The sequence below is a fragment of the Burkholderia sp. Bp8992 genome (assembly GCF_003853705.1).
Classification (GTDB): domain Bacteria; phylum Pseudomonadota; class Gammaproteobacteria; order Burkholderiales; family Burkholderiaceae; genus Burkholderia.
This window is the reverse complement of the sequence record NZ_QTQI01000021.1, coordinates 56,893-112,688: the sequence shown is the minus strand read 5'-3', so window position 1 is coordinate 112,688 and position 55,796 is coordinate 56,893. Positions and strand designations below refer to the sequence as shown.

Sequence of the window (55,796 nt, the reverse complement as noted above, 5' to 3'; positions counted from 1 at the left end):
GATCCGCAGGTAGTACATCGGGATCTCGCGCTTTTCGACGAGCGCGCCCGAGCGCCAGCCGCGGCCGTCGATCACCTGCTCGTTCGCGAGCACGGTCTGGTCGACCGGGTCCCAGTTCACGGTGCCCGTCTTCTTGTACGCGATGCCCTTCTCGAGCATCTTCAGGAACAGCCACTGGTTCCACTTGTAGTAGTCGGGCTTGCACGTCGCGATCTCGCGCGACCAGTCGATCGCGAGGCCCATCGACTGCATCTGGCCCTTCATGTAGTCGATGTTGTCGTAGGTCCACTTCGCGGGCGGCACGCCGTTCGCCATCGCGGCGTTTTCGGCCGGCATCCCGAACGCGTCCCAGCCCATCGGCATCAGCGTGTTGTAGCCGTTCATCCGCAGATAGCGGTACATCACGTCGTTGATCGTGTAGTTCCGCACGTGACCCATGTGCAGCTTGCCGGACGGGTACGGCAGCATCGACACGCAGTAGAACTTCGGCTTCTGCGAATCTTCCTGCGTCTTGTAGGCATCGGCTGCGCGCCAGTCGCCCTGGGCGGCGGCTTCGACGTCGGCGGGTACGTATCTTTCGTGCATGGTGTGGTTCGGGCTAGGCTTTAAGCGGCGCGACGGCTCGCGCGCAGAAGTGGATCGAAAGGCGTGCTTGCCCGGCGCAGGAACAGGCGGGCTGCTTCCGGGCCGGGAAAAACGTCGATTATACCGCCCGCGCCGGCCCGCACGGCCGGTCTCGCGGGCCGGGGCCCGCAACGACGGCGTGTCAGGGTTTCGGCGCGGCGGCGGCCGGGGCGGTAGCGCCGGCCTGCGGCGGCACGTCGGTCACGAAGCCGATCCGCGTGAGGCCCGCGGCCTGCGCGGCGCCCATCACCTGCGCGATCACGTCGTAGCGCGTCGCGCGCGATGCGCGCAGCCGCAGTTCGGGCGGCGCGCCGCCCTCGGCGGCGGCCCGGAAGCGCGCGGGCAGTGCGTCGAGCGCGACGGGCGTGTCGTCCCAGTACAGCTTGCCGGCGTCGTCGATCGACAAGGTGACGGATTGCGGCGTGTCGCGCGCGACGCTGGCCGCGACCTTCGGCAGGTCGAGCCGGATCGCGTGCGTCATCAGCGGCGCGGTGATGATGAAGATGACGAGCAGCACGAGCATCACGTCGATCAGCGGCGTCATGTTGATCTCCGCCATCGGCGCGGACGTCTTGTGGTGCTCGAGCCCGCCGAATGCCATGGTCGCTCCTCCCGGGGCCTTGAGTCAGGCGCCTTCCGCGCACACGAACACGTGCAGGTCGCGCGCGAAACCGTCGAGTTCCTCGGCGAGCTGCCGGACGAGCCGCCCGAGGATGTTGTAGGCCAGCACCGCCGGAATCGCGACGACGAGCCCGAACGCGGTCATGATCAGCGCCTCGCCGACCGGCCCCGCGACGTTCTCGATCTGCGCCTGCCCGCTCGCGGCGATGCTGCCGAGCGCGTGATAGATGCCCCACACGGTGCCGAGCAGCCCGACGAACGGCGCGGTGCTACCGATCGACGCGAGCAGCACCTGGCCGAATTCGAGACGCCGCTGCGAGCGCAGCATCGCGTGGCGCAGCGCACGCAGCACGCGTTCGCCGCGCTCGACGCGCGCGGCCAGCGCGGCCGGGTCGTGGTCGCCGGCGGCGTCGCGCGCGGCTTCGGCGAGCGGCACGAACACGCGCTCGCGATCGGCGCCGGCGAGCGCGGCGATGCCCGCGTCGAGCGACGGCGCGCGCCAGAACGCGGCGAGCGCACGCGGCCCCTGCCGCTTCGCGCGGACCAGGAGCCAGGCTTTCATGAAAAGGAAGCACCAGCTGGCGACGGACATCGCCAGCAGGACATAGGCGACCGCATGCGTGATCGCATCGCCGCTTTCGAGGTAGTGGACAACGCCGGTGGGTATCGCCATCGGAGTTTCCCCGTGGGTCAGCGCAGGCCGAGCACGTCCTGCATGTCGAACAGGCCGGCGCCGCGCGCCGACAGGAAGCGGACCGCGCGCAGCGCGCCCTGCGCGTACGACACGCGGCTGGACGACTTGTGCGTGATCTCGATGCGCTCGCCGACGCCGGCGAACAGCACGGTGTGGTCGCCGACGATGTCGCCGCCGCGCACGGCCGCGAAGCCGATCGACGACGGATCGCGCTCGCCCGTCACGCCGTGACGGCCGTAGACCGCGCACTCGTCGAGCGAGCGGCCGAGCGCGCCGGCGACGGCTTCGCCCATCATCAGCGCGGTGCCCGACGGCGCATCGACCTTGTGGCGGTGGTGCGCCTCGATGATTTCGATGTCGTAGCCGTGCGAGAAATGCTGCGCCGCGAATTCGAGCAGCTTCAGCGTGACGTTCACGCCGACGCTCATGTTCGCCGCGAACACGATGCCGATCTTGCCCGCAGCAGCCTGCAGCTCGGCCTTCTGCTCGGCGGTGAAGCCGGTCGTGCCGATCACGAGCTTCACGTCGTGGCGCAGCGCGGCCGCGATGTGGGCCATCGTGCCTTCCGGGCGCGTGAAGTCGATCAGATAGTCGGCCTGCGCGAACACGGCGTCGAGGTCGTCGGTCAGCTTGATCCCGGTTTCCTTGCCGAGGAACGCACCGGCGTCCTGGCCGAGGAACGGCGAATCGGCGCGGTCGAGCGCGCCGACGAGCTGCGCGTCGGGTTCGTTGAGAACGGCTTCGATCAGCATCCGGCCCATTCGGCCCGATGCGCCGGCAATCGCAATCTTCATGGCTTTCTACACGACAGGTCTAAAGGCGGGCGGCGCGAGCCGCCCCGGTTCCGCAAGCCGGGCTTACTGCGCCGGCGCGGTGAGCGGCTGGTTCTGCAGGTTGTCGGAGCCTTGCGGGCCGACCGGCGGCGACGCCTCGTTCGACACGTTCGGCTGCGGCGGACGATGGAACTGGAACTGCGGCTGGATCGCCGGCGCGGCGCCCGGCGGCTGGCCGCCCGGCACCGGCGCGCCGCCCGAAGCCTGCGCGGCCGGCGTGAACCGGCGCGACCCCGAACCCTGCCCCGACACCTGGTTGGTCGCGCGGTTCGCCGCGCGGGCAGCCTGTGCGTTCGCATCCTGGTCGACCACTGCGCTGGCCGCCGGGCTGGCGACAGCCTCGGGCGCCGGCGCGTTCGCCGCTTGCGCAGCGCTCGCGGCGGCGGCTTCGGACGCCTTCTTCGCCGCTGCGGCAGCCTTCGCCTTCTTGCCGCCGCGGTCGCCGTCGATGTCGGCCAGCAGGTCGAGCTCGGACGGCAGGTTGTCGGCGCCGCTCCAGCTCGCGAGACGGTCACCCGAGAAAGTCACCACGAGGTCGCGCTGCTGGACGATCGACGTCGAGCCGCGCTTGAAGTAGAAGAGGTAATCCCAGCGATCCGCGTGGAACATGTCCGCGAGCAGCGGAGTGCCGAGCAGCGCGCGGACTTGCTCGCGCGTCATGCCGGCCTGCAACTGCGCGGCTTTCTCCTGCGACACGAAGTTGCCCTGCACGACGGTGATCCGATAGGGCGTGATGCTCTGCGCAATGCGCTGCGTCACGCTGTCGTACGACGAACAACCCGCCAGCGCGACGACGGCGGCGGCAGCGATGATGGCACTCCGCATGCGACTCCTCTGAAAGTGCGAAAGCGATTCTGGGATCATTTCCTTCACCGTGCTGGCCCGCGAACAGGCCGCGCGTGTTTCTGGAACGGCGAAAAGCCGGTAACATTGAAGCCCTGCATTGTACTCTAGGGACGCCTAGCCATGACCAATCCGACGGATCTCAAGAATATCGGGCTAAAGGCCACCCTACCGCGCCTCAAGATTCTCGAGATCTTCCAGCAGAGCCCGGTACGCCACCTGACCGCAGAAGACGTCTACCGCAACCTGCTCAACGAGCAGCTCGACATCGGGCTCGCCACCGTCTACCGCGTGCTCACGCAGTTCGAGCAGGCCGGCCTGCTGTCGCGCAGCAACTTCGAATCCGGCAAGGCCGTGTTCGAGCTGAACGAAGGCTCGCACCACGACCACCTCGTGTGCCTCGATTGCGGCCGCGTCGAGGAATTCTTCGATGCCGAGATCGAAAGCCGCCAGCAGGCGATCGCGAAGGAGCGCGGCTTCCGGCTCCAGGAGCACTCGCTCGCGATGTACGGTTCGTGCACGACCGAGAACTGCCCGCACCGCAAGCACTGATCGCTGATTCGCGCGCGTCACGCACGCAGCACGGCCCGGCCGGCATCTCGCCGCCCGGGCCGTGATTCTTTTCGGGTCGGGTCGCGTCGCGCGGGCCGGCCGCAACGCTTACGAATGCCCTTCGACGCTCGCGCAGGCCGGCTCGAACTCGAGCGCCCAAGCGACCTCGAGCGGGATCTCGTCGCAGTTCGGTTGCGGGCCGCCGCGATCGACGATCACGAAATCGCTGACCGCGTCGAGCGCGAGCAACGGATGGTGCCAGACGCCCTTCGCATAGTTCACGCCCTGCCAGCCCTCGGCGAGGAAAGCGCGCATCGCGTCGGGCCGGAAGTCGCCGGCCGGCGCGACGACGATCGCATAGCGCGACACGGCCGCGAGCGGGATGAACGCCTGGCTGCCGTGCGGATGGCGCTCCATCAGCGTGACCGCGACCGGCAGCGCGCGCGGCTGCGCGCGAAACACGCTGACGAGCGGCCGGCCGCCGTCCGCGCACACGTCGATCGTCGCGAGATCGTGAAAGCGCTCGGTCGTGCCGCCGTTGATCGGGAAGTGCCGCGCGCCTTCGAGCGCGATCACGTCGCCGAACGGCGCGAACGCCTCGCGGGTCAGGCGCTCGACGCGCAGGATGCGGGATCCGGTCATGACGTCGCCCTCCTTCAGGCCGGCTCGCCCCACAGACGCAGGCGCGACACGCCGCCGTCCGGGAAGATGTTGAAGCGCACGTGCGTGACCGGGCCGAGCGCGGCGAGCTGATCGAACGTGTGCACGTGATCCATCTGCAGCTTCTGTTCGCCGAGCAATTCGGCCCAGAACATCGCCTGCGTGACGAGCGAATCGTCGGTGCCGCCCGTCACGTGCGCGGCCTGCAGCGAGCAGCGGTCGGGGAAGTTGCCCTTGAAGAATGCCGTGTCGACCTCGACGCGCCGGATGATGCCCGGCCGCGCGAGCGCGACGATCGCCCAGTCGTTGCCGGGCTCGCGGCGCCGTCGCGTTTCCCAGCCGTCGCCCATGTTCGCGCCGCGCCCCGGCATCAGCATCTGCGACGCCGGCCCGAAGTGCTGGTTGTTCGCGGCCACCAGATAGCCGCCGTTCTCGATCGCCGCGAGATCGACGAGCTCGCCGGCCGGCACGTGACGCCAGTCGCGCTGCGGCTGGCCGTACACGCGCAAGCGCGCGAGCCCGCCGTCCGGATACAGGTTCACGCGCAGGTGCGTGACCGGCCGCGCGTCGTCGACGCTCACGTAATGATGTGAATTGCCCTGCAGCGTCGTCGCAGGGACGATCGTGCGCCATTCGGTGCCGTCGGGCGGCGTGTCGCCGTCGACCGCGCACGCGTCGATCGACGCGGCCGGCGGGAAGTTGCCGGTGAAGTGGCTCGTATCGAGATCGACGCCGTAAATCACGCCCGGCCGCGCGAGGCGCACCACGCAGAAATCGTGGCCGGTCGTGCGCTTGCGGCGCGTTTCCCAGCCGTCCATCCATTTGCCGTGGTCGTCGTACTTGCCGGGAATGAACACGGCCGGCTCCGGATTCAGCATGCGCTCCTTCGGCGCGAAGAATTCGTCGCTGGCGAGCAGCGCCTGCGCACCGAGGCGCGGGTCGGCGAGGTTCATGTAGCGCCGCGTGAAAGCCGGCGCGTTCGGATCGAGGATGGGGGCTGCCATGTCGTCTCCATTATTTTGAGAAGCGCCGGCGCGTCGGTGCGCCGGTCACGGGATTTCGTTCGCGGCGGTGCGGCCAGGGGCGCCGCGCCGCGCGAGCGTCGCGCTCAGAGCGCGTGGGCCTGGTCGCCGGCGACCGGTGCGGCGCTGCCCGGCGCGTCGGCCACGTAACGCAGCTCGCGGTCCAGCACGCGTTTCGCACGGGCGCGGTCGATGTCGTTCTCCCACACCGCGACGACGACCGTCGCGACGCAGTTGCCGATCAGGTTGGTCAGCGCGCGGGCGATGCCGACGAACCAGTCGACCGGCAGGATCAGCACGAGGCCGAGCACGGGAATCGCGGGAATCGCCGACAGCGTCGCCGCGAGGATCACGATCGCCGAACCGGGGATGCCGTGCGCGCCCTTCGACGTGACGAGCGACACGAGCAGCACGACGATCAGGTCATGCGTCGACAGCGGCGTGTTGGTGGCCTGCGCGATGAACAGCACCGCGAGCGTCAGGTAGATCGAGAAGCCGTCGAGGTTGAACGAATAGCCGGTCGGGATCACGAGGCCGACCGTCGAATCCTTGATGCCCATGTATTCGAGCTTGCTCATCACCTGCGGCAGCACCGCGTCCGACGACGCCGTGCCGAGCACGATCGACAGTTCCTCGCGCAGGTAGCGGATCAGCTTGAACACCGAGAAGCCCGCGAGCCGCATCACCGCGCCGAGCACGACCGTGACGAACACGAAGCAGCTCAGGTAGAACACCGCGACGAGGTAGCCGAGCTGCTTGAGCGACGCGACACCGTACTTGCCGGTCGTGAACGCGATCGCGCCGAGCACGCCGAGCGGCGCGAGCTTGATGATGAAGCCGATGATCCGGAAGAACACGTGCGACAGTTCCTCGATCAGCGAATTGACGCGCTGCGCCTTGTCGCCGAGCAGCGACAGCGCGGAGCCGAACAGCACCGCGAACACGAGGATCTGCAGGATGTCGCCCTTCGCGAACGCGTCGATCGCGGTCTCGGGGATGATCTTCATCAGGTAGCCGGCCGTGTCCTTCAGGCCTTCGGCGTTCTTCGCGTACGTCGCGAGCGACGCCGCGTCGAGCGAGCGCAGGTCGATGTTCATCCCGACGCCCGGGCGCGTGAGCCATGCGAGGACGAGCCCGATGCCGAGCGCGAGCGTCGTCATCACCTCGAAGTAGACGACGGCCTTCAGGCCGACCCGGCCGACCTTCTTCAGGTCGCCCGCATTGGCCATCCCGCTCACCACGACGCAGAACACGATCGGGCCGATGACCATCTTGATAAGCTTCAGGAAGCCGTCGCCGAGCGGGCGCAGCGACTCGGCGAAGTGCGGGAAGAACGCGCCTAGCGCGACCCCCAGGATCAATGCGACGACTACCCGGCCAAACAGCGAATTGAGGAATTTCGACACGGCGCTCTCCCGATCCAACGGTTGCAGTTTCGTCTGTTCATACTGGTAAGACCAGTGATGTTATGGTGGATAGTAGGAAGCCGATATAGTGACGTCAAGGACGGACAAAATAGGGATTTCCCGCCCCTCCCCGCCCGGTTCCGGCGTAATGGAAAGGGGCGGATCGTGGCTTTCCCGTAGGACGGTCGTGCACCGCCTGCGTGCGGATTACAATGCCGGTCAGACCGGCCATCGTTCACATCATGAAAAACGTTCCGCATACCGTGACCGACGCCGCCATCGCGACGATCCGCGAACGGATCGAGGCAGGCGTTTATCCGGTCGGCAGCCTGCTGCCGGCCCAGCGCCAGCTCTCCGAGGAGCTGGAGATCAGCCGCGCGTCGCTGCGCGAGGCGCTGTCGACGCTCGAGGCGCTCGGGATGCTGCGCATCCGCGCGGGCAAGGGCGTCTACGTCGAAAGCGCGCAGGCATCGGCCGCGCATCCGTGGCAGTTCGCCGAACAGTCGTCGCCGCCCGACACGTACCAGATGCGCTATGCGCTCGAAGGATTCGCCGCGCGGATGGCTGCGCACGTCGTCAGCGACGACGACATCGCATGGTTCGAGGACAACCTCGCCGACCTGCACGTCGCGCTGACCGACAACGCGATCGACGAAGCGTCGCAGCTCGACTTCGACTTCCACATGCGGATCATCCATCTCGCTGGCAACGCGGCGATCGAGTCGATCCTGCGCAGCAGCGCGGACATCATGAAGGAAAGCCAGCGCATGCCGTTCTACCGGCGCGAGCTGCTGCTGTCGACGTGGCACGAGCACCGCGCGATCGTCGACGCGCTGATCGCGCGCGACGCGGCCGCCGCGGGCACCGCGATCGAAACGCACATCGCGAACGCCGCGCAGCGCGCAGGCATCTTCTTCCCGACGCCGGGCGCGTAACGCGCCGCCGGCGCCCCAGCCGCGCGGTCGTCCCCAGTCACCCTTCCGACGGATCGCGATACGCGAGCGCGCGCTCGATGAACGCGCGTGCCGCGACACTGCGGTACGCACCCTTGCGCGTGAGCAGCGCGGCCGTACGCGTCGGCAGCGGCGGATCGATCTCCAGCGCGCACAGGTCGCCGCTCGCGCGGGCGATCGCGTCGGGCAGCACCGTCGCGAGCCGCCCGCATCGCACGAGCTCCAGCACCGCGCTGATCGTGTTCGTCTCGATCGCGATCTTCGGCCGTGCGCCATGCTCGATGAAATACCGGTCGATGCGCTCGCGCGTCGCGAACGCGCGGCTCAGCAACACCAGCGGCTCGCCGCCGAGCTCGCCCGGCGTCAGCGCGCGGCGGCGCCGCGCGAGACGGTGCATGCGGCCCGTCACGAGCGCGAGCGGCTCGTCCCACAGCGGCAGCGCATCGATGTCCGGCGCGCGCGGCGGCATGAACGCAAAACCCGCGTCGAGCCGGTCGTCGGCGAGCATGGCCTCGATGCGCTCCTGCGGCATCGCGTCGATCGTCAGCGCGACGTTCGGATAATCGGCGTGGAAGCCGTCGATCAGCGAGCCGCTCAGGTAGGCCGCGAAGGTCGGCATCATCGCGAGCCGCAGCGACCCGCTGCCGAGATCGGCGACGTCGTGCAGCGCGCGCTCGCCCGTTTCGAGCTCGTGCAGCGCGGCGCGCGCATGGCGCGCATAGACCTCGCCGAATTCGGTGAGCCGCACCGCGCGGCCCGAGCGGTCGAACAGCTGCACGCCGAGCGTGTCCTCGAGCTGGCGCACCTGCTGCGACAAAGTCGGCTGCGACACGTGCAGCGCGTCGGCCGCGCGCGTGAAACTGCGCTCCTCGGCGACGGCCAGGAAATAGCGTATGTGGCGGAGAAGCATCGCGGCCAATGTATTGGTTTCACCAATGGATACCATAACGATCCAGTCTTGGACGCTATGGGACGACTCCCGCATCATACGCACATCCGCTCCCGTGCCTCGCCTGTCACCGCACCGAAGCGGCCCGCCCGGGCCCGCCGCACGACGATCCGCCGCCCGCCCGATCGGGGCCCGGCCGCGTTTCGCCCGGCGCGCATCGGTTCACCGCCGATCCGTTGACGCCAGCCCCGATTTCCATCACCCCGCGCAGCCGACGGTCCCGTGCCGCCGGCCGGCGCCGCTGTTTTTCGCGACCATGGAACCGCATCAAGACAACCATCCTCCCCTCACCCGCGGCATGACGCTGCTGTTCGCCTGCGCGTGCGGCATCGTCATCGGCAACATCTACTACGCGCAGCCGCTGCTCGCCGCGATCGCGCACAGCTTCGGCCGCGCGCCGACCGAACTCGGCTATCTCGTCACGCTGACGCAGCTCGGCTATGCGGCGAGCCTGCTGCTGATCGTCCCGCTCGGCGACGCGGTCAACCGCCATACGCTGATCGTGCGGCTGCTGATGCTCAACGTCGTCGCGCTGGCCGCGGTCACGTTCAGCACGAACTTCACGATGTTCGTCGTCGCGAACGTCGCGGTCGGCTTCGTCACCTGCTCGACGCAGCTGCTCGTGCCGTTCGCGGCATCGCTTGCCGACGCGCGCTCGCGCGGCCGCGCGGTCGGCACCGTGATGAGCGGCCTGTTGCTCGGCATCCTGCTCGCGCGCGTCGCGGCCGGCGCGATCGCCGACTGGTTCGGCTGGCGCGCGGTGTACGGCGTCGCCGCGGTGATGGTGCTCGCGCTGACCGGCGTGCTCGCCGCGAAGCTGCCGAAGGATCGCCGCGACACGCGCGTCGACTATGCGGCCCTGATGAAGTCGCTCGTCGCGCTGGTGCGCGCACAACCGCTGATCGCGCTGCGCTCGTCCTACGGCGCGCTCGTGTTCGCGTGCTTCAGCCTGCTGTGGACGGGCCTCACGTTCCTGCTGAGCCAGCCGCCGTACGGCTATTCCGAAGGCCGGATCGGGCTGTTCGGCGTCGTCGGCGCGGTGGGCGCGCTCGCGGCGACGTCGGCCGGCCGGCTCGTCGATCGCGGCCACGGCAATGCCGCGACGGGATTGTTCGCGGCGGCCGTGCTCGCGTCGTTCGCGCTGATCGCGACCGGCTCGCACTCGCTCGCGGCGCTGATCGCCGGCATCCTGCTGCTCGACATCGGCGTGCAGGGCACGCACATCTCGAACCAGAGCGTGATCTACGCGCTGGCCGGCAACGCGCGCAGCCGCGTGACGACGATCTACCTGACGAGCTACTTCATCGGCGGCGCGTTCGGGTCGTTCGCGGCGAGCGTCGCGTACCGCATCGACGGCTGGCGCGGCGTATGCATTGCCGGCGCGGCGCTGTCGGGCGTGCTGCTCGCGCTGTGGCTCGCCTCGCAGCGCGCCGGCACGCGGCAGGTCACGCAGTAATGCGGTCGTCCGCTTCCGCCGCCTGACGAACAAAGGCACGCCGCGCGAATCGCGGGCGTGCCTGTTTGACGACGTCGATACCGTGCGTGACGCGCTGGCGCCGGCCGCTCACGCGGCCGCGTCCGCGAAATCGATCAGCACCTTCATCGCGCGCTGCCGATCGCCTGCCAATTCGAACGCGAGGTTCGCGTCGCGCATCGGGAACACGCGCGTGACGGCCGGCCGCAGGTCGACGCGCCCCGCATTGATCAGCTGCACCGCGAGCGCGAATTCCGCGTGGAAGCGGAACGATCCGCAGATCGACAGCTCCTTCGCGACCACGACGTTCTGCGGCAGGCTGACGTCGCCGCCGAGCCCCAGCTGCACGACGACGCCGCGCGGCCGCATCACGTCCAGCCCGTCGCGCAACGCGCGCGCATTGCCCGAACACTCGATCATCACGTCGAACGTGCCCTTGTCGGCGGCGTAACGCTCGACCCAGCCGGCATCGGCCGCCGCATTGATCGTGCGGTCGGCGCCGAGCGCGCTCGCCACTGCCAGCGGCGCCTCGACGACGTCGGTCGCGACGATCTCCGTCGCACCGTGCACGCGCGCCGCCGCGACCGCGAGCACGCCGATCGGCCCGCAGCCCGACACGAGCACGCGCTTGCCGATCAGCGGGCCCGCGCGCGACACCGCATGCAGCCCGACCGCGAACGGCTCGGCGAGCGCCGCGAGCGACAGCGGCACGTGGTCGGCAACCTTCACGCACTGCACCGCGTCGCACACGAGCGCGTTGCGGAACGCGCCCTGCACGTGCGGCATGCGCATCGCGCTGCCGTAGAAGCGCATGTCGAGACACTGGTTCGGCAGCCCTTCGAGGCAGTAGCGGCACGCGCCGCACGGCCGGCTCGGGTTGACAGCGACACGGTCGCCGACTTTCACCGACGTGACGTCCGGCGCGACTTCCGCGACCGTGCCGGCCACCTCGTGGCCGAGCACCATCGGCTGCTGCAGCCGGATCGCGCCGAAGCCGCCATGCCGGAAGTAATGCAGGTCGGAGCCGCAGATGCCGCCCATCGCGACATCGACGCGCACCTGGCCCGGGCCGATCTCGCCCGCGTCCTGCTCCTCGACCCGCAGGTCGTTCGGCCCGTGGATCACCACACACATGCAACGCATACGCATGACACGCTCCTTGTCAGACGGCACTGGTCAGCCCGCCATCCACGAACAGCGTCTGGCCGTTCACGAAATCGGATGCGGCCGATGCGAGGAAGATCGCCGCGCCGCACAGCTCGTCGGCGCGCCCCCAGCGGCCGGCCGGCGTGCGCTTGCACAGCCAGTCCGAGAACGCCGCATCGTCGACCAGCGCGCGATTCAGTTCGGTTTCGAAGTAGCCGGGCGCGAGGCCGTTCGCCTGGATGCCGTGGCGTGCCCAGTCGGCGCACATCCCTTTCGTCAGCATCCGCACTGCGCCCTTGGTCGCGGCATACGGCGCGATCGTCGGCCGCGCGAGTTCGCTCTGCACCGAGCAGATGTTGATGATCTTCCCGTGGCCGCGCGCGATCATGTGCCGCGCGACGGCCTGCGCGACGTTGAACACGCCGTCGAGGTTCACGCGCATCAGCGCCTGCCAGTCGTCCGGTTCGAAGGTGTCGAGCGGCGCGCGGCGCTGGATGCCGGCGTTGTTCACGAGGATGTCGATCGCGCCGACGCGCGCCTCGAAAGCGTCGATCGCCGCGCGCACCTGCGCGTGCTCGGCGACGTCGAACGCCGCATGGTCGGCAGCAAAACCTTCGTCGCGGAAACGGCGCGCGAGCGTCGCGGCCTTCTCCTCATTGCGATCGTTGATGACGATCGCGGCGCCGGCTTCCGCGAGCCCGCGGGCGAGCGTGAGCCCGATTCCGCGTCCGGAGCCGGTAATCAGTGCGCGGCGGCCGTCAAGGCGGAACCGGTCAAGCGCATGGGTCATGGATGTCTCCTCGTGCCAGTCGAGCCGGCGGCCCATCGCGGCCGGTCTCGCGTCGACGCTATCTTCCGCCGCCGGACGGAACCCGCGCCAATGGTCTTTTTTGATCCGGTTATCATGAAATCTGATTACCGCCTTCCCGAGCCTGCCGCCCATGGAACTCAAGCAATTGCGCGCCTTCGTCACGCTCGCGGAAGAGCTGCATTTCGGGCGTGCCGCGCAGCGCCTGTTCATCGTGCAGCCCGCGCTGAGCATGCAGATCAAGGCACTCGAGGAAGAGCTGGGCGCGCGCCTGTTCGAGCGCGACCGGCACAAGGTCGAACTGAGCGACACGGGGCGCGTGTTCCTGCCCGAGGCGCGCGCCACGCTGCAGCAGGCCGCGCGCGCGGAGCAGCTGGCGCGGCTGTCGAGCCGCGGCGAAATCGGCACGCTGCGGATCGCGTTCGTGTCGTCGGTGCTGCCCGCGCTGCTGCCGGCCGTGCTGCGCACGATGCGCGAGCGCTATCCGCTGATCGCGCTCGAATTGAAGGACATGCCGACGCCCGACCAGATCGCCGCGCTGCGCGACCGGCGCATCGATTTCGGGATGATCCGGCTGCCGGCCGCGTATGCGGGCATCGACACGCGCGTGGTGCTCGAGGAGGGATTCGTCGTCGCGCTGCCGCTCGGCCATCCGCTGGCCGTGCATGATGCGATCGCGCCGGCCGCGTTGCGGGGCCAGCCGGCGTTCGTGCTCGCGCGCCGCTACGCGCCCGGCTTTCACGACGACATGCTGCTCGCGCTGAGCCGCGCGGGCACGACGCTCGAGATTGCGCAGGAGTTCGGGGAATTCACGACGATGCTCGCGCTCGTCGCGGCCGGAATGGGGATCGGGCTGATCCCGGCGGAAGCCGCGAGCGCGCTGCCGCCGAACGTGCTCGCGCGGCCGCTCGACCTGGCCGGGCATCGCACCGGCATCGGCCTCGCGTGGACCGATCTCGACAGCCCGTTGAAACGTGCGTTCGTCGATGCGATCGAGCAGGTGACGGCGAACGCCGGGCAATAAAAAACCCGGCCGGGAAACCCCGGGCCGGGCTCGTTCGCTGCGCAAGCCGCGTTGCGGCGGCCGCGCAACGTGCGGGATTACTTCGCGTTCGCGAATGCGACTGCCGTATCCAGCATGCGGTTCGAGAAACCCCACTCGTTGTCGTACCAGCTCGACACCTTGACGAGGCGGCCCGACACCTTGGTCAGCGTCGCGTCGAACGTCGACGAAGCCGGGTTGTGGTTGAAGTCGATCGACACCAGCGGTGCGTCGTTGTAGCCGAGGATGCCCTTCAGCGCGCCTTCCGATGCTTCCTTCATGATCGCGTTGACTTCCTCGACCGTCGTGTCGCGCTTCGCGATGAACGACAGGTCAACGACCGACACGTTGATCGTCGGGACGCGGATCGCGTAACCGTCGAGCTTGCCGTTCAGTTCCGGCAGCACGAGGCCGACGGCCGAAGCCGCGCCCGTCTTCGTCGGGATCTGGCTGTGCGTGGCCGAACGCGCGCGGCGCAGGTCTTCGTGATAGACGTCCGTCAGCACCTGGTCGTTCGTGTACGCGTGGATCGTCGTCATCAGGCCGGTTTCGAGGCCGATCTTGTCGTTCAGCGGCTTGACGAGCGGCGCGAGGCAGTTCGTCGTGCACGATGCGTTCGAGATGACCGTGTGCTCGGCCTTCAGCACGTTGTGGTTCACGCCGTAGACGATCGTCGCGTCGACGTCCTTGCCGCCCGGCGCCGAGATGATCACCTTCTTCGCGCCGCCCTTCAGGTGCGCGCTCGCCTTTTCCTTCGTCGTGAAGAAGCCCGTGCATTCCATCACGACGTCGACGCCCAGCTCGCCCCACGGCAGTTCGGCCGGGTTGCGGTTCGCCAGCACGCGGATCTTGTCGCCGTTCACGACGAGGTAATCGCCGTCGACCGACACTTCGCCCGGGAACTTGCCGTGCGCGGTGTCGTACTGGGTCAGGTGCGCGTTGGTCTTCGCATCACCCAGGTCGTTGATCGCGACGATCTCGAGATCGTGCTTCTTGCCGTTTTCATAGAACGCGCGCAGCGTGTTGCGGCCGATACGGCCGTAGCCGTTGATTGCGACGCGAATCGTCATGGTCTATCTCCTGATGGCTGAAAAAATTCGTTTCGTGCAGCTTCACGGTGCGACGCGCGCGCGGGGTGGCGCGCGTCGCTTATGGTCTTAGGCCAGTACGGCCTTCGCGGTCTCGACGACGTGTTCGACGGTGAAGCCGAAGTACTTGAACAGCACGCCGGCCGGTGCCGATTCGCCGAACGTGTCGATCCCGACGACGCCGCCTTCGAGGCCGACGTACTTGTGCCAGAAGCTCGTCACGCCCGCTTCGATCGCGACGCGGCGCACGCCGTGCGGCAGCACGCGTTCGCGGTATTCGGCGTCCTGGCGGTCGAACACGTTGGTCGACGGCATCGACACGACGCGGGCCGCGATGCCCTGCTGCGCGAGCGGCTCGACGGCCTTCATCGCGAGTTCGACTTCCGAGCCCGTCGCGATCAGGATGATCTTGCGCGCGACGATCTCCTCGTCCCAGTCCTTCAGCACGTAGCCGCCCTTCGCGATGTTCGCGATCTGCGCGTCGGTACGCGGGTTGAACGCGAGGTTCTGGCGGCTGAAGATCAGGCTCGACGGACGATCCGCGGCGACCGCGTGCGTCCACGCGACGGCCGTCTCGACCGTGTCGGCCGGACGCCACACGTCGTGGTTCGGGATCAGGCGCAGGCTCGACACGTGCTCGATCGACTGGTGCGTCGGGCCGTCTTCGCCGAGGCCGATCGAATCGTGCGTGAACACGAAGATCGACGGCACCTTCATCAGCGCGGCGACGCGCAGCGCGTTGCGGCTGTAGTCGGAGAACGTCAGGAACGTGCCGCCGAACGGCTTGTGGCCGCCGTGCAGCGCGAGGCCGTTGATCGCGGCGCTCATGCCGAATTCGCGCACGCCGTAGTTGATGTGGTTGCCCAGCGCGACGCCCGGGCCTTCCGGATTCGCGCGGACCGCCTTCGACGCCTTCCAGTTGGTCAGGTTCGAGCCGGTCAGGTCGGCCGAGCCGCCGAGCAGTTCGGGCAGCGCGGCAGCCAGGCCTTCGATCGCCTGCTGCGACGCCTTGCGGGTCGCCACCGTCTCGCCGCGCTCGTTCGCGCCGGCGATGATCGCTGCCGCCTTCTCGGCCCAGTCGGCCGGCAGCTGGTTGGCCATCCGGCGCTCGAATTCGGCGGCTTCTGCCGGGAACTTGGCGCGATAAGCAGCGAACGTCGCGTCCCATTCGGTTTCGGCGCGCTTGCCGGCTTCCTTCGCATCCCATGCCGCGTAGACTTCCTGCGGAATCACGAACGGCTCCCACTTCCAGCCGAGCGCTTCGCGCGTCTTCGCGATTTCTTCCGCGCCGAGCGCCGCGCCGTGCACGTCGTGGCCGCCGGCCTTGGTTGCCGCGCCCTGGCCGATCACCGTCTTGCAGCAGATCAGCGTCGGCTTGTCCGACAGCTTCGCCTTCGCGATGGCCGCGTCGACCGCGTCGACGTCATGGCCGTTCACGTTCGGGATCACGTTCCAGCCGTATGCCTCGAAGCGCTTCGGCGTGTCGTCGTGGAACCAGTTCACGACGTCGCCGTCGATCGAGATGCCGTTATCGTCGTACAGCGCGATCAGCTTGTTCAGCTTCAGCGTGCCCGCGAGCGAGCAGGCTTCGTGCGAGATGCCTTCCATCAGGCAGCCGTCGCCGAGGAACACGTACGTGTGGTGATCGACGATCTTCGCGCCGTCGCGGTTGAACTCGTCGGCCATCAGCGCTTCGCCGAGCGCCATGCCGACCGCGTTCGCGAGGCCCTGGCCGAGCGGGCCGGTGGTCGTCTCGACGCCCGGCGTGATCCCGTATTCCGGGTGACCCGGCGTCTTCGAGTGCAGCTGGCGGAAGTTCTTCAGCTCTTCGATCGGCAGGTCGTAGCCGGTCAGGTGCAGCAGCGAGTACAGCAGCATCGAGCCATGGCCGTTCGACAGCACGAAGCGGTCGCGGTCGGCCCAGTGCGGGTTCGTCGGGTTGTGCTTCAGGTGGCGCGACCAGAGCGCGACGCCGATTTCGGCCATGCCCATCGGCATGCCGGGGTGGCCGGAGTTCGCTTGCTGGACGGCGTCCATCGCGAGCGCACGGATCGCGTTGGCCATCAGGGTGGTGGAGGCGGGAGACGAAGTCGTCATGTCGAGTCCGGAGAACGAGTCGAGGAAACGGGGGCACGGCGGCATCCGGAAGCTCGAGCGTCAATCGTTCCCGGCGCGCGGTGCGGCGCCTGACGGACGCGAAGCGGACGGAGCCTACGGACGGGGCTGCAAAGCTCGTCATTTTAACAGATGGGCTGACATTTCCCTTGTCGGCGCGTAGTGTTCCGGCACGGTTTTCCGTCAAAGCGCCGGCCTCCTATAATTCAGACGTCGGAACTGCCTGCCCCCGAGTGGCCCGCCCGTGAGCACCACCCTTCTCTTTCACCCTACGCCCCACGCCACCTACGGCTTCCCGAATGCCCGGCGGCTCGCGCACGTCGCGTCCCCGCACCAGCAGATCGAAGTCTGGGAAACGCCGCAGCTCGGCCGCCTGTTCACGCTGGACGGCCGGCCGATGACGTCGGTCGGCGACGAGTACGTCTATCACGAGTGCATGACGCACCCGGCCGCGCTCGCGCACCCGTCGCCGAAGAAGGCGCTCGTGCTCGGCGGCGGCGACGGCGGCGCGGCACGCCAGCTGCTCAAGCACGCGTGCCTCGAGCGGATCGTGATCGCGGAGCTCGACGACGAAGTGATCGGGATGGCGCGCCGCTATCTCGACGACGTGCACCAGGGCGCGCTCGACGACCCGCGCGTCGAGGTCGTGATCGGCGACGCCGCGCATTTCGTCGACTCGACCGTCGAGCATTTCGATCTCGTCGTGTTCGACCTCACGCCGCCCGATTCTCCGGCGGCCGGCCTCTATACGCGCGCGTTCTACGCGCGGCTCAAGCGCATTCTCACGCCGTGCGGCGCGATCTCGTTGCATCTCGGCTCGCCGGTGTTCCACGCCACGCGCATCGCCGCGCTGCTCGACGACCTGCGCGCGAGCTTCGCGGTCGTCGATCCGCTGTCCGCGCACGTGCCGCTGTACGGTTCGCAGTGGCTGATGGCGATCGCGAGCGACACGCTCGACGCGGCCGCGCTGTTCGCGCACGACATCGACGAACGGCTCGCGGCCCGTCGCGTCCACGGCCTGCGCTACTACGATGCGCGGCTGCATGCGTCCCTCTTTGCCCTGCCGCGCGCGCTGCGCGATACACTGGGCGTTCGCCGCTGAGCGTCCGGTCGGCCGTATCGTTCCGCCATTCCGTCGAGGTCCTGCATGGTTCGCCGTGCGAAACACGGAACCGGAGCGACCCGGACGCCGCGCCACCCTGGTCCCACAGGAGATTTTCATGACCGATCCACGTCCGGCCAACGTGCCTTGGTTGACGCCCTACCTGGCCGTACGCAACGCGCGCGCGGCCATCGATTTCTTCAAGGCCGCCTTCGGCTTCGCGCTGCGCGACGTGCACGACGAGGACGGCGCGATCATGCACGTCGAGATGAGCTACCGCGGCCAGCTGATCGTGATGTTCGCGCCCGAAGGCGCGTTCGGCTCGACCGCGCTCACGCCGAAGAGCTCGAACTCGACCGCACCGCAATCGTTCTATCTGTATGTCGACGACGTCGACGCCACCTGGCAGCGCGCGCTCGACGCAGGCGCGAAGTCGCTGAGCGCGCCGCAGGACCAGTTCTGGGGCGACCGCTTCGCGCAGATCGAGGATCTCGACGGCTACCGATGGGCGCTTGGACGCCGTCTCGACGCATGACCGACACCGCAACACGCATGAACGAAGCCACCACTACCGCGGCCGTGCCGCGCTTTTTCGTCGACGCCGCATTGCGCGCCGACGCCACGCTCGCGTTGCCGGCCGATGTCGCGCGCCACGCCCAGGTGCTGCGCCTGCAACCCGGCGACATGCTCGCGCTGTTCGACGGCAGCGGCGGCCAGTACCGCGCGCGGCTCGTCGAGATCGACAAGCGCAGCGCGATCGTGCAGATCGAGGCATTCGAGGCGGCCGAAGCCGAGCCGCCCTACCGCGTGACGCTTGCGCAAGGGATCGCCGGCGGCGACAAGATGGACTGGGTGATCGAGAAGGCCGTCGAGCTCGGCGTCGCGGCGGTCGTGCCGCTGTCGACCGCGCGCGGCGTCGTGAAGCTGTCCGGTGAACGCGCGGACAAGCGCGTCGCGCACTGGCGCGGCGTCGTGCGTGCGTCGTGCGAACAGTGCGGGCGCAACCGTGTACCCGACGTCGCGCCGGTCGCCGGCTTCCACGCGTGGCTCGATACGTTGCCGGCTGCGCCGGCCGACGGCGAGTTGCGACTGCTGCTGTCGCCGCGTGCGAGCATCCCGTTCGCGTCGCTGCCCGACGCGCCGCCTGCGGCTACCATCACGCTGCTGATCGGCCCCGAAGGCGGGCTGTCGCCCGACGAGGAAAGCGCGGCGCGCGCCCGCGGGTTCACCGCGTTGTCGCTCGGGCCGCGCGTACTGCGCACCGAGACGGCCGGCGCGGCCGTGCTCGCGGCGTTGGCAGCGCGCTGGGGCGGGTGGTAAAGCGCGTCAGCGGGCCGCGTTCAACGGCTCGATGTCGATGACGCCGGAACCCTTGAGCACCGACGCCAGCGCGTCGATGCTGGCCGCATCGGGTTCGAATGTCGGCGCGGCAACCCGCAACGGCGGCGTCGCCCGGATCGCCTGGATCAGCGGCCCGCGGTAGCGCAGGTTCATCATCATCTGGACGGCCTGCACGACGCTGATCGGCCGACCGTCGTGCCGGAACGTCGCGGCATCCACCGTATCGTTCCAGCCCTGGATGAAGCCGCCGGCATCGATCCGCGTGTTCAGGTCGATCCATCGCTGCTTCTTCGCGTCGACGCCGTCGGCCGACGCCTGCATCGCGTCGGCCGCGCGGTTCACTTCGGCATCGTGCTGCGTGCGCCATGCCATGTAACCGAGCGCGAACACCATGTTGTCCGGCAGGATGTCGTCTTCCTGCACGACGTCGAACAGCCGCCGCGGCGCCTGGTTCGCGACGAACTCCGGCGTCAGGATCCAGACGCTCCCGTTGCGCAACGCGCCGGTCGTCCTGCCGAGCGCGGGCTCGCCGCTATCCACCACGATGCGTGTCAACAGCCGCGCATCGACCAGTTCGTTCATCTGGCCGGCCAGCGCCGACGATGTGTGAATCGCGCCGGCCACCGCCGCATACTGGTCCGGTGTCGAGCGTGTGCGCAGGTCGGCAAGCAAGCGCTCGACGGCCGGATACGCGGCCTGCGACGCCGGCATCGGCGCCGGGTCGGCAGCGACGGCATCCGCAGTCGCCACGCCGGCCATCGACGCCACGGCTACGGCAACCAGCAGCCCTCGTGCGAAAACGTTCATCGTTGACTCCCTGTTTCGAATGTCCGGCGCGCCGGCAACGTGCACGACGGCCAGCGTGCTGCCGATTACTTGTCGGCGTCGCCGTTCGCGTCCCGTATCTGGCTCATCAGCGCGTTGGCGACGGGTCGCAGCACCTGGGCGGGGGCATCCATGATCCAGCCCTTGCCGTCCGTGCCATGCAGGTCGATCCGGCCTGTCATCGGCCGGCTCGTCGACGCGTGGTCGAACACGGGTACCAAGCCCTTCAAGAACGTCGCGAGGTATGCCGCGCGCGCGTTGTCGTCCTCCGAGCGCGGCTCGTCGATCTTCTCCTGCAGCGCCCTCAAGCCAGGCTCCACCTCGGCGACGCGGCACGCGAATTCGACCGTCGCGATCGATTCGCCTTCCACGGATTCGTTCGGTTTCCGGGTCGAGCCGGTGGCCTTGCACTCGGAGCGCGCGAGTGCATGCTGAAATGACTCGATCGCCGCGGTGGCCGGCCCACTCACCGTTGCGCGCACCGTCGCCGGCACCTTGTTCAGGATCGAGGCGACGATAGCCTCGCTCACCTTGTCGGCGAGCTTCGCCACGGCCGCCACGTCGAGCACACCCTTGCCGTCGAAGTGCGTGCGGGTTGCCTCGTTGAACTGCTCGGCCTTCGATACGTCGCCATTGACGAATGCGCCGAGATACAGGTCGGTGGTTTGCTCGGGCGTCAGCACCGCGGCCTGCGCGGCCAGCGGGATGCCGAGCGACAGTACGCACGCGGCCAGCGCGTGCGCGAGCGGACGGCGCGCACCGGCGCGCGCCGCGAATCGGGTAGCGGTCATGGGAAAGCGGCCCTCTGTCGAATGATTGTGTTGTGCGCCCGTCGCAGTGACTGCGATCGGGCCGAGCGATTGTCGCGGAAAAAAGTGCGCGATGAAAGGCGTTTGTCGGGCCAGGTCAGGCATGCACGCATCGCGCAGGCGCAAAAAAGCCCGCTCGAGGCGGGCTTCTTGCCGGATCGGCCGCGGGCCGATGCGTGCTTACGCGAACGAGTAGAACACGCGGAACGCAACCTTGCGCTCGGCCCAGAACTCCGCCGCCTCGCGGAACACGTCGAGCAGCGTCTCGCGCCCTTCCTTGTCGAATTTCTGCGCGATCGGCAGCCCCTCGAGGACGATCACGAAACCGGGCTGCGCGCCGGCCTTCGCGACGAGGTCGGTCAGGCAGTCGTACAGCGCGTCGTAGTTCTTCCCGAAATGCTTCGGGAACAGGAACGACGTCGCGATCGTTTCCATCACTTCCTGCTTCGACTGCGCGGCGCCGCAATACGCGAACAGGAAGTGCTGGCCGAGCCGGCTGGCTTCGTCGGCGAGATCCTGCACGCGGAACGCGCGGATCGACTGCACGAGATTGGGTCGCACGGTCGTGAAAAGGCTCATAGGCTCCTCGTTCGATGAAAGCCCGGGCTCGGCTTCCTGTTGCTCCGGCGTGCCGCCAGCCTGCGCCGCCGCGTGCAGTTGAATCACGCGCTGAAACAGATTGCCGTCGCCGGCCGCGAACAGTTCCGCCGCCGCCGTATCGTGCGCGTAGATGGAGTCGCTCATGCCATTCGTCCCGAAGTCATTCAACAATACGTTTAAAACTGTTGTAGTGGTCGCCCGTGTAATAACAGTTGTCGATCCGGCGCAAGGGCCCGCCACAGACGATCCGGCGCGCGCCGCGATTGCGGGCACGCGGCGTCGGCACCGTGTATTCATGGTAGTAGCCGCGCTTCGCCTTCGGCAGGATCCGCTCGCGGTTGCCGAACACGACGCCGTCTTTCTCGTACGGATAGGGGCCGCCCGCGCCGATCAGGCCCAGCGTGGTCACGGCCTCGCGCGGAAGACTGGCAGCCGGAATCGTGTCGAGCCCGCTGGCGGCCACGTCGGCCGGAACGGCCTCCCGTGCGTAAGCGGCGGAAACCAGACTACCCGCCGGCGTGCCGACGATACCCATCGCGAACATCGCGAAGACGGACGCGAGCGCGCCGTTGCGGAGCCACTTGCGTGCCATGAACCAGGGTTCCCGCTGTTAAATCAAGTAGTTGACGACCAACAAAGGCGTTAGCGTAGCGTTATTGGCCGCGCGAATCAATGTCCGTTTGGGAATCGAAAGCGTCGTGATATCCGGAATGACGCATTTCTTACCGAAATTACACTACATTTATCTTACATAGGATAAAATCCAGACGGCATCTCGCCAATGGCAGGAACTGCCTCCCTGCCTCGCTCGCTGTCTGGAGGGAGAGATGCTGCTTGTTGCTTGCGGGAAGCGCGTGTGCGCCCTGCCCGGCGGCGTGCCCATTGCGGGCACGCCTCTTTTTGCTTTTGTTTACAATTTTCCCGACGCGCCACGCCGGTTCGACCGGCCTGGCGCGTTCGTTTTGGCTCAGCGCGCGGCGTTCACGTCGGCCACCAGCAGCGCCGCCATGTTGACGATGCGGCGAACGGTCGCCGATTCGGTCAGCACGTGCACCGGCTGTGCGGCGCCCAGCAGGATCGGCCCGATCGCGATGTTGTTGCCGGCAGCCGTCTTCAGCAGGTTGTACGCGATGTTCGCGGCGTCGATGTTCGGCAGGATCAGCAGGTTCGCGTCGCCTTCCAGCGTCGATTCCGGCAGGATTTCCTTGCGCAGCGCCGCGTCGAGCGCGACGTCGCCGTGCATTTCGCCGTCGACCTTCAGTTCCGGCGCGGTTTCCTGCAGGATCGCGAGCGTATCGCGCATCTTCTTCGCCGAAGGCGCATTGCTCGTGCCGAAATTCGAATGCGACAGCAGCGCGACCTTCGGCTCGATGCCGAAGCGGCGCACTTCTTCCGCTGCCATGATCGTGATCTCGGCCAGTTGCTCCGGGGTCGGATCGACGTTCACGTGCGTATCGACGAGGAAAATCTGGCGGCCCGGCAGCACGAGGCCGTTCATCGCCGCGTACACGCTGCAACCCGGGCGCTTGCCGATCACCTGGTCGATGAAGTGCAGGTGGCGGTGCGTGGTGCTGATCGTGCCGCAGATCATCCCGTCCGCTTCGCCCTTCTTCACCAGCATCGAGCCGATCAGCGTCGTGCGGCGGCGCATTTCGACGCGCGCGAGCTGCTCGCTGATGCCCTTGCGCGCCATCATCTTGTGGTACGTCTGCCAGAAGTCGCGGTAGCGCTCGTCGTGCTCGGTGTTGACGACCGTGAAATCGGTGCCCGGCGTGAGGCGCAGGCCATAGCGCTGGATACGGTGCTCGATCACCGACGGGCGGCCGATCAGGATCGGCTTGGCCAGTTTCTCGTCGACGATGATCTGAACGGCGCGCAACACGCGCTCTTCTTCGCCTTCCGCGAACACGACGCGCTTCTTCTCTTCCGGCGCCGCGCGCGCGATCTGGAAGATCGGCTTCATCGTCGTGCCGCTGTGATACACGAACTGCTGCAGGTGGACGCGGTACGCCTCCATGTCCTCGATCGGGCGCGTCGCGACGCCGCCGTCCATCGCGGCCTGCGCGACGGCCGGCGCGATCTTCACGATCAGGCGCGGATCGAACGGCTTCGGGATCAGGTATTCGGGCCCGAACGACAGGTCCTGGATGCCGTACGCGGTCGCGACGATGTCGCTCTGCTCGTGCTGTGCGAGTTCGGCGATCGCATTGACGGCCGCGATCTCCATTTCACGCGTGATCGTCGTCGCGCCGACGTCGAGCGCGCCGCGGAAGATGAACGGGAAGCACAGGACGTTGTTGACCTGGTTCGGGTAGTCGGTGCGGCCGGTCGCGAGAATCGCGTCGGGGCGCACTTCGAGCGCCGCTTCCGGCAGGATTTCCGGCGTCGGGTTCGCGAGCGCGAGGATCAGCGGGCGCTCGGCCATGCCCTTCACCATCTCCTGCTTCAGCACGCCCGCGGCCGACAGGCCGAGGAAGATGTCCGCGCCGTCGATCACTTCGGCCAGCGTCCGCGCTTCCGTTTCGCGCGCGAAACGCTCCTTGTCCGGATCCATCAGCTCGGTGCGGCCCTTGTAGACCACGCCGGCCAGGTCGGTCACCGTGATGTTCTCGAGCGGCAGGCCGATGTCGACCAGCAGGTCCAGGCATGCGAGCGCGGCCGCGCCGGCGCCGGAGGCGACGAGCTTGACCTTCTTGATGTCCTTGTTGACGACCTTCAGGCCGTTCGTGACGGCCGCGGCCACGACGATCGCGGTGCCGTGCTGGTCGTCGTGGAACACCGGGATCTTCATCCGCTTGCGCGCCTCGCGCTCGACGATGAAGCAATCCGGCGCCTTGATGTCTTCCAGGTTGATCCCGCCGAAGGTCGGCTCGAGCGCGGCGATCACGTCCACCAGCTTGTGCGGGTCCGATTCGTTCAGCTCGATGTCGAACACGTCGATGCCCGCGAACTTCTTGAACAGCACGGCCTTGCCTTCCATCACCGGCTTCGACGCGAGCGGGCCGATATTGCCGAGGCCGAGCACTGCCGTGCCGTTCGTGACGACGCCGACCAGATTGCTGCGCGCGGTGAAACGCGCCGCGTTGAGCGGATTCTCGACGATCTCCTCGCACGCGTACGCCACACCCGGCGAGTACGCGAGCGCGAGGTCGCGCTGGTTGATCATCTGCTTGGTCGGGGCGATCGCGATTTTCCCGGGGGTCGGGAATTCGTGATAGTCGAGCGCGGCTTCACGGAGTTTGGCTTTGGAGGAGGCTTGAGTAGACATGTGTCTCGTGGCGGGCGGATTAGAATAACTGTTCGACGGCATTGTAGCGCCAATCATCGGCCGCCAGACCGGCGATTCGGGTGCAACAGCCGCGACAAAAATGAACCGAACGGTGAAGGAACGCTGCCGCTCGCCTCGTACAATGCCGTTCCTCCAATCGTTTCGGATTACCCGCCGTGCCAGCCGCCCTTTCCGAGTTTTCGCTGATCGAACGCTTCTTCACGCGCCGTGCCGCGCAGGGCGCCCGCGCGTCGACGCTCGGCATTGGTGACGATTGCGCGCTGATCACGCCGCGATCCGGGAAATTGCTGGCCATTTCGACGGACATGCTGGTGGAAGGCCGCCATTTCTTCCCCGATGTCGCACCCGACGCACTCGGCCACAAGACGCTCGCGGTCAACCTGTCCGACCTCGCGGCGATGGGCGCCGAGCCGCGCGCGTTCACGCTCGCGTGCGCGCTGCCGCGCGCCGACGCGGCGTGGCTCGAGGCCTTCAGCAACGGGCTGTTCGCGCTCGCCGAGCGCTACGGCTGCGAGCTGATCGGCGGCGACACGACGAGCGGGCCGCTGAACCTGTGCGTGACCGTGTTCGGCGAAGTCGCGCCCGACGCGGCGCTGCGGCGCGACGCCGCGCGCGACGGCGACGACGTGTGGGTGTCCGGCACGCTCGGCGATGCACGCGCAGGCCTCGGCGTCGCGCGCGGCGAATGGGCGGCCGGCACGGACGAAGCGGCCGCGTTCCGGCGCGCGCTCGAGCGGCCCGAGCCGCGCGTCGCGCTCGGCCTGGCGCTGGCCAGCGTCGCGCACGCGGCGCTCGACTTGTCCGATGGCCTCGCCGGCGACCTGCAGCACATCCTGACGCGCTCGAACGTGCGCGCCGAGATCGACGCCGACGCGGTACCGCGTTCGGCCGCGCTCGCGACGCTGCCGCCCGACGTGCAGCGCCGCTGCACGCTGGCGGGCGGCGACGACTACGAGCTGTGCTTCACCGCGCCGGCCGCGGCCCGCGCGGCGGTCGAGGCGGCCGGCGCAACGGCCGGTGTGCCGGTCACGCGAATCGGTACAATACGCGCGTTGTCCGCGCCGTCGGCGCAACCCGCGATCGCGTGGCACGACGCCGCCGGCGCGCCCCTCGCTCTCACGTTGCACGGCTTCGACCACTTCCATGCAGACTGACCCGACGCCCGCGCACGCCGCGGCCGAGACCGGTGCCGCGCACCACGCGCCGAAGCGCGCGACCGTGCGCTTCATGCTGTCGCACCCGGCGCACATCGTGTCGCTCGGCTTCGGCAGCGGGCTCGCGCCGATCATGCCCGGCACGTTCGGCTCGCTGTTCGGCTGGCTCAGTTTCGTCGCGCTCAACCGCTACCTGACGGTGCCCGAATGGTGGGCGCTGATCGCCGTCGGCTTCGTGGCGGGCACGTGGATCACCGGTTTCACCGCGAAGCAGATGGGCACGTCCGATCCAGGCGCCGTCGTCTGGGACGAAATCGTCGCGATCTGGCTCGTGATGCTGTTCGTCACGCCCGCGACGTTCATCGGCCAGCTGTGGGCGTTCGTCGCGTTCCGCTGCTTCGACATGATCAAGCCGCCGCCGATCCGCTATTTCGACCGCCGCCTGACAGGCGGGCCCGGCATCATGGTCGACGACCTGGTCGCCGCGTTCATGACGCTGCTCGTGATCGCCCTGTGGCGCTCCGTCGTCGGCTGACCGATTTCCCGACTCCCGTTTCCCGACGCGCATGCCAACCGATTCCGTCGTCCATCAGCTTGCGATCCGCGCAGGCAACAAGCTGCGTGACGAGCACCTCACGCTCGCCACCGCCGAATCCTGCACCGGCGGGATGATCGCCACGGCGATCACCGACATTTCCGGCAGCAGCCAGTGGTTCGAGCGCGGCTTCGTCACGTATTCGAACCAGGCCAAGATCGAGATGATCGGCGTGCCGCCCGACCTGATCGACAAGCACGGCGCCGTCAGCGAGCCCGTCGCGCGTGCGATGGCCGAAGGCGCGCTGCGCAACAGCCGCGCGCAGGTCGCGCTGTCCGTCACGGGCATCGCGGGCCCGGCCGGCGGCAGCGAGAAGAAGCCGGTCGGCACCGTGTCGTTCGGCTGGAGCAACCGGCTGCATACCGACGTCGAGACGCTCGTGTTCAAGGGCGACCGCGAGCAGATCCGCACGCAGGCGGCCGCGCATGCGCTGCGCGGGCTGCTGAAGCTGCTCGACGAGCGCGAAGGCTGACCGGGGCGCGTGGCGCGCCCCGCCCGCTCGCGGGCCTGCGATACGGAAGCGACGGGAGGTTGTCCGCGCGCGTCAATGCGGCGGACGTCGGGGAAGGCAGGTGCGCGGCCCGCGAATGCGGGCCCGGCGAAGCAAGGCCACCCGGCCGGGCGGCCGGTATGTCAGCGATGCGCGTTGATCGTGTCGCGCGTCTTCTGCGCGGCGAGCGCCGCGGCTTCGGCGAAATCCTCACCCTTGCTCGCGTACAGAATTGCGCGCGACGAGTTGATCATCATGCCGGTGCCGTCGGCCGTGCGGCCCGCGTTGACGGTCGCCTGCACGTCGCCGCCCTGCGCGCCGATGCCGGGGATCAGCAGCGGCATGTCGCCGACGATCCCGCGCACGATCTCGATTTCCTTCGGGAACGTCGCACCGACCACGAGGCCGAGCTGGCCGTTCTTCGCGTTCCACTTGTTCGCCGCGAGGTCGGCGACGACCTGGTACAGCGGCCGGCCGTTCGTGTCGAGGAACTGCAGATCCGAACCGCCCGGGTTCGACGTGCGGCACAGCACGATCACGCCCTTGCCTTCGTGCTCGAAGTACGGCTCGACCGAGTCGTAGCCCATGTACGGATTCACCGTGACGGCGTCCGCGCGATAGCGCTCGAACGCTTCGCGCGCGTACTGCTCGGCCGTGCTGCCGATGTCGCCGCGCTTCGCGTCGAGGATCACGGGCAGGCCCGGATGCTGGAGGTGGATGTGCGCGATCAGGCGCTCGAGCTGGTCTTCCGCGCGATGCGCGGCGAAGTAGGCGATCTGCGGCTTGAACGCGCTCGCGTACGGCGCGGTCGCGTCGACGATCTGCCGGCAGAATTCGAAGATCGCGTCGGGCTGGCCGTCGAACTGCACGGGAAAGCGCGACGGCTCGGGATCGAGGCCGACGCACAGCAGCGAATTCGTGCGCTGCCACGCGGCGCGCAGCGATTCAATGAAAGTAAGCGGGGAAGACATGGCGGGTACTCGCGGCAAACCGTTGGTAGACCGCGTATTTTACCCGCGTCGCCGGCGTCCCTCGCGGGTCGCGGCATTACTGCGTGCATCGACGCGCTCGACGGTGAACGCGAACCGCCGCGTCAGCCGCTCGCCGGGCGCGAGCAGCGTCATCCCGTGCGCGGTCGCGCCGCCCGGCAGGTTCACCGCATTGATCGGATGATCGACCGGCTCGAAGCAGAAGAAATCCTCGCCCGGCGGCGTGTAGAGCACGTACGCGTCGGCATCGGCCGCGACGGTCAACGACAGCCCGCGGCGCGGCCAGCTCACCGTCGCGTGGCCGCCCCAGCCGGTGAACGCGTGATTGACGAGTGCGGCCGGCAACGGATACGCGACGCCGAACTGCCAGGCCGGCGGCACGCTCACGTGCCGCACCGGCAGGAAATCGGCGCCCGACAGCCACAGCCCGCCGGCCGCCGCGGCCAGCTCGGTCACCGTGTCGCGCACGAGGAACGGATGCACGCCGAGCCCGAACGGCAGCCGCGCGCGCCCCGCGTTCTCGATCGTCAGCGCGATCGACAGCGTCGCATCGTCGAGTTCGAACGACTGGATCGCGCGAAACGCATACGGCGCGCCGGCCGTACGGTCGAGCGACAACTGCAGCGTCGTGTCGGTCGCATCGTCCACCTGCCACGGCGCGAGCCAGCCGTCGCCGTGGATCGGCAGCGCCTCGTCGCGGCGGTTGCGCGGCACCGCGACCTTGCGCCCGTCGCATTCGAAGCGCCCGTCGCCGATCCGGTTCGAGTAAGGCAGCAGCGGATAGCACGCGAGCTCGTTCGGGTCCGTCGCCGCCTCCGGATGCTCGCAGCGGCGGAACACCGGCACCAGCGCGCCGTTGTCGCCGCGCCAGTCGAAGCGCGCGATGCCGCCGCCGAGGTGCGGCAGCACGTCGAGCCGCAGCGACGCGTTCGACAGCGAGACGGCCGCCGCATGCGCGGCGCCGACGCCCTGCGCGAACGCGGCCGTCTGCGGGCCGGGGCTGACCGGCTGCGCGGCGGCGGCCAGGCGCGCGCGGCGCGACTGGCTGGTGGACGACGATGCGCGCGAGGACGTGGCGGTCATGGTGAACTCCTTTCCTTCGTCGAAGAAACGATGCAGGTCGATGCGAACGGTCAGGCCCAGCCGCCGTCGACGATCACGTCCTGCGCGGTGATCATCCGGCTGTCGTCGGCCGCGAGGAACAGCGCCATCCGCGCGAGGTCGGCCGGCAGCAGCTCCGCGTCGATGCACTGGCCGGCCTTGATCGCCGCACGGCCGGCGTCGTCGAGCCACAGCCGGCGCTGCTTGTCGGTCATCACCCAGCCGGGCACCAGCGAATTCACGCGGATGCCGAACGGGCCAAGGTCGCGCGCGAGGCCGCGCGTCAGGCCCTGCACGGCCGCCTTCGCCATCACGTAGACGGGATAGCCGCCGTTCTTCAGCATCCAGCTGATCGAACCGAGATTGATGATCGCGCCGCCGCCCTGCCGCTTCATGTCGTCGATCACCGCCTGCGCGGCGAAGAACTGGTGGCGCAGGTTCACCGCGATGCCCGCGTCGAACGAATCGGGCGTCACGTCGCCGATCGCGTGGCGCGTGTCGTTCGCCGCGTTGTTCACGAGTACCGCGATCGCGCCGATGCGTGCGCGGATCGCGTCGATCGCGCGGCGCAGCGCGTCGACGTCGGTCAGGTCGCAGGACAGGAACAGCGGCGCATGGCGCACGTGCGCGAGGCGTTCGGCCAGCGCGGCGCCGGCGCCCGCGTCGAGGTCCACGAACGCGACGCGCGCGCCCTGTTCGGCGAAGTGCTCGACGAACGCCGCGCCGATACCGGTCGCGCCGCCCGTGATCAGCACCGCGCGATCCTCGAGACTCGGATAGCGGGCGTAGCACGCGTCGCTCGCCGCCGCGTGCGCGCCGTTCACTGATGTGTCGATGGTCATGCGGTTCGTCTCCGTGGATTCGGTCAGTCGCGTACGCCGCGGTTCTTCAACTGGTCGAGCAGCACGGCCGCGAGCAGGATCGCGCCGCGCACGAGGTACTGGTAGAACGCGTCGATGTTCAGCAGGTTCATCACGTTCTCGACGGTGCCCATGATCAGCACGCCGATCACGACGCCCGAGATCGTCGCACGGCCGCCCATCAGCGACACGCCGCCGAGCACGCACGCGGAGATCACGTTCAGCTCGAAGCCTTGCGCGGCGTTCGGCTGGCCCGACGTGATGCGCGAAGCGAGGATCACGCCGGCCAGCGCCGTGACCGCGCCCTGGATCAGGAAGATGTAGACGCGCGTGCGTTCGACGTTGATCCCCGCGAGCCGCGACGCCTCGGGGTTGCCGCCGATCGCGAGCGTGTTGCGGCCGTACACGGTCTGGTTCAGCAGCACGCCGAATCCGATGAAGCACAGCAGCGTGACCCAGATCGGCAGCGACACGCCGAACATCGACAGCCCGCCGAGCGCGATGAAGGTATCCGACGACACGCCGACCGCCTGACCTTTCGACACGATGAAGCCGAGCCCGCGCACGATCTCCATCGTCGCAAGCGTCGTGATCAGCGCGTTGATGCGCAGGTACGCGATCACCGCGCCGTTCACGAAGCCGATCGCGGCACCGGCCGCCACTGCCGCGACGATCGCGACGAACGTGTTGTCGGTCGCGTTCAGCACCATCGCGCACAGCACGCCGGAGAACGCGACGGTCGAGCCGATCGACAGGTCGAAGTCGCGCGACGCGAGGCAGAACATCATCGTGCACGCGACCATGCCGATCTGCGAGATCGACAGCGCGAGGCCGAGCATGTTGTCGATCGAGAAGAAGTGATCGACGGTCAGCGACATCGTGATGAACATCACCGCGAAGATCGCGATCAGGCTGTATTCGGTCAGGTGCTGCCACCACTTCTGGCGGTCGCTCTGCTGTGGAACCAGCGCGTCGGCCGATGGCTTCACGGCGGCGCTGGCAAGGTTTTCGTTGGCTTGCATGGTGTGTCTCCTGCTCCTGCATCGCGCGGCCCGCGCCGCGCGTGTTCGATTCGAATGTCCCGGGCTTATCCGGACGTAGGCGGTCGCGTCAGGCCGCCTCGACCGCGCTCGTCTGCGGCAGCGCGAGGTTCAGCACCGCGTGTTCGTTCGCCTGTTCGCGCGGCAGCTCGCCGGCGATCCGGCCTTCGCGCATCACGACGATGCGGTCGGACACGCCGAGCACTTCCGGGAGTTCCGACGACACCATCACGATCGCGCAGCCGCGCTCCGCGAGCCGGTAGATCACGTCGTAGATCTCGTGCTTCGCACCGACGTCGATCCCGCGCGTCGGCTCGTCGAGGATCACGACCTTCAGGTCGGGCTCGGCGAGCCAGCGCGACAGGATCGCCTTCTGCTGGTTGCCGCCCGACAGGAAGCGGATCTTCTGGCGCCGGTTCGGCGTCTTGATCTTCAGCCGCTGGATGAAGCGGTCGGCCGTTTCGCTTTCGGCCTTGCGGTTGATGAACAGCCCCGCGCGCAGCGAATGGCGGCGGCAGCTGATGTTGATGTTCTCCGCGACCGACGCGATCGCGATGATCCCCTCTTCCTTGCGGTCCTCGGGGCACAGCACGATGCCGTGGCGGATCGCGTCGCCGGTGCGCTTCACGTCGATGCGCGCGCCGTCGAGCGTCAGCACGCCCGCGCGCCGGTGGTCCGCGCCGTATACGAGCCGCATCAGCTCGCTGCGGCCCGCGCCCACCAGCCCGAAGAAGCCGACGATCTCGCCCGCGCGCACCGAGAAGCTCGCGGGTTCGCGCAGCGCATGGCCGTCGATGCCTTCGGCGGAGAATCGCACGTCGCCGAGCGTGCGCGGCGCGTAATGATAGATATCCGAAATCTCGCGCCCGACCATCTCGGCGACGAGCCGTTCGCGCGGCACGTCGGCGAGCGACTCGTGCGACGCGATCTTGCGCCCGTCGCGGAAGATCGTGCACGCGTTGCAGAGCCGGTAGATCTCGTCCATCCGGTGCGAGATGTAGATCAGCGCGCGCCCCTGCGCACGCAGGTCGTCGACGAGCTTGAACAGCACCTCGGTCTCGCGATGCGACAGCGAGCTCGTCGGTTCGTCGAGCGCGATCACGCGCGCATTGCGCATCAGCGCCTTGCAGATCTCGACCATCTGCCGCTGCGCGATCGACAGCCGCCCGAGCTTCGCGTCGGGATCGAGATCGACGCCCATCGCCGCGAGCCGCTCGCGCACGTAGCGCTTCGCCTCGCGCTTCCTCACCCAGCCGAACGCGTTCGGCAGGCGGCCGAGCAGCAGGTTTTCCGCGACCGTCAGGTCGGGCACGTACTGCAGCTCCTGGTGAATCACCGCGATGCCGGCCGCGATCGACGCGGCCGCATTCGCGAACTGCACGGGCTGGCCGTCGACCAGCACGCTGCCCGCATCGGGCTGGTATTCGCCGCCGAGAATCTTCAGCAGCGTCGATTTGCCCGCGCCGTTCTCGCCCATCAGGCCATGCACCTCGCCCGCATGCACGTCGAACGAAATGCCGTCGAGTGCGCGCACGCCGGGGAATACCTTGCCGATATTGTCAAAACGCAGTGCCGCTGACACGTCGTCTCCCTCTCCCTGCTTCCGAATCGATCGACCGCCGGCCGCCGCATCGCCGCGGCAGCCGGCGGGCCGCTTACTTCGACGCGAGCCCCATCTCGTCGCGCACCTTCGACACGTTGTCGCGCGTCGCGAGCATGCCGGTCGTCAGCGTCAGCGCCGGCGGTGCCTTGCCCTGCGTGATCCACGCGTACATCAGGTCCGAGGTTTCCTCGCCGTGGCGCTTCGGGCTGATGATCACGGTGCCGTAGAAGCCCGTCGGCTGCGGCTTCTTGAACTCGTTCAGCGCCGAATCGGAACCGCCGATGCCGATGCCGATCATGTTGTCGGCCTTGAAGCCGCGCCCTTCGGCCGCGCGCACCGCGCCGAGCACGGCCTCGTCGTTCAGGCCGTACGCCACCCAGTGCTTGAACTGCGGGTTCTTCGTGAGCGCGATGTTCGCCGCGTTGAACGCGTTTTCCGTGTCGGTCTTCGCCTGCGGCGCCGCGATCACGTTCGCCTTCGGGAAGCCGGCGGCCACCAGCGCGTCGGTCGCGCCGCTCGTGCGGTCGTGTGCGGTCGGCAGCTGCTCGTAGGTGATGTCGATCGCGCCGACGTCCTTCATGTCCCAGCCGCGCTTCTTGATCTCGGCCGCGATGCCGTCGCCGACCTGCTTGCCGATGTTGTATGCGGAGATCCCCATGTGCGGCACCGACTCGATCGGCTTGCCCGCGCCGTCGACGAGGCGGTCGTCGACCGTCATCATCTTCAGGTTGTGCGACTTCGCCTTCGCGACGATGCCCGGCCCGAGCTTCACGTCGGGCGTGCAGATGATGAAGCCCTGCGCCTTCTGCGCGGACAGGTTGTCGATCGCGCTCATCACCTTCTCGCCGGACGGCGCGCCGATCTTCACGAGCGTGAAGCCCTTCTGCTTCGCGGCGATCTCGGCGAATTTCCACTCGTCCTGGAACCACGGCTCTTCCGGCTGCTTCACCAGGAAGCCGATCTTGACCGGGTCGGCCGCATGCGCGACCGGGCTGCCCATCACCACCGCCGCCGCAGCGGCCAGCGTTACGAACGTTCTGCGTTTCATCTCCAGTGTCTCCTTGTTTTCATCGAACAGGATGCAGCCGCTTGTTGGTTTCGACGCAGCGTGCGCGCGGCCGTCGCACGTTGCGGTCTTTCGAATCGTTGCGTCAGTCGTGGTACAGCGCCGCACGCCCGCCGTCGACGGTGATGCATGCGGCATTGATGAACGGCGCCTCGTCGGACGCCAGAAACACGGCCGTCATCGCGACCTCCTCCGGCCTGCCGATCCGCTTCATCGGCTGCAGCGCGAGCGTCTCGGCGCGCGCGGCAGCCGGGTCGGGCTGCGCGTCCCACCAGTCGCGCGTGAGCTGCGTCTCGATGTAGCCCGGCGCGATCGCGTTCACGCGCACGTTGCGCGCCGCGTATTCGATGCCGAGCGCACGCGTGAGACCAAGCACGCCGTGCTTCGCGACCGGGTACGGAAAGCAGCCCGGGATGATCCTGAATGCATGCGTCGACGCGATGTTCACGATGCTGCCGCGACCGCGCTCGACCATCCCTTCCAGCGCCGCGCGGCAGCCGTGCCACACGCCGTCGAGATCGACCGCGAAGCAGCGGCGCCAGTCGTCGTCGGTCATCGTCAGCGGATCGGCGAACACGTTGATGCCCGCGTTGTTCACGAGCACGTCGAGCGGGCCGAACGCCGCTTCGGCCTGGGCGAGCGCATCGCGCACCGCATCCTGCCGCGCGACGTCGGCCTGCAGCGGCAGCACGCGCGCGCCGTCGAATTCGCGTGCAATCGCGGCGGCCGTGTGCTGCGCCTGCGGGAAGTCGAGATCGACGAGCGCGACGGCCGCGCCCTCGCGAACGAACGCGCGGGCGATCGCGGCGCCGATGCCGCGGCCCGCGCCCGTCACCATCGCGACCTTGCCCGCGAGGCGGCCCATCATGCCGCTCCGCCGCGCGCGACGCGCAGGCCGGCCTGGAACGCGCGTGCGTTCGCCGCCGTCGTGTCGGCCGACTGGCCGGGCCGGTACAGCGCCGAGCCGAGCCCGAAGCCGTTCGCGCCGGCGCTGAGGAACGGCTCCATGTTGTCGGGCGAAATCCCGCCGACCGGGATCAGCGGCACGGCACGGTCGATCACCGCGCGCCACGCCTTCACGACCACCACGCCGAGCTGTTCGGCAGGGAACATCTTCAACACGTCGGCACCGTTCGCGAGTGCCGCGAACGCTTCGGTCGGCGTCGCGACGCCCGGTGCGCTCGCGAGGCCGCGCTCGCGCGCGCGGCGGATCACGGCCGCGTCGCTGTGCGGCATCACGATCAGCGCGCCGCCCGCATCCTGCACGCGGTCGACATACTCGGCACGCAGCACGGTGCCCGCGCCGACGATCATGTCGTCGGGCAATGCGCGCCGCAGCGCCGCGATGCTGTCGAACGGATCCGGCGAGTTGAGCGGCACCTCGACGATCCGGAACCCGGCTTCATACAGCGCACGGCCATGGTCGGCCGCTTCGGCGGGCGTGATGCCGCGCATGATCGCGATCAGCGGACACGCATCGAACGCACGCATCAATGCGGCGTGGGGCGTGTACGGCGCGGGCAATGTCAGGTCGGACGGCATCGAAGTTTCCTCTGCAAGCAGTTCATTGGTCGGCGCAGACGGGCTCGCCGTCCGCGCGCACGAGCCCGGCGCGCGACGCGATCCGCCACAGGCCGAGCTCGGTCGCATGCGCGGCGACACGCGCATGCGCATGGCCGAATACCTGGAGCGCATCGACGTAGCGCGAACACAAGCCGTCGTCGCCGATCAGCAGCAGCGGCTGGTCCGCGAGCGCGATGCCGCGCTCCGCGAGCATCGCGTCGAGCGCGTTGAGCTCATGGCCGATCAGCAGGCCGGACAGGTAGTCGCCCTGCGCGTCGGGCGCAAGCCGGTCGGTCAGCCCCAGCGTGCGCGTGCTGAAGATCGTCGCGAGCAGCCCCGTGCGCTGCGCGCCGCGCGCGACCGACACGCCGCGCACGAACGCGTCGCGATCCGGCGAAGCGCCCGCGCGCATCGTGCGGCCGAGGATCGTGTGGTCGCGCAGCACCGCGAACAGCTCGCCCGTCATGAAGGTCTGGAAACGCTCGATCAACCCGTCCTTCACCCACGCCCATTTCGCATGCGTGCCCGGCAAGCCGATCAGTACCCCTGAACGATCGGCGCCAAGCGTGGGATCGCTCGCGAGTGCACCGAATATCTGCGTTTCTTCGCCGCGCATCACGTCGGGCAGTTCGCCCGTCGCGATCACGCCCGGCACGATCGAGACCGTCGCGCCGCGCGACGTCGTCACCGTGATGAGGCCCGCGACGAGTGCGTTGGCACCGGCCGGCACGGCGACGTACGGCGCCTCGCGCCAGCCCTGCGCGCTGCCGACCATCCCGGCGGCGAGCACCGGCAGGCCGGGCGTGCGGTCGAGCCAGTCGCCGCATGCTTCCTCGAACACGGCGTCGAACGCGCGCGCGCCGCCGCCCGGCACATGCATGACGCCCGCCGCGCGGCTGCGCGTGTCGAGCAGCGCGCCGTGCGCGTCGTACAGGTAAGCGCGCAGCGACGTCGTACCCCAGTCGAGCGCGATCAGCGACGGGGCGGCGGTGCTGGCAACCGGAACGGGCCGGGTCGAAGTGGTCATCGTTTGATCCTGCGGGTACCCTGCGGCGGGCTCCAGCCCAGTTCCGCGGAAATGGCTCGCGCTTCGCGCTGCACGAGCGGAATCAGTTCGTCCATCCGGTCGTGCGGCATGTACGGAATGGTGCTGGCGACCGACACGGCCGCGACGACCGCACCCGACGCATCGCGGATCGGTGCGGCAACGCAGCGGATCGACGCCTCGTTCTCCTCGAGGTCGAACGTATAGCCGCCGGCCGCGTAATGGGCCATGCGCTGCAGGAACGCGTTCGTCTCGGGCCGGTTGTCGGGCTTGAAATTGACGCCGGCCAGCGCGCGCCGCGCGGCTTCGAACAGCGAGCGCCACAGGTCGGGATCGAGGTCGAGCATCATCGCCTTGCCGATGCCGGTCGACGCGAGCGGCATCCGGTGGCCGACGCGCGAGCGCATCTCGAGGCCGCGCGTGCCGGGAATCTTGTCGATGTACAGCACGTCGTCGCCGTCGCGCACGCCGAGGTGGATCGTGTCGAGCGTCGCTTCCGCGAGCGCTTCGAGATGCGGCCGCGCCACCGCGGTGAGCGGCATCTGCTCCAGCGCGATCGTGCCGAGCTCGATCAGCTTCGGGCCGAGCAGGTAGCCGCCCTGCACCTGGCGCAGGTAGCGCGCCTGCACGAGGCTGCTGACGAGACGGTGCGTCGTGCTGCGCGTCGTGCCGAGCGCCGCGCCGATCGCCCGCATGTCGCGCGCGCCGTTCGCGATCGCCTCGAGGATCGCGAGGCCGCGCAGCAGCGTCTGCGTGCCGGCCTGCTGCGCGGCGAGATCGAGCGGCGTGCTGGTCGCGCCGATGCTGTCGGTCAGCGATACATCGTCCGGCGTCGCGCGCCGGGCGTCGAGGGCAAGGGAATCGGGCATCTTGGTCATGGAACGGGCTTCTTCAACGGAATCGGTGAAGCCATCCGCGCGGCGCCGGAACGAGGTCCCGTGCTGCGGCGTGGCGGCGGTCGATGCACCGAGTAAAGCGCCCGGCGAACTTCATGGAAGGTGTCTCCGTGTGCGACGGGCGCCGCGCGATGCGTGGGTCCGAAGCTGTCGATGTGCTTCGGATTGTAGGAGCGCACGCACTCGTCTCCAATATTTGAGTGCGTTGTCCAGATAATGAGAATTCGGCGAAAACCGGCCAGGAGCGCGACGCAACGGCCGCGCCATGAGCACGGGGGCGGAACCCGCCGTGCCGCAGGTTCCGCCCCCGTTTGTTCACGACGCGCCGCGCTTACTGCTGGGTGCTCGTGCTGCGTGCCTGCATGTAGCGCTGCACGTCCGCGAACGACACGCGGCCGCTGCCGCCCGCATCGATCTGCCGGAAGTGGTTCGCGACATAGCCGAGGCCGGCCGCCCGCGCCTGCGACTCGGTGATCGCACCCGTGTTCTGCGTGTCGGCCGCGCTGAACTGGCTCGCGAGCTTGCGCACGACCTGCGCGTGCAGCGCGGCGCCCGTCGTCTGCGTGCCGGCGGTCGCCTTGCGCGCGGCCGGCGGCACGTACGGATCGCCGAGCTGCGCCTGGCGCGCACGCGCCGGTGCGGCGGCGTCGCTCGCCTGCGCGAACGCGGATACGGATGCTGTGGCGCCGGCGCATGCAAGCGCCGCGGCAGCGACGATGAAACGTTTCTTCATATCAGGCTCCAGTCTGGAATGAGGTCGTCGACGGCCGGCGAGCGGCGCCGTCACGGGCGCGCGTCGCCGGCCTCGCACATCGCATCAGTGCGCGGCCGCGTTGTAGAAGGTCACGAGGTCGGCTTTCTCCTGCGGACGCGACGTATCGTCGAGATAGACCATGTGTCCGCCCTGATAGTCCTTGATCGTCAGGTTCGGCTGCGTCCCGAGCCGCGCGAGGTCGAGCTCGGTCTGGTAGAACGGCGTCGCGATGTCGTGATACCCGTTCAGCGACAGCACCTTCAGTTGCGGATTCAGCGTCAGCGCCGCGGCGAGGTCGGGGATCGTGTCGGGCATCGCGAGCCCGTCGTGCGTCCAGTCCCACGTGTTGATCGCATTGCTGCTCACCGAGTAGGCCGACTGCGCGGTGTACTTCAGCTCGTTCGGCAGGTACTTGCCGATCGTGTCGGTGAACGGCTTCGTGATGAACGAGCTCGACGGATCGCCGTCGGCCGCGAGCGGGCTCGACACCGGCACGTTCACGCGCGCGTCGTAGCGGCCGATCAGCGTGCCCGGGACCAGCGACAGCTGGAAGCTGTTGTCGAAGAAGGTCGGGACCACGTTGAAGTCCGCATTCCACAGCGACTGCTTCACGCCCGTCGCATTCACCATCGTCGTGACGAGGTTCGGCGGCGGCGGCGTATGGCTCGCGAGATACGCGTTCACGGCGGGCGCGTAGCTGCCGGCCGTCAGCAGGCGCATCTGGTCCGCATACTGCGGCAGGTTCGACGGGTTCGGATTGTCGAGCTGGTAGTACGCACCGACGGTTCCGTACGACGGCACGAAGCCCGCGCAGCTCACCGGGCTCGATCCGTTGTTCGAGTTGCCGATGTAGTCGCTCGCCATGTCGCAGTTCGTGTTGTAGTTCAGGATCGACGACTGCAGCACGACGCCGTCGAGCTTCACGCCGGCCGTCTCGAGCAGGTTCGCGAGCACGTCGGTGCGCGGCGTGCCGTACGATTCGCCGAACAGGTATTTCGGCGAAGCGCTGCGCTGGTTCACGGCCAGGTAGCGCGTGACGAAATCACGGAACGCGCCGCCGTCCTGGTCGACGCCCCAGAACGTCTGGTTCGTGTTCGGCGCGATCGCTTCGGAGAAGCCCGTGCCGATCGCATCGACGAACACGAGGTCGGTCGTGTCGAGCAGGCTTTCCTGGTTGTCGACGAACGGGAACGTCGACGTGTTCGCGTTCGGGTCGCCGGTCTGGATCCGGCGCGGGCCGAACGAGCCGAGGTGCAGCCACACCGAGGCCGAGCCCGGGCCGCCGTTGTACAGGAACGTCACGGGCCGCTTCGCCGCCGGCTGGTTGTCGGCCGTGTAGGCGACGTAGAAGAACGACGCTTCGGGCGCGCCCGTCTGCGGGTTGCGCGCGACGAGGTGGCCGGCCGTGGCCGTGTACCGGATCGTCTTGCCGTTCAGCGTGATCTGATGATGCGTGACGGCCGCTTTTTCGACCGCGGCGGAGGCATCGAGCGACGCAGTCGCGCTCGACGAATAACTATTGGGATCGTTGTACGCCTTGTCCACCTGAGCGGCGGGATCGGCTGAATTGTCGGCGCTCGCAGCAGCGGACGATGTCACGTCGTCGTTGCAGGCCGTCAGAATCAGCGAAGAAAACACCACCCCCAACAACAGCTTCGCTTTGCTCGCTGGCATCGTTGCTTTCCTTCTCTCGGATGTTTTTTGTGTCGAGCAGCCGGATAAGCCGCCCCCCGCCTCGATTGCGGCCGATAAGCCGAGGCGCTGGCCAATATACGCGAGCCCGTCAGCTTTGAAAAATTTTGAAATATTTGGCTGGCGGAGGGTGCGGCGCACACCTTTCAGGAATGCTTCGAATCGTGAAACGTTGCATTTCACGTCGCTTTCAGTGACTTTCGCGTTTACCCGCGACGACTAAAAAAGGGCGGATTTCGTGCCATATCGGCGAACAAACTCGCACGGTCGCGAGAATTGATCAGCAAGACGAAATAGACGGATTCGTCTAATGGATGTGGCCCGAAATGCGCGTGACACGAATGCGCTGCAGTGCACCAATGGCGCATGGGCATCGGAACGGACAACGCGGCGGCGCGCTCGCGCCGCTCACTCCGATTGCGGCAGTTCGGCCGTGCCCATCCGGCGCGCGATGACCGCCGCGCGCTGCGCCTGGTAGGCCGAGCCGCGATGCGCGTCGAACCAGCGCGGCTTCGGCAGCATCACCGCGAGGCGCGCCGACTGCCACGCGCCGAGCCGGCTCGCGGGGACCTTGTAGTAATAGCGTGCGGCCGCCTCGGCGCCGTACACGCCGCGGCCCCATTCGACCGAATTCAGGTAGATCTCGAAGATGCGCTCCTTGTCGAGCACCGCTTCGAGCATCCACGTGATGATGAGCTCCTGCCCCTTGCGGATGTAGCTCTTCTCGCGCGACAGGAACAGGTTGCGCGCGAGCTGCTGCGTGATCGTCGAGCCGCCCGCGACGATCTTGCCGCGCGCCTTGTTCTTCTCCCACGCCTGCAGGATCGCGTCGACGTCGTAGCCGTTGTTGGTCGCGAAGGTCGAGTCTTCGGAGGCGATCAGCGCGCGCTTCAGGTTGCGCGAGATCTGGTCATACGGCACCCACTGGTGCTGGATCTGCGCGGGCGGCGTCGCGCGCGACAGCCACCACGCATCGGTGCGCATGAACGCGGTCGAGCCCGGGTTCACGAACGACCACAGCGCGATCTGCGCGAGATAGAACAGCTGCGTCGCGAGCCACGCGCCCGCGAACACCGATCCCGCATAGGCAATCCAGCGAGCGAGGCTCACCGATTGCGTGCGCTGCGTGCTGCTCACCGCCACCACGGGCCGCGCTCCGGTCAGCTCGCCGCGAGCGCCTGGCGCAGCGCGGCCAGCACCGGTGCACCGTCCGGCCGCACGCCGCGCCAGATGTAGAACGATTCGGCCGCCTGCTCGACCAGCATCCCGAGCCCATCGGCCGTGCGCGCGCCGAGCGACGCCGCGTGCTGCATGAACACGGTCGGCTGCGCGCCGTACATCATGTCGTACGCGAGCGTGCCCGCGCCGAACGCGGCCGCGTCGCATTCCGGCAGTGCGGCATCGAGGCTGCCGGCCGTCGCGTTGATCACCACGTCGTACGGCTCCGCGCGCACCACGTCGGGACCACCGCCCGCGAGCGTGCAGCCCGCGTCGTGCGCGGCCTGCATGAACTGGCCGACGAGCGCTTCGGCCTTGCTCGCGGTACGGTTCACGATCGCGATCGCGAGCGGCGCACGGTCGAGCAGCGGCAGCACGACGCCGCGCGCCGCACCGCCCGCGCCGAGCAGCAGGATGCGTGCGCCCGCGAGCGACACGCCGAGATTTTGTTCGATGTCGCGCACAAGGCCGACGCCGTCGGTGTTGTCGCCGTGGATATGGCCGTCGGCATCGATGCGCAACGTGTTCACCGCGCCGGCCGCCGCCGCGCGCGGCGACAGCGAGTCGGCCAGCGCATGTGCGTCGAGCTTGAACGGCACCGTCACGTTCGCACCGCGGCCGCCTTCGGCGACGAACGCGCGCACGGCCGCCTCGAAGCCGTCGACCGGCGCGAGCCGGTGCGCGTACTCGATCGGCTCACCCGTCTGCGCGGCGAACTGCGCGTGGATGAACGGCGACTTGCTGTGCGCCACCGGGTTGCCGAACACGACATAGCGGTCGGCGCCGCTCGTCGACGCCATCGCGTTCATGATGCGCGCCCCTCTTCGCCGTCGTTGCCGCCAGCGGCTTCGCCGCCGGCTTCTGCCGCCGCGCCGTCGGCTTCGGCCAGCGCTTCCGCCTCGGCTTCCGCCGATGCGTCTTCCGCGTCGACCAGCGTGTCGTCGCCGCCTTCGGCGTCATCCTCTTCCTCGGCCGCGTCGCCGCTCGTCACGGTCGGCGCGTCCAGCACGTTCAGGAGGCGTACCGACGCCTCGATCGTCAGTTCGTCGAGCGACATCACATCGAGCAGCACACGCGTGCCGCGCGCATGCACGCCGAGCCCCGGCACGTGCAGCAGCAGCGGAATTTCCTCGAGGCGCACGAGATCGCCCTTCACGACGCTCGCGACGACCTGCTTCTTCTGCTCCTGCGCGAGCCAGCGCAAGCACCAGAAGTACTCCATCCGGCGCTGGTAGTCGGCGTAGGCCGTGTACGTATCGTCGAAGCCCTGCACGACTGCGTACAGGTCGGCGTCCTTCGGCTTGAACGGCGCGGCAAGCTTCGCGGTGACGCCGTGCTGCACGCACGCGAGCAGCTGCCACTGGTTTACGAGGTCGACGTAGCGGCGCAGCGGCGACGTGCTCCACGCGTACTGCGCGACGCCGAGGCCCTCGTGCGGCGCGGCCGTCGTCTGCATCCGCGTGCGCTTCGGGCCCGGCGCGCCGAAGCCGCGCTGCGAGCGGTAGATGCCCGGCACCGTGTGGTCGTGCAGGAACGCGCCCCAGGTCGAGTTCGCGAGGATCGCGAGCTCCGACACGATCAGGTCGAGCGGCGACCCGCGGCGGCGCGGCGTGATCGACACGTGCTCGCCTTCGACGTAGAAGTTGTAGTCGGTGTTGCGCTGCACCTCGCGCTTCAGGCCGTAGCCCGCGCGCGCGACCTGGCGCTTCTCGAACAGCGCCTGCGCGAGCGGCCACAGCACGGCGATGTCGTCCTTGTGCGGATAGTCGCCGGTGCCGGCCGCGAGCGTCTCTTCGTTGACGAGCTCGTCGAGCGTGTTGTGGCGCAGGTTGTTCTTCACGAACACGAGCTCGGCGCGCGTCTCGTTCGCGACGATCTCCTGCGTTTCGCGGTTGACGATGATGTACAGCGACAGCGCCGGACGGTAATCGCCTTCCTTCAGCGTGAACACGTCAACGACGTTGTCCGGCAGCATCGTGATCTTGTCGCCCGGCATGTAGACGGTCGACAGGCGCGTGCGCGCGATCGCGTCGACCGCGTCGCCGCGCACGATGCCGAGCGCCGGCGCCGCGATGTGCACGCCGATCCGCACACGGCCGTCCGACAGGTGCTCGACCGAGAACGCGTCGTCGATTTCGGTCGTCGTGATGTCGTCGATCGAGAACGCCTCGACGTTCGCGCGCGGCAGGTCGTCCGGCAGTGCGCCGACCGTGACGGGCGGAAAGCCCGTGCCGTGCGGGAAGAATTCGGCGAGGAAGCGCGCCTCGTGCAGCGCGCGCGGCGACGCGATGCCGCCGCAGTCGAGCATCAGTCGCGCCGGCGACACGCCACGCGCGCCGGCCGCCGCTTCCATCGCCTTGTATTCGATCGCGTTCTTGTCCGGCCGCGTCAGCAGCCCGAGCACCTTGCCCGCGAATGCTTCCGGCAGCTTGCCGGCCTTCAGCTCCTCTTCATACTGCGCCTGGACCAGCGCCTGCTGGCGCTTGCGCTCGAGCGACGCGAGCGCCATCTTGAGCTGCTCTTCCGGCGCGCGCTGGTACTGGCCGCGCCCCTTGCGGCGGAAGTAGACGGGCGAACCATGCAGCCGCAGCACCAGCGCCGCGCGCTCGACCGGGCCGTACGTCGCGCCGAAGTACTCGGCGGCCAGCGCCGTATACGCAAACTCGTCGGCCGGCGCGCATTCCCACAGGAAATCCAGGTCGATCTGCTGCGCGGCCGTGTCGGCCTCCTGCATCAGCTCGCCCGCGGCCGGCTTCTCGAACTCGATCAGCACGTCTTTCGCGCGCACCTTCGCCCGCCGCCCGCCCGGCAACTCGACCTGAAATGCATCGCCCTGGCGCGACAGCACGCTGCCCGCCTTGAAACTGCCCGATTCCTCGAAGAAAACGTTCACTCAGTACTCTCGTTCAGACTGCCCGGCGCCGCATCGGCGGCACCGCATGATGATGGGGATTCGATCGGCACACGGCCGGTTTATGACGTCTTTCCGTCGCAAAAGGCGAGAACGTCGTCGACATAGTCGGCAAATTCGCTGATTCCGTGATCGCTGCCTTCGATCACGCGCGTTTTCGCACCTGGGTAATGGGCCAGCATCTCGCGGTAGTCGAGCACTTCGTCGCCGGTCGCCGCGAACAGATAGTAGCGTTCGGCACGCGTGATCGCCGGCACGCGCAGCGCGTCGAGTTCATGCAGGTGGCGACGCTCGACGACGATCGTGCCACCGCCGTGGTACAGCGGCTGTTCGCCCAGGTGCTGCTCGAGATCGCGCTGCGGCACGATGGCCGGATTCAGCAGCACGGCCTTCCAGCCGTGCTTTTCGGCCAGCCACGTCGCGTAATAGCCACCGAGCGAGCTGCCGACGACGGTGACGTCGCGCGCACCGGCCACCTCGGCTTCCGCGACCGCGATCGCCTCCAGCGGCGACACCGACAGCGACGGGCACCGCCACTCGTCGGTGCGGCCGAGTTCGGCCATGCGCGCGGCGAGCTGCCGTGACTTCTGCGATTCCGGCGACGACCGGAAGCCGTGCAGATACAGGATCACGTGCGGCTCCCGAGCGCGTCGAGCAGCTTCTGGTGCACGCCGCCGAAACCGCCGTTGCTCATCACGAGCACGTGGTCGCCCGGGCGCGCGGCCTCGACCACCGCCTTCACCAGCAGGTGCAGGTCGTCGAACGCGCGCGCGTGATCGCCGAGCGGCGCCAGCGCTTCGGCGAGATTCCAGCCGAGCGCGTCGCGCCCGGTCGGTGCGCCGTAGCCGAACACGAGATCGGCATCGGCGAGGCTCGCCGGCAATTGCGACTTCATCACGCCGAGCTTCATCGTGTTCGAGCGCGGCTCGAGCACGGCGAGGATGCGGGCATTCTGGCGGCCGATGCGTGCACGAAGGCCGGCGATCGTGGTTTCGATCGCGGTCGGATGGTGCGCGAAATCGTCGTAGACGGTCACGCCGTCGACGCTGCCGCGCACTTCCATCCGGCGCTTCACGTTGCGGAACGACGCGAGCGAAACGGCCGCCTGCGCGGGCGGTACGCCGACATGGCGTGCAGCGGCAATCGCTGCCAGCGCGTTCATCCGGTTGTGATCGCCCTGCACCTGCCACGCGACTTCGCCGACGCGCTCGGCCTGCGAATACACCGCGAAGCGCTCGTCGACCGGCACGCCGTCCTCGGCCGGCAGCGCCTGCCAGCCGCCGTCGACGCCGAAGCGCTCGACCTCGCTCCAGCAGCCGCGCGCCAGCACGCGCTCGAGTGCGTCCGAGCGGCCGTTCGTCACGATCCGGCCAACGCCCGGCACGGTGCGCACGAGGTGGTGGAATTGCGTCTCGATCGCGGCGAGATCCGGGAAGATGTCCGCGTGATCGAATTCAAGGTTGTTCAGCACCGCGGTGCGCGGCCGGTAGTGGACGAACTTCGAGCGCTTGTCGAAGAACGCGGTGTCGTACTCGTCGGCCTCGATCACGAAGAAGCTCGAATCGGTGAGCCGCGCCGATATGCCGAAGTTCAGCGGCACGCCACCGATCAGGAAACCCGGGTTCAGGCCCGCGTCCTCGAGCAGCCACGCAAGCATCGACGACGTGGTCGTCTTGCCGTGCGTACCCGCGACCGCGAGCACCCATTTGCCGGCCAGTACGTGCTCGCCGAGCCACTGCGGGCCCGACACGTACGGCAGGCCGCGATCGAGGATCGCCTCCATCAGCGGATTGCCGCGTGTGACGACGTTGCCGATCACGAACAGGTCCGGTTTCAGGTCGATCTGCTCGGCGCCGTAGCCCTCGATCAGCGTGATGCCCTGCGCCTCGAGCTGCGTGCTCATCGGCGGATAGACGCCCGCGTCGCAACCCGTCACCGTGTGGCCCGCCTCGCGCGCGAGTACGGCGAGACCGCCCATGAAGGTGCCGCAGATGCCAAGAATGTGGATGTGCATAGAGTGAATGCTTTCGCGCCGCCGGGCGCCGTCGATTCGGAAAGGATGCGTGTGCGGCGCGCCGGACGGGCCGCGCGACCGGCGCCTGGCCAACGACTTTTGCCGCGACACAAAGATGGCTATTGTAACTGACGGCCTGCACTGCCCGGCGGCCCGAACGATGCGAGCGAACGCCGCCCGTACGCCAGGCGGCAGCCCGCCGCACCCGCGCTCTGGCGCTTCGGCGATCGAGTATGATTGCCGGATCATGTCTCGCAAATCCCTTCTCGACCCGCGGCGCGTCCGCGAGGAAATCGCCCAGTCCGCCGCCCGCCTGATCGCGGAGGACGGCCTCGACTACGCCGGCGCGAAACGCAAGGCCGCGCGCCAGTTGCTGGGCGATACGCGCGTTGCCGGCGAATGGCTGCCGGATAACGACCAGATCGAGGAAGAACTGCGCGAGTACCTCGCACTGTTCCAGAGCGACACGCAGCCGGACGAACTGCGCCGCCTGCGCGAGATCGCGCTCGACTGGATGCGCCGGCTCGCCGAGTTCCATCCTTATGTGACGGGTGCCGTGCTGAACGGCACCGCGAACGCCCATTCGGATATCCATTTGCAGGCATTCACCGACAACCCGAAGGACGTCGCCATCTACCTGCTGAACCAGAATGTCCAGTATGACGTGTCGGAGACGCGGCACTTCGCGGGCCGCGCCGACGTCGAGACGCTCAGTTTCCTGTGGCGCCCGCGGCGCGACGTGGATGCGATCGGCATCCACCTCGCGCTCTATGCGAGCGACGACCTGCGCGGCGCGGTCAAGGCCGACGCGCGCGGCCGCGTCGCCCGTGCGGATGCCGCCGCGCTGCGCGCGCTGATCGAAGCAGGCAAGGCCCCTTCCGAACCGGAATGATTCAACGATGATGATGAAACGCATGTTGGCGCTCGCGGTCGTCGCGGCCGCTGCCGTTGCCGGCGGGCTCACGGCCGGCCACTGGTTCCGCGGCAGCACCGACGACGGCGTCGCTGTCGCCGCGCCCGCCGTGCACGGCAACCCGGTCGACCAGTTGTGGGCGTCGTCGCTGACGGGCACCGACGGCAAGCCGGCCACGCTCGCGGCCTTCAAGGGCCAGAAGGTCGTCGTCAATTTCTGGGCGTCGTGGTGCGGCCCGTGCGTCGAGGAGATGCCCGAGCTCGTCGCGCTGTCACACCAGTACAAGCAGAAAGGCATCCGTTTCATCGGGATCGGCGTCGATTCCGAGCAGAACGTGAAGAACTTTCTGCAGAAAGTGAAGGTCGACTATCCGGTCTTCGTCAGCGGTTATGCGGGCGCCGATCTGGCCCGCAATTTTGGAAATACCGCCGGCGCGTTGCCGTTTACAGTCGTGATCGACGAAACCGGCAAGATTCGCGAGACAAAATTGGGACAAATCCAACCGGCCGAGCTGAAAAAGACGCTCGACGCGCTGTAACCGGCCCGAACGGCGGCCCGCACGTTGGCGGCGATTTGCCTGTCGATCGCCGCAATTTCGCGTGAATTCGCTGATACTTTGCGCCCATGCCGGTAATTCTTGCAGGTCCGGCGCGCCCGGCCGTTCGGCAAAACTAGACAAATTTCTCTAAATAGCGCTAAAGTTCGCGCAATTCCGCAGAAATAGAAGCGACCATGACACGATTGCTGGTGCTGCACGGCCCCAACCTGAACCTTCTCGGCACCCGGGAACCGGAGGTGTACGGCCGCGTCACGCTCGCGCAGATCGATCAGGCGCTTGCCGCACGTGCCCGGGAAGCCGGCGCCGAGCTGTCGTCGTTCCAGAGCAACCATGAAGGTGCGCTGGTCGACCGCATCCAGGCCGCGCGGGAGGAACAGACCGATTTCATCCTGATCAATCCGGCCGCGTATACGCACACGAGCGTCGCGATCCGGGACGCGATCGCCGGCGTTGGCATCCCGTTCGTCGAGGTTCACCTGTCGAACGTGCATCGCCGCGAAGCGTTCAGGCACCACTCCTACTTTTCCGACCAGGCCGAAGGCGTGATCTGCGGGCTCGGCTGGAAAGGTTATCTGTACGCGCTCGAGTACGCGCTGGACAAGCTGCAAGGCACGTCGCGCGGCTGATTTCGCGATCTAGATTCAGCGCCGGCCCCTAACCGGCGCTTTCACGTATTGAAAGGGGAATTCCCGATGGATCTTCGTAAGCTGAAAACTCTGATCGACCTCGTTTCCGAATCCGGCATCTCCGAGCTGGAAGTGACGGAAGGCGAAGGCAAGGTGCGCATCGTCAAGAACGCACCGCCGGTCTATGTGCAGCCGACGGCTGGGTATGCCCCGCAAGTCAGCGCGCCCGCTCCGTCGGCCGCGCTGCCGGCCGAAGGCGCTGCCGCGCCGGCCGCAGGCGGCGCTGCCGCACCGGCCGTCCCGCAGGGCCACGTCGTGACGTCGCCGATGGTCGGCACGTTCTATCGCGCGCCGTCGCCGGGCGCGGACCCGTTCGTCCAGGTCGGCGACACGGTCAAGGAAGGCCAGACGATCTGCATCATCGAAGCGATGAAGCTGCTCAACGAGATCGAGTCGGACAAAGCCGGCGTGATCAAGGAAATCCTCGTCGAGAACGGCCAGGCCGTCGAATACGGCCAGCCGCTTTTCGTGATCGGCTAAGCCCGCCGCGCGGCCCTGCCGGCCGCGCGCCGCCGATGCTCGCCAGGCGCCGTTCGCGCGCCCCTCGAAGAGACGAATACTCGCTATGTTTGAAAAAATCCTCATTGCCAACCGCGGTGAAATCGCGCTGCGCATCCAGCGCGCGTGCCGCGAGCTCGGCGTCAAGACGGTGGTCGTCTACTCGGAAGCCGACAAGGAAGCCAAGTACGTGCGCCTCGCGGACGAAGCCGTCTGTATCGGCCCGGCCCCGTCGAACCTGAGCTACCTGAACATGCCGGCGCTGATCAGCGCCGCGGAAGTCACCGACGCCGAAGCGATCCACCCCGGCTACGGCTTCCTGTCGGAAAACGCCGATTTCGCGGAGCGCGTCGAGCAGTCCGGCTTCACGTTCATCGGCCCGCGCCCGGAAACGATCCGGATGATGGGCGACAAGGTCACCGCGAAGCAGACGATGATCAAGACCGGCGTGCCGTGCGTGCCGGGCTCGGAAGGCGCGTTGCCGGACGATCCGAAGGAGATCGTCAAGATTGCGCGCGCGATCGGCTATCCGGTCATCATCAAGGCGGCAGGCGGCGGTGGCGGGCGCGGGATGCGCGTCGTGCACACCGAGGCTGCGCTCGTCAACGCGGTCAACATGACCCGCGAGGAAGCCGGCCGTGCGTTCGGCAACCCGCAGGTGTACATGGAGAAGTTCCTCGAGAACCCGCGCCACATCGAGATCCAGGTGCTGTCGGACGCGTACAAGAACGCGATCTGGCTCGGCGAACGCGATTGCTCGATGCAGCGCCGCCACCAGAAGGTGATCGAGGAAGCGCCGGCGCCCGGCATTCCGCGCCGCCTGATCGACCGCATCGGCGACCGCTGCGCGGACGCATGCAAGAAGATGGGCTACCTCGGTGCGGGCACGTTCGAATTCCTGTACGAAAACGGCGAGTTCTACTTCATCGAGATGAACACGCGCGTGCAGGTCGAGCACCCGGTATCGGAGCTGATCACGGGCGTCGACATCGTGCAGGAACAGATCCGCATCGCGGCCGGCGAGAAGCTCACGCTGCGCCAGCGCGACATCCAGTTCCGCGGACATGCGATCGAATGCCGGATCAACGCCGAAGATCCGTTCAAGTTCACGCCGTCGCCGGGCCGGATCACGTCGTGGCATACGCCGGGCGGCCCCGGCGTGCGCGTCGACTCGCATGCCTACAATGGCTATTTCGTGCCGCCGAACTATGATTCGATGATCGGCAAGCTGATCACCTACGGCGCGACGCGCGAGCAGGCGATCCGCCGGATGCGCATCGCGCTGTCGGAAATGGTCGTCGAAGGCATCCAGACCAACATCCCGCTGCACCGCGAGCTGATGATCGACTCGAAGTTCGTCGAAGGCGGCACCAGCATCCACTACCTCGAAAACCGGCTCGCGCAAAAGCAGCAGGTCGCACCGGAAGAAGCGTAAGCATGAGCTATCGCGAACTCGTCGTCGAACTGGCCCGTGAGCATGCGGAGGCGCTGTCCGACGCGCTGCTCGACCTCGGCGCGCTGTCGGTGTCCGTCGAGGACGCCGACGCCGACACGCCCGACGAACAGCCGCTCTTCGGCGAGCCGGGCCTCGTGCCCGACCGCACCGCGTGGCAGCACTCGCGCGTGGTTGCGCTGCTGTCGGCCGACCATGAGCCGGCCGTGCTGCTCGCCGCGGCTGCAAACGAGATCGGCATCGCCGACACGCCGACGTTCGTCGTCCGCGAAGTCGAGGAGCAGGACTGGGTGCGGCTCACGCAATCGCAATTCGAGCCGATCCCGATCGGCGAGCGGATCTGGGTCGTACCGTCGTGGCACGATGCACCCGATCCCGACGCGCTCGTCCTCGAACTCGATCCGGGCCTCGCATTCGGCACCGGCAGCCACCCCACTACGCGCCTGTGCATGGAGTGGCTCGAGCAGTCGGTGAAGCCCGGCCAGTCGGTGCTCGACTACGGCTGCGGCTCGGGCATCCTCGCGATCCTCGCGAAGAAATGCGGGGCGAACCCCGTGATCGGCATCGACATCGATCCGCAGGCCGTCGAGTCGGCGCGCCAGAACAGCGAGCGCAACCGTGCGGAAGTCACGTACGGGCTGCCCGACGCATGCCCGGACGGCGAGTTCGACATCGTCGTCGCGAACATCCTGTCGAACCCGCTGAAGCTGATGGCGTCGATGCTCGCATCGAAGGTCAAACCGGGCGGGCGCATCGCGCTGTCGGGCGTGCTCGCGCGCCAGGCGGACGAAGTCGCGGCCGTTTATGCGCGCTACGTCGACATCTCGGTCTGGCGCGAACACGAAGGTTGGGTATGCCTCGCCGGAACCCGGCGCGAAAGCCATTAGAATAGCGCTGTCCTTCACTCTGGCCAGCAGGCCGCCCGGCTCGACATGCTTCTTGCGACGCGCTGCCCTCATTGCGAAACCGTCTTCCGGCTGCAGCAGGAACAGCTCTCGCTGCATGAAGGGCTCGTGCGCTGCGGCCATTGCCACGAAGTCTTCAACGCGTCCGAATCGCTCGTTCCCGAGCACGCGCAGCAGCCCGAACCGGCACTGACCGAGGCGGCGGCTGCGCAGGACGACACCCACGCACACCATCAGGCCCCGCCCGCACGGCTGTTCACCGCCGACGCTCCGGCCGGGTCGCCATCCGAGTCCGATTACAAGCCCGAAGGCTGGGACATGTGGGCGCCGTGGCTCGACGCCGGCGTCGATCCGTCGCTGCAGCACAGCGTCGAGACCGTCCGCACCGGGCCGCTGATTCCGCTCGCACTCCCGGCCACGGAAGCCGGCATCGTTCACCTGTCGGGTACGCCAGCGCCCTTCCCGGCCCCGACCGAACTCGATGCGACATCGACCGATGTCGCGCATCCGGCCGAACCGCATCCACGGCAGGCGGGAACCGACACCGAAGCATCGCCCGCGCCGGTCGAGCACGACCCGCGCGAGCCGCGCTTCGTCGCCCACGTTCAGCCGAAACCGGAAGCAGCGCCCGATGCGGCCGAACCCGTCGGCCACGCGCGCTTCGCCGTGCCGGACGACGATCGCGCGCCGCGCGAGCCGCGTTTCGCGTTCACGCCGGCACCGGCCGTCTCCGAACCTGAACCCGAAACCGGATCCGAACCCGACGCGTTCGCCCGGCATGACAACGCCGCGTCCGCAGCAGCGGCAGCCGAGCCGGTCGCCCAACCGGTCGTCCAACCGGCCGTCCCGTTCCCGGCCGCACTGACCGACGACGACCGCCCGCACTTCGCGGTCACGCGCGAGACGCGCGCGCCGCAGCAGCGCGGGATGCTCGGCGGCTTTTTCGGCGGCCTCGTCGCGGCCGCGCTGGTCGGGCTGCTCGTCGCGCAACTGGCGTGGTGGCAACGCGAAACGCTGATGATCTACTGGCCCGTCACGCAGGGCTGGTTCCGGCAGGCGTGCGCGCCGCTCGGCTGCACGGTCACGCCGCCGCGCGCGATCGACGGGCTGAGGCTCGACGCGACCGACCTGCGCCAGCTCGACGGCCCGCGCGAGCTCGAACTGAAGGTGCCGCTGACGAACCGCTACCGCGTCGCGCTCGCGTACCCGTCGCTCGAACTCACGCTGCTCGACGACACCAATCGCGTGACCGTGCGCCGCGTGCTCGCGCCGCGCGACTACGTGCGCCCGGGCACGCCGATCGACGCCGGGCTGCCGCCCGGCACCACGCAGACGATGGTCGTCCGCCTCGAAACGAACGGCAAGCCTGCGTCGAATTTCCGCGTCCAGATCTTCTATCCGTGACGCGCCGCGGCGCGCGCATGCGCGCCCGTCTCAACCCGCGCGCCTCCGGCGCGCTATTTCGGAGCACGAACATGAGCAAAGTTACGCTGGGTGGCAACCCGATCGATCTCGCCGGCACGTTCCCGGCCGTCGGCGCCCAAGCCGCCGATTTCAAGCTGGTCGGCAAGGACCTCGCCGACCTGTCGCTCGCCAGCTTCGCGGGCAAGCGCAAGGTGCTGAACATCGTGCCGAGCCTCGACACGCCGACCTGCGCGACGTCGACCCGCAAGTTCAACGAAGCCGCGTCGTCGCTCGACAACACGGTCGTGGTGGTCGTGTCCGCCGACCTGCCGTTCGCCGCCACGCGCTTCTGCACGACCGAAGGCCTCGCCAACGTCGTGACGGCCTCGACGTTCCGTACCGGCCGCGCGTTCGCGAACGCGTACGGCGTCGACGTGACGAGCGGCCCGCTGAACGGCCTGACCGCACGCGCGGTCGTCGTGCTCGACGCGCAGGACAAGGTGATCCACGCGGAACTCGTCGGCGAAATCAAGGACGAGCCGAACTACGATGCAGCGCTCGCCGCACTGAAGTAAGCTTTCTACCGCTTTCCCCTGCCGCGCCGCGCCCTTCGCGCGGCGTTGTCGCGCAGGGTCCCTCATTTCTACAGGAACGCACACCTTGGCTACGCTGATTTGCGGCTCGATCGCCTACGACTCCATCATGACCTTCGAAGGGCGGTTCCGCGAGCACATCCTGCCCGACCAGGTGCACCTCATCAACCTGAGCTTCCTCGTGCCGACGATGCGTCGCGAATTCGGCGGCTGCGCGGGCAACATCGCGTACGCGCTGCACCTGCTCGGCGGCGACGCACGCGTGATGGGGACGGTGGGCGCGCTCGACGCGCAGCCGTATCTCGACCGGCTCGACCAGCTCGGCCTGCGCCGCGACCACGTTCGCGTGTTGCCCGAAACGTATACGGCGCAGGCGATGATCACGACCGATCTCGACAACAACCAGATCACCGCGTTCCACCCGGGCGCGATGATGCAGTCGCACCTGAACCATGCGGGCGACGCGCCGGACATCAAGCTCGCGATCGTCGGCCCGGACGGCTTCGACGGGATGGTGCAGCACGTGGAAGAGCTCGCCAAGGCCGGTGTGCCGTTCGTGTTCGACCCGGGCCAGGGTCTGCCGCTGTTCGACGGTGCGACGCTGCGCCGCAGCATTGAACTTGCGACCTATGTAGCGGTCAACGACTACGAGGCCAAGCTGGTGAGCGACAAGACGGGATGGTCCGAAGATGAAATCGCCAGCCGGGTCGACGCTCTCGTCATTACGCGTGGCGAGCACGGCGCGACCATCCGCCACAAGCAGGGCACGGAGCAGATTCCCGTCGTGCCGGCCGAGCGTATCGCCGATCCGACCGGCTGTGGCGATGCCTTCCGCGGCGGCCTGCTGTACGGCATCGAGCATGGCCTCGACTGGGCAACCACGGGGCGCCTCGCGAGCCTGATGGGCTCGATCAAGATCGCCCACCAGGGGCCCCAGACTTACGCACTGACGCGCGCCGAAATCGACGCGCGCTTCGAGACTGCATTCGGTTACAGTCTCAAATGAATATTGTGGGAGCGCAAAAATGTTGACGAAAAAAACCCTCACGCTCGCGGCCATGCTGACGGCCACGCTGACGCTCGCCGGCTGCTTCACGGCACCCGGTTCGGCCGATGTCTATAGCGTCGGCCAGGCGCAGCGCGAACAGACGGTCCGCATGGGCACGGTCGAAAGCGTCCGCGCGGTACGCATCCAGTCCGACGGCGGCGGCAGCGCGATCGGCACGCTCGGCGGCGGCGCCCTCGGCGCGGTCGCAGGCAGTGCGATCGGCGGCGGCAAGGGCTCGATCCTGACGGCAATCGCCGGCGGCCTCGTCGGCGCGGTCGCGGGTAACGCGGTCGGCGAAAACCTCAGCACGGCGAACGGTGTCGAAATCACCGTGCGCCTCGACAACGGCGATCTTCGCTCGATCACGCAGGCAGCGAGCGGCGAAGCGTTCCGCGCCGGCGAGCGCGTGCGGCTGCTGTCGAGCGGCGGCGTCACGCGCGTCACGCACTAACCGGCATCCTCAGCACGCGGCGCAAGCCGCGGTCGAACGCATGTGCGAAGCTGCACATGCGTTTTTTTTCGTCCGTACTCGCGGCAACCTCCCGTTCGGTGAGTCCGGACGAAAAAAATCCCGCCACCTGAGCCAGATGGCGGGACTGATTGAGTAGCGCTACTCAACCCACGGACACCACGTGAGTGTCCGGGTGGTGCTGGCCAGCCGAGATTACGGACGGCTGCCGGTCGGGAACGGCCACGCAGCTGCCGGGTTGAGCGCGGTCTTCACGCCCGATGCCGGCGCAACCGATGCGGTCGACGCGGTCGTTGCCGGCGCAGCCTTCTTCACGACGGCCTTCTTCGGAGCAGCAGCCTTCTTCGCCGGAGCAGCAGCCGCCTTCGCAGGGGCAGCCTTCTTGGCAGGCGCAGCCTTCTTCGCGGCAGCCTTCTTCGCAGGCGCGGCCTTCTTCGCAGCAGCCTTCTTCGCAGGCGCAGCCTTCTTCGCAGCGGCCTTCTTCGCCGGTGCTGCCTTCTTCGCAGCAACCTTCTTCACTGCGACTTTCTTGGCTGCAACCTTCTTCGCAGCGGCCTTCTTAGCCGGTGCTGCCTTCTTTGCAGCAACCTTCTTCACCGCGACTTTCTTCGCTGCGACCTTCTTGGCTGCAACCTTCTTCACCGCGACCTTCTTCGCTGCGACCTTCTTTGCAGCGGCCTTCTTCGCCGGTGCTGCCTTCTTCGCAGCAACCTTCTTCACGGCGACTTTCTTCGCTGCGACCTTCTTCACTGCAGCGGCCTTCTTCGCCGGAGCAGCAGCCTTCTTCGCAACGGTCTTCTTGGCAGCAACCTTCTTAGCAGCCGGTTTCTTCTTGGCAGTAGCCATGTTGTTCTCCTTCAGGTTCAGATGAGAGTCAGTTCAAACTACACCCTTCGTCAAAACCCGCTTCCCGCGGACGCTGTTCAGGACGTGCGCTTCGAAGCGGGCTATTCATCGGCGTACGCGGATACCACGCGCTTACGCTAATGAATACGGTATGGCGCGCGTGACCACTTGGCCTCGCGCGCCAAATCAAGTCGGTAGCCGGCGCACCTCGCGCCGCTACCCCTAATCGCTTGATCAAGCGGACCGCCACACGGCCGTCCGCTTTATCCGGAGGGAAGTTTGCCCATCCCACTGAAGGGTTCGCAAAGTGCCTGTCGTATCGTTGGGCCGTTAAGGCACCGGGCATGCTTTGCATCAGGCGTTCTTGCTCCTAAACCTTGGGCCGGGGCCGAGAGGCCACCGGCTGCTCACATCATGTGACGGGTTCGCTGCTGCGGGTTATTCCCAGGACAGCGCGCCCCCCGTCTGATACTCGATCACACGCGTCTCGAAGAAGTTGCGTTCCTTCTTCAGGTCGATCATCTCGCTCATCCACGGGAACGGGTTTTCCTCGTTCGGATACAGCGGGTCGAGGCCGATCTGCTGGCAACGGCGGTTGCTGATGAAGCGCAGATAGCTCTTGAACATCGACGCGT

58 protein-coding genes (2 of these 58 only partly in view) are annotated in these 55,796 nt (G+C 68.0%); 20 read left to right on the top strand and 38 right to left on the bottom strand.

Translation table 11 applies throughout. From position 1 onward, the window contains the following. From leuS to DIE03_RS27210, 5 genes are all read right to left on the bottom strand, one after another. On the bottom strand, positions 1-585 hold the 5' portion of the coding sequence (gene leuS, locus DIE03_RS27230) for a leucine--tRNA ligase (RefSeq protein WP_124455379.1). The gene continues 2,010 nt to the left of window position 1, outside the view; only the first 585 of its 2,595 coding nucleotides appear in the window; the start codon lies at positions 583-585; its stop codon lies beyond the left edge, outside the window. A 181-nt stretch (positions 586-766) separates the two neighbouring features. Next, positions 767-1,225 carry a biopolymer transporter ExbD gene (locus DIE03_RS27225; protein ID WP_124455378.1) on the bottom strand — a complete coding sequence of 153 codons (459 nt, stop codon included), beginning with the start codon at positions 1,223-1,225 and terminating at the stop codon, positions 767-769. A 24-nt stretch (positions 1,226-1,249) separates the two neighbouring features. After that, positions 1,250-1,918: a MotA/TolQ/ExbB proton channel family protein gene (locus DIE03_RS27220; RefSeq protein ID WP_124455377.1), complete on the bottom strand. Its 669-nt coding sequence runs from the start codon at positions 1,916-1,918 to the stop codon at positions 1,250-1,252. A 17-nt stretch (positions 1,919-1,935) separates the two neighbouring features. Beyond that, the gene (dapB, locus tag DIE03_RS27215; protein ID WP_124455376.1) at positions 1,936-2,733 is read right to left on the bottom strand and encodes a 4-hydroxy-tetrahydrodipicolinate reductase; all 798 of its coding nucleotides are present in this window, start codon (positions 2,731-2,733) and stop codon (positions 1,936-1,938) included. A 63-nt stretch (positions 2,734-2,796) separates the two neighbouring features. Next, a complete protein-coding gene (locus DIE03_RS27210) occupies positions 2,797-3,597 on the bottom strand; it encodes an outer membrane protein assembly factor BamE (RefSeq protein WP_124455375.1) in 801 nt (266 codons plus the stop codon). Positions 3,598-3,738: 141 nt separating this feature from the next. Here DIE03_RS27210 and fur point away from each other — a divergent pair, with 141 nt between their 5' ends. Further along, positions 3,739-4,167 carry a ferric iron uptake transcriptional regulator gene (gene fur, locus DIE03_RS27205; RefSeq protein WP_006400349.1) on the top strand — a complete coding sequence of 143 codons (429 nt, stop codon included), beginning with the start codon at positions 3,739-3,741 and terminating at the stop codon, positions 4,165-4,167. Positions 4,168-4,275: 108 nt separating this feature from the next. Here fur and DIE03_RS27200 read toward each other — a convergent pair whose 3' ends face one another. The 3 genes from DIE03_RS27200 to DIE03_RS27190 form a co-directional block, all read right to left on the bottom strand. Further along, a complete protein-coding gene (locus DIE03_RS27200) occupies positions 4,276-4,809 on the bottom strand; it encodes an ureidoglycolate lyase (protein ID WP_124455374.1) in 534 nt (177 codons plus the stop codon). 14 nt (positions 4,810-4,823) lie between these two features. Then, the gene (gene alc, locus DIE03_RS27195; protein WP_124455373.1) at positions 4,824-5,831 is read right to left on the bottom strand and encodes an allantoicase; all 1,008 of its coding nucleotides are present in this window, start codon (positions 5,829-5,831) and stop codon (positions 4,824-4,826) included. A 104-nt stretch (positions 5,832-5,935) separates the two neighbouring features. Continuing rightward, positions 5,936-7,255 (bottom strand): C4-dicarboxylate transporter DctA, encoded by a 1,320-nt coding sequence (locus DIE03_RS27190; RefSeq protein ID WP_124455372.1) that lies wholly within the window; start codon positions 7,253-7,255, stop codon positions 5,936-5,938. 212 nt (positions 7,256-7,467) lie between these two features. On the opposite strand from DIE03_RS27190, the gene DIE03_RS27185 reads away from it, so the two are divergent. Next, entirely contained in the window at positions 7,468-8,190 is a 723-nt protein-coding gene (locus DIE03_RS27185) for a FadR/GntR family transcriptional regulator (protein WP_185658227.1), read from the top strand. Between the two features lie 37 nt (positions 8,191-8,227). Here the strand turns inward: DIE03_RS27185 and cynR are convergent, their stop codons facing one another. Next, on the bottom strand, positions 8,228-9,118 hold the full coding sequence (cynR, locus tag DIE03_RS27180) for a transcriptional regulator CynR (protein ID WP_124455370.1): 891 nt from the start codon (positions 9,116-9,118) through the stop codon (positions 8,228-8,230). 295 nt (positions 9,119-9,413) lie between these two features. On the opposite strand from cynR, the gene DIE03_RS27175 reads away from it, so the two are divergent. Beyond that, a complete protein-coding gene (locus DIE03_RS27175) occupies positions 9,414-10,613 on the top strand; it encodes an MFS transporter (RefSeq protein ID WP_124455369.1) in 1,200 nt (399 codons plus the stop codon). Positions 10,614-10,721: 108 nt separating this feature from the next. Here the strand turns inward: DIE03_RS27175 and DIE03_RS27170 are convergent, their stop codons facing one another. Next, positions 10,722-11,780 (bottom strand): L-idonate 5-dehydrogenase, encoded by a 1,059-nt coding sequence (locus DIE03_RS27170; RefSeq protein ID WP_124455368.1) that lies wholly within the window; start codon positions 11,778-11,780, stop codon positions 10,722-10,724. 13 nt (positions 11,781-11,793) lie between these two features. Further along, positions 11,794-12,567 (bottom strand): SDR family NAD(P)-dependent oxidoreductase, encoded by a 774-nt coding sequence (locus DIE03_RS27165; protein ID WP_124455367.1) that lies wholly within the window; start codon positions 12,565-12,567, stop codon positions 11,794-11,796. Between the two features lie 151 nt (positions 12,568-12,718). Here DIE03_RS27165 and DIE03_RS27160 point away from each other — a divergent pair, with 151 nt between their 5' ends. Beyond that, positions 12,719-13,609, top strand: coding sequence for a LysR family transcriptional regulator (locus DIE03_RS27160; protein ID WP_124455366.1), 891 nt, complete (start codon positions 12,719-12,721; stop codon positions 13,607-13,609). A gap of 77 nt (positions 13,610-13,686) precedes the next feature. On the opposite strand, the gene gap is transcribed toward DIE03_RS27160, so the two are convergent. Both gap and tkt read right to left on the bottom strand, forming a co-directional pair. Continuing rightward, positions 13,687-14,697: a type I glyceraldehyde-3-phosphate dehydrogenase gene (gap, locus tag DIE03_RS27155; RefSeq protein ID WP_014898111.1), complete on the bottom strand. Its 1,011-nt coding sequence runs from the start codon at positions 14,695-14,697 to the stop codon at positions 13,687-13,689. Between the two features lie 87 nt (positions 14,698-14,784). Then, the gene (gene tkt / locus DIE03_RS27150; protein WP_124455365.1) at positions 14,785-16,857 is read right to left on the bottom strand and encodes a transketolase; all 2,073 of its coding nucleotides are present in this window, start codon (positions 16,855-16,857) and stop codon (positions 14,785-14,787) included. 217 nt (positions 16,858-17,074) lie between these two features. Between tkt and speE the strand changes: the two genes are divergently transcribed. From speE to DIE03_RS27135, 3 genes are all read left to right on the top strand, one after another. Continuing rightward, on the top strand, positions 17,075-17,932 hold the full coding sequence (gene speE / locus DIE03_RS27145; RefSeq protein ID WP_124455364.1) for a polyamine aminopropyltransferase: 858 nt from the start codon (positions 17,075-17,077) through the stop codon (positions 17,930-17,932). Positions 17,933-18,050: 118 nt separating this feature from the next. After that, a complete protein-coding gene (locus DIE03_RS27140; RefSeq protein WP_124455363.1) occupies positions 18,051-18,467 on the top strand; it encodes a glyoxalase/bleomycin resistance/extradiol dioxygenase family protein in 417 nt (138 codons plus the stop codon). A gap of 17 nt (positions 18,468-18,484) precedes the next feature. Then, complete coding sequence (locus DIE03_RS27135) at positions 18,485-19,252, top strand: 16S rRNA (uracil(1498)-N(3))-methyltransferase (RefSeq protein WP_124455362.1); 768 nt, start codon at positions 18,485-18,487, stop codon at positions 19,250-19,252. 6 nt (positions 19,253-19,258) lie between these two features. On the opposite strand, the gene DIE03_RS27130 is transcribed toward DIE03_RS27135, so the two are convergent. The 5 genes from DIE03_RS27130 to DIE03_RS27110 all read right to left on the bottom strand — a co-directional run bounded on the left by DIE03_RS27130 (position 19,259) and on the right by DIE03_RS27110 (position 24,817). After that, on the bottom strand, positions 19,259-20,080 hold the full coding sequence (locus tag DIE03_RS27130) for a hypothetical protein (RefSeq protein ID WP_124455361.1): 822 nt from the start codon (positions 20,078-20,080) through the stop codon (positions 19,259-19,261). Positions 20,081-20,145: 65 nt separating this feature from the next. Continuing rightward, on the bottom strand, positions 20,146-20,889 hold the full coding sequence (locus DIE03_RS27125; RefSeq protein WP_124455360.1) for a hypothetical protein: 744 nt from the start codon (positions 20,887-20,889) through the stop codon (positions 20,146-20,148). Positions 20,890-21,087: 198 nt separating this feature from the next. Next, complete coding sequence (locus DIE03_RS27120; RefSeq protein ID WP_124455359.1) at positions 21,088-21,651, bottom strand: barstar family protein; 564 nt, start codon at positions 21,649-21,651, stop codon at positions 21,088-21,090. A gap of 16 nt (positions 21,652-21,667) precedes the next feature. Next, complete coding sequence (locus DIE03_RS27115) at positions 21,668-22,099, bottom strand: ribonuclease domain-containing protein (RefSeq protein ID WP_124455358.1); 432 nt, start codon at positions 22,097-22,099, stop codon at positions 21,668-21,670. 375 nt (positions 22,100-22,474) lie between these two features. After that, on the bottom strand, positions 22,475-24,817 hold the full coding sequence (locus DIE03_RS27110) for an NADP-dependent malic enzyme (RefSeq protein ID WP_311767312.1): 2,343 nt from the start codon (positions 24,815-24,817) through the stop codon (positions 22,475-22,477). Positions 24,818-24,951: 134 nt separating this feature from the next. On the opposite strand from DIE03_RS27110, the gene thiL reads away from it, so the two are divergent. From thiL to DIE03_RS27090, 3 genes are read left to right on the top strand one after another with little or no spacing between them, the layout of a single operon-like run. Beyond that, positions 24,952-25,950 (top strand): thiamine-phosphate kinase, encoded by a 999-nt coding sequence (gene thiL, locus DIE03_RS27100; RefSeq protein ID WP_124455356.1) that lies wholly within the window; start codon positions 24,952-24,954, stop codon positions 25,948-25,950. After that, positions 25,940-26,485: a phosphatidylglycerophosphatase A gene (locus tag DIE03_RS27095; RefSeq protein ID WP_124455355.1), complete on the top strand. Its 546-nt coding sequence runs from the start codon at positions 25,940-25,942 to the stop codon at positions 26,483-26,485. Before thiL ends, DIE03_RS27095 begins: the two co-directional genes overlap by 11 nt. A gap of 31 nt (positions 26,486-26,516) precedes the next feature. Further along, complete coding sequence (locus DIE03_RS27090) at positions 26,517-27,017, top strand: CinA family protein (protein WP_124455354.1); 501 nt, start codon at positions 26,517-26,519, stop codon at positions 27,015-27,017. Positions 27,018-27,178: 161 nt separating this feature from the next. On the opposite strand, the gene pyrF is transcribed toward DIE03_RS27090, so the two are convergent. From pyrF to mpl, 17 genes are all read right to left on the bottom strand, one after another. Next, positions 27,179-28,006, bottom strand: coding sequence for an orotidine-5'-phosphate decarboxylase (gene pyrF / locus DIE03_RS27085; protein WP_006483119.1), 828 nt, complete (start codon positions 28,004-28,006; stop codon positions 27,179-27,181). A gap of 39 nt (positions 28,007-28,045) precedes the next feature. Continuing rightward, positions 28,046-29,107 (bottom strand): aldose 1-epimerase, encoded by a 1,062-nt coding sequence (locus tag DIE03_RS27080; protein WP_124455353.1) that lies wholly within the window; start codon positions 29,105-29,107, stop codon positions 28,046-28,048. A gap of 50 nt (positions 29,108-29,157) precedes the next feature. Further along, complete coding sequence (locus DIE03_RS27075) at positions 29,158-29,967, bottom strand: SDR family NAD(P)-dependent oxidoreductase (protein ID WP_124455352.1); 810 nt, start codon at positions 29,965-29,967, stop codon at positions 29,158-29,160. Between the two features lie 23 nt (positions 29,968-29,990). Then, positions 29,991-31,007, bottom strand: coding sequence for an L-arabinose ABC transporter permease AraH (araH, locus tag DIE03_RS27070; RefSeq protein WP_089434525.1), 1,017 nt, complete (start codon positions 31,005-31,007; stop codon positions 29,991-29,993). Between the two features lie 88 nt (positions 31,008-31,095). Next, positions 31,096-32,607: an L-arabinose ABC transporter ATP-binding protein AraG gene (gene araG, locus DIE03_RS27065; protein WP_124455351.1), complete on the bottom strand. Its 1,512-nt coding sequence runs from the start codon at positions 32,605-32,607 to the stop codon at positions 31,096-31,098. Positions 32,608-32,680: 73 nt separating this feature from the next. Then, a complete protein-coding gene (locus DIE03_RS27060) occupies positions 32,681-33,676 on the bottom strand; it encodes an arabinose ABC transporter substrate-binding protein (protein ID WP_124455350.1) in 996 nt (331 codons plus the stop codon). Positions 33,677-33,779: 103 nt separating this feature from the next. Further along, positions 33,780-34,559, bottom strand: coding sequence for an SDR family oxidoreductase (locus DIE03_RS27055; protein ID WP_124455397.1), 780 nt, complete (start codon positions 34,557-34,559; stop codon positions 33,780-33,782). Further along, entirely contained in the window at positions 34,559-35,236 is a 678-nt protein-coding gene (locus DIE03_RS27050; RefSeq protein WP_124455349.1) for a 2-dehydro-3-deoxy-6-phosphogalactonate aldolase, read from the bottom strand. The genes DIE03_RS27055 and DIE03_RS27050 overlap by 1 nt, the downstream gene beginning before the upstream one ends. A 22-nt stretch (positions 35,237-35,258) precedes the next feature. Next, the gene (locus DIE03_RS27045) at positions 35,259-36,284 is read right to left on the bottom strand and encodes a 2-dehydro-3-deoxygalactonokinase (RefSeq protein WP_124455348.1); all 1,026 of its coding nucleotides are present in this window, start codon (positions 36,282-36,284) and stop codon (positions 35,259-35,261) included. Continuing rightward, positions 36,281-37,180, bottom strand: a complete 900-nt coding sequence (locus DIE03_RS27040; RefSeq protein WP_124455347.1) for an IclR family transcriptional regulator — start codon at positions 37,178-37,180, stop codon at positions 36,281-36,283. Before DIE03_RS27040 ends, DIE03_RS27045 begins: the two co-directional genes overlap by 4 nt. Positions 37,181-37,529: 349 nt before the next feature. Continuing rightward, positions 37,530-37,931, bottom strand: a complete 402-nt coding sequence (locus DIE03_RS27030) for an EF-hand domain-containing protein (RefSeq protein WP_124455346.1) — start codon at positions 37,929-37,931, stop codon at positions 37,530-37,532. Between the two features lie 84 nt (positions 37,932-38,015). Further along, entirely contained in the window at positions 38,016-39,626 is a 1,611-nt protein-coding gene (locus DIE03_RS27025) for a S10 family peptidase (protein WP_185658226.1), read from the bottom strand. 426 nt (positions 39,627-40,052) lie between these two features. Further along, positions 40,053-40,790, bottom strand: coding sequence for a monofunctional biosynthetic peptidoglycan transglycosylase (gene mtgA / locus DIE03_RS27020; protein WP_124455345.1), 738 nt, complete (start codon positions 40,788-40,790; stop codon positions 40,053-40,055). A gap of 14 nt (positions 40,791-40,804) precedes the next feature. Beyond that, the gene (aroE, locus tag DIE03_RS27015; protein WP_124455344.1) at positions 40,805-41,671 is read right to left on the bottom strand and encodes a shikimate dehydrogenase; all 867 of its coding nucleotides are present in this window, start codon (positions 41,669-41,671) and stop codon (positions 40,805-40,807) included. After that, positions 41,668-43,755: an RNB domain-containing ribonuclease gene (locus tag DIE03_RS27010; RefSeq protein ID WP_124455343.1), complete on the bottom strand. Its 2,088-nt coding sequence runs from the start codon at positions 43,753-43,755 to the stop codon at positions 41,668-41,670. The genes aroE and DIE03_RS27010 overlap by 4 nt, the downstream gene beginning before the upstream one ends. 80 nt (positions 43,756-43,835) lie before the next feature. After that, complete coding sequence (locus DIE03_RS27005) at positions 43,836-44,405, bottom strand: YqiA/YcfP family alpha/beta fold hydrolase (RefSeq protein WP_043191364.1); 570 nt, start codon at positions 44,403-44,405, stop codon at positions 43,836-43,838. Next, positions 44,402-45,787 (bottom strand): UDP-N-acetylmuramate:L-alanyl-gamma-D-glutamyl-meso-diaminopimelate ligase, encoded by a 1,386-nt coding sequence (mpl, locus tag DIE03_RS27000; RefSeq protein ID WP_124455342.1) that lies wholly within the window; start codon positions 45,785-45,787, stop codon positions 44,402-44,404. Before mpl ends, DIE03_RS27005 begins: the two co-directional genes overlap by 4 nt. A 247-nt stretch (positions 45,788-46,034) precedes the next feature. Here mpl and DIE03_RS26995 point away from each other — a divergent pair, with 247 nt between their 5' ends. The 10 genes from DIE03_RS26995 to DIE03_RS26950 all read left to right on the top strand — a co-directional run bounded on the left by DIE03_RS26995 (position 46,035) and on the right by DIE03_RS26950 (position 54,297). Continuing rightward, positions 46,035-46,679, top strand: a complete 645-nt coding sequence (locus tag DIE03_RS26995) for a UDP-N-acetylmuramate--alanine ligase (RefSeq protein WP_124455341.1) — start codon at positions 46,035-46,037, stop codon at positions 46,677-46,679. A gap of 7 nt (positions 46,680-46,686) precedes the next feature. Beyond that, positions 46,687-47,238, top strand: a complete 552-nt coding sequence (locus DIE03_RS26990) for a TlpA disulfide reductase family protein (protein WP_124455340.1) — start codon at positions 46,687-46,689, stop codon at positions 47,236-47,238. A 194-nt stretch (positions 47,239-47,432) separates the two neighbouring features. Then, positions 47,433-47,885, top strand: a complete 453-nt coding sequence (aroQ, locus tag DIE03_RS26985; protein WP_011350880.1) for a type II 3-dehydroquinate dehydratase — start codon at positions 47,433-47,435, stop codon at positions 47,883-47,885. A 66-nt stretch (positions 47,886-47,951) separates the two neighbouring features. Then, positions 47,952-48,425, top strand: coding sequence for an acetyl-CoA carboxylase biotin carboxyl carrier protein (accB, locus tag DIE03_RS26980; RefSeq protein WP_124455339.1), 474 nt, complete (start codon positions 47,952-47,954; stop codon positions 48,423-48,425). A gap of 85 nt (positions 48,426-48,510) precedes the next feature. Continuing rightward, positions 48,511-49,878: an acetyl-CoA carboxylase biotin carboxylase subunit gene (gene accC, locus DIE03_RS26975; RefSeq protein ID WP_124455338.1), complete on the top strand. Its 1,368-nt coding sequence runs from the start codon at positions 48,511-48,513 to the stop codon at positions 49,876-49,878. Between the two features lie 2 nt (positions 49,879-49,880). Beyond that, positions 49,881-50,783 carry a 50S ribosomal protein L11 methyltransferase gene (prmA, locus tag DIE03_RS26970; protein WP_124455337.1) on the top strand — a complete coding sequence of 301 codons (903 nt, stop codon included), beginning with the start codon at positions 49,881-49,883 and terminating at the stop codon, positions 50,781-50,783. A 45-nt stretch (positions 50,784-50,828) separates the two neighbouring features. Beyond that, entirely contained in the window at positions 50,829-52,205 is a 1,377-nt protein-coding gene (locus DIE03_RS26965) for a zinc-ribbon and DUF3426 domain-containing protein (RefSeq protein WP_124455336.1), read from the top strand. A 71-nt stretch (positions 52,206-52,276) separates the two neighbouring features. Then, entirely contained in the window at positions 52,277-52,780 is a 504-nt protein-coding gene (gene tpx / locus DIE03_RS26960) for a thiol peroxidase (RefSeq protein ID WP_034182673.1), read from the top strand. Between the two features lie 85 nt (positions 52,781-52,865). Continuing rightward, positions 52,866-53,804, top strand: coding sequence for a carbohydrate kinase family protein (locus DIE03_RS26955; protein WP_124455335.1), 939 nt, complete (start codon positions 52,866-52,868; stop codon positions 53,802-53,804). A gap of 19 nt (positions 53,805-53,823) precedes the next feature. Continuing rightward, positions 53,824-54,297, top strand: coding sequence for a glycine zipper 2TM domain-containing protein (locus DIE03_RS26950; protein WP_006476977.1), 474 nt, complete (start codon positions 53,824-53,826; stop codon positions 54,295-54,297). Positions 54,298-54,510: 213 nt separating this feature from the next. Here DIE03_RS26950 and DIE03_RS26945 read toward each other — a convergent pair whose 3' ends face one another. From DIE03_RS26945 to DIE03_RS26935, 3 genes are all read right to left on the bottom strand, one after another. Then, the gene (locus DIE03_RS26945; protein ID WP_124455334.1) at positions 54,511-55,161 is read right to left on the bottom strand and encodes a histone H1-like DNA-binding protein; all 651 of its coding nucleotides are present in this window, start codon (positions 55,159-55,161) and stop codon (positions 54,511-54,513) included. Between the two features lie 28 nt (positions 55,162-55,189). Beyond that, a complete protein-coding gene (locus DIE03_RS26940; protein WP_124455333.1) occupies positions 55,190-55,516 on the bottom strand; it encodes a hypothetical protein in 327 nt (108 codons plus the stop codon). A gap of 83 nt (positions 55,517-55,599) precedes the next feature. Beyond that, on the bottom strand, positions 55,600-55,796 hold the final stretch of the coding sequence (locus tag DIE03_RS26935; protein ID WP_014898151.1) for a ribonucleotide-diphosphate reductase subunit beta. Its footprint extends 1,015 nt past the window's final position; only the last 197 of its 1,212 coding nucleotides appear in the window; its start codon lies beyond the right edge, outside the window; it ends in the stop codon at positions 55,600-55,602.

Coding starts and splice junctions, on each gene's coding strand:
- DIE03_RS27225 (WP_124455378.1), bottom strand. CDS start 1,225: ATGGCATTCGGCGGGCTCGAGCACCACAAGACGTCCGCGCCGATGGCG.
- DIE03_RS27220 (WP_124455377.1), bottom strand. CDS start 1,918: ATGGCGATACCCACCGGCGTTGTCCACTACCTCGAAAGCGGCGATGCG.
- dapB (WP_124455376.1), bottom strand. CDS start 2,733: ATGAAGATTGCGATTGCCGGCGCATCGGGCCGAATGGGCCGGATGCTG.
- DIE03_RS27210 (WP_124455375.1), bottom strand. CDS start 3,597: ATGCGGAGTGCCATCATCGCTGCCGCCGCCGTCGTCGCGCTGGCGGGT.
- fur (WP_006400349.1), top strand. CDS start 3,739: ATGACCAATCCGACGGATCTCAAGAATATCGGGCTAAAGGCCACCCTA.
- DIE03_RS27200 (WP_124455374.1), bottom strand. CDS start 4,809: ATGACCGGATCCCGCATCCTGCGCGTCGAGCGCCTGACCCGCGAGGCG.
- alc (WP_124455373.1), bottom strand. CDS start 5,831: ATGGCAGCCCCCATCCTCGATCCGAACGCGCCGGCTTTCACGCGGCGC.
- DIE03_RS27185 (WP_185658227.1), top strand. CDS start 7,468: ATGCCGGTCAGACCGGCCATCGTTCACATCATGAAAAACGTTCCGCAT.
- cynR (WP_124455370.1), bottom strand. CDS start 9,118: ATGCTTCTCCGCCACATACGCTATTTCCTGGCCGTCGCCGAGGAGCGC.
- DIE03_RS27175 (WP_124455369.1), top strand. CDS start 9,414: ATGGAACCGCATCAAGACAACCATCCTCCCCTCACCCGCGGCATGACG.
- DIE03_RS27170 (WP_124455368.1), bottom strand. CDS start 11,780: ATGCGTATGCGTTGCATGTGTGTGGTGATCCACGGGCCGAACGACCTG.
- DIE03_RS27165 (WP_124455367.1), bottom strand. CDS start 12,567: ATGACCCATGCGCTTGACCGGTTCCGCCTTGACGGCCGCCGCGCACTG.
- DIE03_RS27160 (WP_124455366.1), top strand. CDS start 12,719: ATGGAACTCAAGCAATTGCGCGCCTTCGTCACGCTCGCGGAAGAGCTG.
- gap (WP_014898111.1), bottom strand. CDS start 14,697: ATGACGATTCGCGTCGCAATCAACGGCTACGGCCGTATCGGCCGCAAC.
- tkt (WP_124455365.1), bottom strand. CDS start 16,857: ATGCCGCCGTGCCCCCGTTTCCTCGACTCGTTCTCCGGACTCGACATG.
- DIE03_RS27140 (WP_124455363.1), top strand. CDS start 18,051: ATGACCGATCCACGTCCGGCCAACGTGCCTTGGTTGACGCCCTACCTG.
- DIE03_RS27135 (WP_124455362.1), top strand. CDS start 18,485: ATGAACGAAGCCACCACTACCGCGGCCGTGCCGCGCTTTTTCGTCGAC.
- DIE03_RS27130 (WP_124455361.1), bottom strand. CDS start 20,080: ATGAACGTTTTCGCACGAGGGCTGCTGGTTGCCGTAGCCGTGGCGTCG.
- DIE03_RS27125 (WP_124455360.1), bottom strand. CDS start 20,889: ATGACCGCTACCCGATTCGCGGCGCGCGCCGGTGCGCGCCGTCCGCTC.
- DIE03_RS27120 (WP_124455359.1), bottom strand. CDS start 21,651: ATGAGCGACTCCATCTACGCGCACGATACGGCGGCGGCGGAACTGTTC.
- DIE03_RS27115 (WP_124455358.1), bottom strand. CDS start 22,099: ATGGCACGCAAGTGGCTCCGCAACGGCGCGCTCGCGTCCGTCTTCGCG.
- DIE03_RS27110 (WP_311767312.1), bottom strand. CDS start 24,817: ATGCCGTCGAACAGTTATTCTAATCCGCCCGCCACGAGACACATGTCT.
- DIE03_RS27095 (WP_124455355.1), top strand. CDS start 25,940: ATGCAGACTGACCCGACGCCCGCGCACGCCGCGGCCGAGACCGGTGCC.
- DIE03_RS27090 (WP_124455354.1), top strand. CDS start 26,517: ATGCCAACCGATTCCGTCGTCCATCAGCTTGCGATCCGCGCAGGCAAC.
- pyrF (WP_006483119.1), bottom strand. CDS start 28,006: ATGTCTTCCCCGCTTACTTTCATTGAATCGCTGCGCGCCGCGTGGCAG.
- DIE03_RS27080 (WP_124455353.1), bottom strand. CDS start 29,107: ATGACCGCCACGTCCTCGCGCGCATCGTCGTCCACCAGCCAGTCGCGC.
- DIE03_RS27075 (WP_124455352.1), bottom strand. CDS start 29,967: ATGACCATCGACACATCAGTGAACGGCGCGCACGCGGCGGCGAGCGAC.
- araH (WP_089434525.1), bottom strand. CDS start 31,007: ATGCAAGCCAACGAAAACCTTGCCAGCGCCGCCGTGAAGCCATCGGCC.
- DIE03_RS27060 (WP_124455350.1), bottom strand. CDS start 33,676: ATGAAACGCAGAACGTTCGTAACGCTGGCCGCTGCGGCGGCGGTGGTG.
- DIE03_RS27055 (WP_124455397.1), bottom strand. CDS start 34,559: ATGGGCCGCCTCGCGGGCAAGGTCGCGATGGTGACGGGCGCGGGCCGC.
- DIE03_RS27050 (WP_124455349.1), bottom strand. CDS start 35,236: ATGCCGTCCGACCTGACATTGCCCGCGCCGTACACGCCCCACGCCGCA.
- DIE03_RS27045 (WP_124455348.1), bottom strand. CDS start 36,284: ATGACCACTTCGACCCGGCCCGTTCCGGTTGCCAGCACCGCCGCCCCG.
- DIE03_RS27040 (WP_124455347.1), bottom strand. CDS start 37,180: ATGACCAAGATGCCCGATTCCCTTGCCCTCGACGCCCGGCGCGCGACG.
- DIE03_RS27030 (WP_124455346.1), bottom strand. CDS start 37,931: ATGAAGAAACGTTTCATCGTCGCTGCCGCGGCGCTTGCATGCGCCGGC.
- DIE03_RS27025 (WP_185658226.1), bottom strand. CDS start 39,626: ATGCCAGCGAGCAAAGCGAAGCTGTTGTTGGGGGTGGTGTTTTCTTCG.
- aroE (WP_124455344.1), bottom strand. CDS start 41,671: ATGAACGCGATGGCGTCGACGAGCGGCGCCGACCGCTATGTCGTGTTC.
- mpl (WP_124455342.1), bottom strand. CDS start 45,787: ATGCACATCCACATTCTTGGCATCTGCGGCACCTTCATGGGCGGTCTC.
- DIE03_RS26995 (WP_124455341.1), top strand. CDS start 46,035: ATGTCTCGCAAATCCCTTCTCGACCCGCGGCGCGTCCGCGAGGAAATC.
- DIE03_RS26990 (WP_124455340.1), top strand. CDS start 46,687: ATGATGATGAAACGCATGTTGGCGCTCGCGGTCGTCGCGGCCGCTGCC.
- aroQ (WP_011350880.1), top strand. CDS start 47,433: ATGACACGATTGCTGGTGCTGCACGGCCCCAACCTGAACCTTCTCGGC.
- accB (WP_124455339.1), top strand. CDS start 47,952: ATGGATCTTCGTAAGCTGAAAACTCTGATCGACCTCGTTTCCGAATCC.
- accC (WP_124455338.1), top strand. CDS start 48,511: ATGTTTGAAAAAATCCTCATTGCCAACCGCGGTGAAATCGCGCTGCGC.
- prmA (WP_124455337.1), top strand. CDS start 49,881: ATGAGCTATCGCGAACTCGTCGTCGAACTGGCCCGTGAGCATGCGGAG.
- DIE03_RS26965 (WP_124455336.1), top strand. CDS start 50,829: ATGCTTCTTGCGACGCGCTGCCCTCATTGCGAAACCGTCTTCCGGCTG.
- tpx (WP_034182673.1), top strand. CDS start 52,277: ATGAGCAAAGTTACGCTGGGTGGCAACCCGATCGATCTCGCCGGCACG.
- DIE03_RS26950 (WP_006476977.1), top strand. CDS start 53,824: ATGTTGACGAAAAAAACCCTCACGCTCGCGGCCATGCTGACGGCCACG.
- DIE03_RS26945 (WP_124455334.1), bottom strand. CDS start 55,161: ATGGCTACTGCCAAGAAGAAACCGGCTGCTAAGAAGGTTGCTGCCAAG.
- DIE03_RS26940 (WP_124455333.1), bottom strand. CDS start 55,516: ATGCAAAGCATGCCCGGTGCCTTAACGGCCCAACGATACGACAGGCAC.